Consider the following 57,671-nt stretch of genomic DNA (forward strand, 5'->3'; position numbering starts at 1 on the left):
TTTGCAACTATTCCATCCTAGCGAGCTGTCTCCTCAAGTGAGCACACCTACTTTTGAGACAGCCCCCTTATTTCAGCGAGCCGACTTACGAGCTAGTAATTGGCCGGGGATGAGCCGGTAATTTTTTTGAACGTTTTGTAGAAGTTGGAGTAATCCTGGAATCCCGTCAGTCTGCACACCTCGGATGGAGGCACGGATAGCTTAAGCAGCTCAATCGCCTTGGCAATACGCTTGTGGATAATGTACTGCTTGAAGCTGCAGCCGGTTGTTCTCTTGAACAAATGGGAGAAGTAATACCGATTGATGAAGAAGCGGTCCTCAATATGCTGAAGAGTCAGCGGAGTATACAAGTGTTGGTGAATATAGTTGATGATCTGCTCAATCTTGGCATTGCTGTCACCTTCGAGCTCAAAAGCTTGGATATGGGCTGTAATGATACGATTGATCTCAATGATCAGCCTGATGAACGTCAATTCAATTAGAATGCTGCTCTCTGGAAGTCCGCTCCGCTGATGCTCCTCAATCTCGTTGAAATAACGAATCAGCTGATGCTGCTCAATGAATTGGCTGGGAAGAAGGTTGAAGCTTCCGGGCTTCTTGCGTTCAAAGTATTGCAGGAGAGGATAACCTTCATGGCTATAATGGCTGCAAAATTCGGGTCGGAAAAAGATAATAATCCTCTCGTAGCTGGAATCGGATGTGAAGTAAGGCCGATGCATTTCCTTGTTATTAATAATGAGCAGATCACCCGGACTTAGCGTGTAGCTGTGATTCTGCACCTGATAGACGACGTTCCCGGATATTAAGTAGTAGATCTCGTATTGCTCAAGCGTATAGGTGGAGTGCTGATTGTCATGAGGACTCGTAGTTAGGTTATGAGAGTAGATAAAGAAAGAGTTGCGAATGTTAATCGATGATAATAACTCATTCATAGCTTCATCCTCCTTCATAGTTGTATCGGTACCGAGTGAATAGCAAGTTATGCAATCTTTCCCGCAAGGAATACCATATCGGTTCTTTTTGCTTCTCATTATACTATTCCTGTAGGCAAGTCAACAGCTTATCATCACGGAATAGTTGAAACGGAGGACAATACATGCAAGCAGTATTGCAAGCAAATGAGTCATTCATTCAGGAGACTTGGGATAAGATAGAATCGAAAGTCAAGGTTACCTCCGAGCGCATTAAGGACAGCATGCCCTATACGTCGCGTAACGGGCAATACGATGATTGGCAGGATACGATGGACTGGTGGACGAATACGTTCTGGACCGGCATATTGTGGCAGATGTACGGTGCTACCAAGCAAGAGTCGTTCAAGCGATACGCCCAGAGTATGGAAGCCAAGATGGATGAGGTACTGTACGGATATGATGGGCTGCATCATGATGTAGGCTTCATGTGGCTGTTATCCAGTGTGATGAATTACGAGTTGACCGGAGATGAGAAGGCGAGAAAGAGAGCGATGCTGGCGGCCAATGTGCTGTCTGCACGAGCTAATATTTCAGGAGGATACATTCGTGCATGGAACGGCGAAGATAACGCGGGCTGGGCCATCATTGATTGCATGATGAACATTCCGCTGCTCTTCTGGGCCAGCGAGCAGAGCAAGGATGCGCGATTCACGCATATCGGCACGATGCATGCAGATAAGACGATCAACGATTTTGTTCGAGCAGATGGATCGGTTAATCATATTGTTATATTCAATGAGCAGACGGGCGAGGTTGTAGATATTCCAAGAGGGCAAGGTTATGTAAGCGGTTCCTCTTGGGCTAGAGGCCAGAGCTGGGCGATCTATGGCTTCGCGCAAGCGTATCACTGGACTCAGAAGCCAGAGTATCTGCACACAGCCAAGAGAATCGCGCACTATGTATTATCTTGCCTGGCACTACGTGGATATGTTCCGCCATGCGACTACAGACAGCCTGCGGATTCCAAGCTGCTCGACAGCAGCTCTGGAGCAATTACGGCCTGCGGGCTTATTGAGATAGCCAAGGCGGTTCCGGAAGCAGAGCAGGCTCTGTATCTCCAGTCTGCCATTCAGATTCTGCGGGCGCTCGATGAGACATGCGCCGTCTGGGATGATTCAGACGAATGTATTCTAACCAACGGCACCGCAGCGTTCCATTCCGGCAACTTCGAGAGAGCGGAAGTTGATAATAAGTCCCTGATCTACGGAGATTATTATTATGTTGAAGCGATCAGCAAGCTGAAGCAGCTGCTGCAAGCTTAAGGACAGCCGAGGCGTCTTCTCAAGATCCTTCTACTATAGGCCTGTGTAAGATGCGAAAGTGTCTTGCAAGGCCTTTTTATGTCATACACGACCTCTGTCTATCGAATGAATAGTATAACGCAGTAAAAAACAGTATGATGGGGAGTGAGATGAGCTTATTAGTAAATAATGCTTATGAAATGATAGGGGCATTATTCAAATATTGGGAGGGAGGTCATCTCGATTCGTAACTGGCAGCGTATCGTCCATAGCCGCAAGAGCGTGTTCTATCGTATGTTGATATCCAATCTGCTCTTCCTTATGCTTCCTGTTGTAATCGGCGGAATGATGTATGTACAGCTAGAATCGATCATCTATAACAATGCGGTGCAAGCGAGCAGCGCCATTGTTACTCAGCTTAGGCAATATGTCGACAGCCGTGTAAAAGAGGTTCAGCAATTCTCCGTTCTATTCTCCTTGAATACAGAAATACATACGATATTAAGCAGCTATTCAAGGAATGATCCCGATACAGAGTATGAAGCCTATCAGCTGATGACTGAGATAGGCAAGTATGAGCCGATATCCTCTATCATTGACAGCTATACACTGAGCATTAAGGATACGAACACGATGATTACCGGCAGAGGCAAAAAAGATATGGCGTTCTACTACGAGAATGAGCTGGCTTATCAAGGGATCTCCTACGAGGAATGGTATGAGACCTATATCCGTACTTACTCCTATCAGCAATTCACTCCTATGCTGGAGACGAGGAATGGCAAGAAGCTTATTACCTTCACACAATCACTTCCGGTTACTGACATTAAGAATGCGAAGGGAAATCTGCATATCCTGCTGGATCAGTCCAAGCTGCTGAACAATAGCGAGCTCATGCAGAGCTTGAGCGATACGTCGATCTATATCTTGGACCCTCAGAAGCGCTTGCTGATGAGCACAGGCAGGAATAGCCTGGAGAATTATCCGCTGTCCGATAGATCCTTGCCGCAAGGAGCATCCTCAATTGAGCAGGTCATCAACGGCGAGAACATGATGGTAACTTATGAAGAGTCAGATCAGAGCGGCTGGACCTATGTGACGACCATGCCGAAGGAATCCTTCATGGAGCCGGTTAACAAGGTCAAGCGCGGGGCACTCGCCGCTGCAGGATTCTACTTGTTGCTGGGCATGGTACTCGCTTATTATGTTGCAAGAAGGAACTATAATCCACTCAGCACTTTGCTGCGGATGCTGCGGCCCCAAGCTCCCGAGGGCGTATCCTTCTCCTCGAACGGCAATGAATGGGATACAATCAAGTCTTCCTTCGAGAAGATGATGGACGAAGAGCTGAATCTGAAGCACCGTCTGCAGAAGCAGTTTCCGCTTATTCAATCCAGCTTTGCACAGCGGCTTATTCGCGGGCGGGTCGACAAGGAGGAGTTCAAGGAATCCTCGCTCGACATGCTAGGCGAAGCCTACGAAGGGGCGAGCTATGCCATTTTGTTAATTGATATTAATGACTGCAATGATTTTATTCGTGACGACTCCGAGCAGCAGTGGGCTTTTGTCCGCTTCATTACAACCAATATCTTACACGAGCTTCTGAGGTCGAAGGGAATGTGCACCTTGTCTGCGGAGATGGAGCGCGATCAGATTGGTTGTCTCGTCAATCATAATTACGACGATCAGGAGTGGAAGGCGCATATGCTGGACGCTCTGACCGTCATGAGCGATACACTTGCTAACCGATTCTCGATCTATATTACCGCCGCCCTCAGCGACAGCATGCCAGATTCAAGCTCTATCGGCACCTGCTACTCACAAGCACAGATGACCATGGAGTATAGATGGCTCACCAACGATAAGTTCTTATTCTTCTTCAGTGAGATTGAGAAGGTGGAGAAGAGCTACGTCTACTCCGTCGAGACTGAGGGGCGAATCATTAATCTGGTCAAGCATGCGGAGGAGGAGCAGGTATCCGAATTGCTGGATCATGTATATTCCACTAACTTCCATGTCGGAACGCTCTCTCCAGAGCTTGGCAAGTGGCTAATGTACAATCTGGTCAGCACGCTTCTGAGATGTCTTCAAGGACTGAACTTGCAGTATCGAGACGTCTATGGAGAGGAAGCACCCGATACCAGACTTGCCGAGTACGCCACCTTCCCGGATATGTTCAATGAGATTAAGCGGATGTACAGCGGTCTATGCACCTATCTGAAGCAGGACCGCGATGATCCGAATCACCAGATGATGAATCGTCTGCTTGAATACCTTGAGGAGCATGTGTATGACGGTATGCTGGGTCTGGAGAGTGCAGCCGAGCATCTGGACTTGTCACCCAAGTATGTATCGCGGTTGTTCAAGCAGCATACGGGAGATACATTAACCAATTATATCGCCAAGATCAGAGTGGATGAGGCGAAGATGCTGCTTAAGGAGACGGATCTAACGATTCTTGATATATCCCGTAAGCTTGGTTATTCTACCGATATCGGCCTTATTCGTATATTCAAGAAGCATGAAGGCATTACACCCGGGAAGTTCAGGCAGCAAGCGAGATCAAGCTAATGCGCCTAGAGCTCTACGATACTGCTCGCACCTGTTGAGCAGTGACGTAGAGCTCTTTTTTTGGCCTCAATATGGAATATTGCAGGTAGAAGTCACGAATTGATAGTCGCCTACTTGGCAATCCGATAGCTAAGACGCTTATTGATGATTGGTTATTCGTGAGTACGGGATTACAATCAACCTAATTCGGAAGAAAGGGTGACATGCATGCCATTACCATTCGAGTCAGAAACAGCGCCGGCCCATCTCTCTGTCTCGGTGCAGCGCAAGGCTGGTTTCTTCAATCGATTAAGGAAAGATCTGATGAGAAACAAGTTGATTTACTTAATGTTACTGCCGGTTATCGCGTATTTTGCCATATTTAGTTACTTACCTATGTATGGCGCACAGATTGCATTCAAGAACTATTCGGTTGCCAGAGGAATCTCGGAGAGCCCTTGGGTGGGACTTGAGCATTTCCAGCAGTTTTTTAGCAGCTTTTATTTTTGGAGAGTGTTGAAAAACACGCTAATGCTCAGCTTTTATGAGCTGATTTTTGGCTTCCCTGCACCAATTGTGCTTGCTTTGCTCTTGAACGAGGTAAGAAAAGCACTGTTCAAGCGAGCTGTTCAAACGATTACGTATATTCCGCACTTCATCTCGGTAGTTGTCGTTGTGGGCATGACCAAGGACTTCTTCTCATTGGAAGGACTTGTTAATCAATTACTCGAATTAGTAGGACTGGAACCGAAGTTTTTCCTGAACGGTCCTGAGTGGTTTAGATTTCTATATGTTGGGTCGGGAATCTGGCAAGGAATTGGCTGGGGCTCGATAATTTATTTGGCGGCGATGGCGGGCATTGACCCGGCTCTATATGAAGCATCCAGAGTCGATGGCGCTACCAGATTCAAGCAGATGATCCATATTACGATTCCTGGCATTGCGCCGACTATTATTATTTTATTCATTCTGAATATTGGCCACTTCATGAGCGTTGGAGCGGATAAGATTATTCTATTGTATAGTCCTGTCATGTTCGAGACCGCAGATACCATCTCCACTTATGTCTATCGCAAGGGTCTCTTGGAGACGAACTACAGCTATAGCGCCGCGGTCGGATTGTTCAATTCTGTATTGAACTTCATGCTGCTGATCGGAGCTAATATGCTTAGCCGGAAGTATACAGATACCAAATTGTGGTAGGAGGCAGACGTATGATTGAGAGCAAGTCTATATCTGAACGTGCATTTCATATTGCGAATTATGCGTTACTCGCGTTCTTGTGCATCATTACCATCTACCCGTTTTACTATGTACTGGTTGCGTCGATATCCGAAGCCTCCTTGTTTGCAGAGCATCGAGGACTGCTGCTGGGGGCGAAGGGGTTTTCCTTGGAAGCCTATCGACTATTGTTTAATAATCCGATGATTGCAACCAGCTATATGAATACGCTTTTCTACGTCATCGTAGGAACAGCGCTTAATCTCATCTTTACAAGTCTGGGGGCATTTGCTCTATCGAGGAAAAATGTCATGCTGAGAGACCCGATGATGATGATCATCACATTTACGATGTTTTTCAGCGGAGGACTTATTCCGACCTTCCTCGTTGTGAATGATCTGGGCATGTATGACACGCGTTGGTCGCTTATTGTACCTGTACTCGTAAGTGTGTTCAATCTAATTGTCATGAGAACGGCCTTCCTGGGCATACCTGACAGCCTGGAGGAATCCGCGAAGATGGATGGGGCGAATGATTGGACGGTCTTCATCCGAATTATTATCCCGTTATCGACTCCGGTCATTGCGGTTATGATTCTGTTCTATGGGGTTGCCCATTGGAATTCATACTTCAGCGCTCTGATCTACTTGAGGGATCGGGATCTGTATCCGGTGCAGTTAATATTGCGAGAGATTCTGATTCTCGAGGATGTGAACAATATGACGACCTCGGTAGGAATAAGCGATAAGGAGTTCATCTCCAACACGATTAAGTACGCAGCCATTATCGTGGTATCCACACCAGTGCTGGTCATCTACCCGTTCCTGCAGAAGTATTTTGTTAAGGGCGTCATGGTAGGCGCAATCAAAGGGTAACGCTGGGAAGGAAAGCGATTTAGCACCTTTTGATAGGGCCGAAAACGGCTTTATGATAGCTGAAGCGTCTATTATATGGTTTATTTCTAGAGGCTCATTCTATATATTGTGGATGAGCTTCACAAATTGCATAAGGGGATGAGTTGAATGAGACAAAGCTTCAAATCGAAGAAATGGACATCCTGTGTGCTGACAGCAGCCATGGCGGTTACCGTATTAAGCGCTTGCAGCGGCAACAACTCGAACGGTGGGAACAATACGGCGACCAATAAGCCAGCTCAGTCGCAAGCGCCTGAGCAGAACGAAGCGCCGCCTGCGCTCACCAGTCTTACCTATTACACTAGATTAAGCAATGAAGCTGGCGCAACGATGTCCAACCTATCCGAACATAAAAGCTTGCAGGAGCTTGAGAAGCGTACCGGTGTGAAGGTGAAGTACGAGCATCCGCCGGCCGGAGAAGGCCAGGATCTGCAGTCTCTGAATCTGATGATCGCTTCTGGCAAGTATACGGATATTATCGACTTCAACTGGCTGAACGGTTTCCCTGGAGGACCGGAGAAGGCACTCAATGACGGTGTCTTAATCGAGCTGAATGACTTGATAGAGGAGCATGCTCCGAATCTGTCTAAGATTCTGAAGGAAAACCCTGACATCAAGAAGCAAATCTCCACGGACAGCGGCAAGATCTATGCCTTCCCTAACCTAAGCACGGATCCAAGAGGCCTTACGTTCGTGGGCCCTGTTATCCGTCAGGATTGGCTGGATAAGCTGGGCCTGTCGACGCCGACTACGGTTGACGAATGGTATCAGGTATTGAAAGCGTTTAAAGAAAAAGATCCGAATGGCAACGGCAAGCCGGATGAAATTCCGTTCCATCCCGATAACGGCTGGTGGCTGAAGGAATCCAGCTTCCTGCTTGGAGCATGGGGAGTTGGCTATAACTGGTATCACGAGGACGGAAAAGTGAAGTACGGCGCTCTGGAGCCTGGCTTCAAGGAATATGTCACCACGCTTAACAAGTGGTACAAGGAAGGTCTGATGGACAAAGAGTTCGCTACAACCGATCTGCAATTGTTCGATGCCAAGATGACGGGTGACCGTATGGGTTCGTCTATTCTCCTCGCAGGCGGAGGCGTTGGCAAATACAATCAGCTGATGGCAGAGAAGAACAAGAATTACAAGCTGGTCGGTACACCGCTTCCCGTATTGAACAAGGGTGACAAGCCGTTATTCGGCCAGAAAGACAATAATTATGCAGGCATGGGAACAGGCATAACAACAGCCAACAAAAATCCAATCGAAACCGTGAAGTATCTCGACTATCGCTATTCCGATGAAGGTCGCTTGCTGCTCATCTTCGGAATTGAAGGGGAGTCGTACGACATGATTAACGGATACCCTACTTACAATGAGCAAATTACGAAAAATCCGGATGGACTGCCAATGTCGCATGCTCTGGCTCAATACTCGGTGGGCTTACCGACTCTGACTGATATCCGATTCAACGAGCAATATTCTTGGAAGACGCAAGAGCTGAAGGATTCGATTGCTAACTGGAGCGCTCCGACAAATGAGAGACGTATGCCGCCTGTTACTCCGTCGCCGGAAGAGAGCCAGAAGCTGTCATCCATTATGAATGACGTTACGACTTACCGTGACGAGATGGTCATTAAGTTCGTTATGGGCGCAGAGCCGCTGGATAACTACGACCGCTTCGTCGAACAATTGAAATCGATGGGTATCGAAGAAGCAGTAGGCATCTATCAGAAGGCGCTAGACCGCTACAATGCTCGTTAAGGAATAAGAGGCAGCCTGGGGACCGCGTAAGCGGCCCCCTTGGTTACCCTAGACCTGCAGCTGAAATAATAAGGAGGCACATTAATGTTAACCAGAAGAAACAATAGACTGCTAAGAAAAATGGTCGTTCTGCCATTACTCGCAGCTATGCTGACTTCGTATATCCCTGCTCTGGACAGCACCGTGCATGCAGCGGAGGTTGCAAGCATATTGCCGGAAGCGGATGCCTGGGTATCCAGTCGAGCAGGTGAGACGGACACGAACTATAACGGTGCTGTATCCCCGCATCAGATTATATTAAGAGAAGACAATGCTGAGCTTACTTCATCCAGAAGAGGCTATATGCGCTTCGACTTAGCTTCCGTGCCTGAGGATACCGCGGGCGTAAGCGTTAAGCTGAAGTTATTCAGCGAATCCAATACAGGATCCTCTATCATCTCTGCCTATGCGGTTGAGACCGATACGTGGAATGAGACAACCATTACGTGGAACACCAGACCGGACAATGGGAATTACGGCGCCAAGGTAGCCGAATTCACGATGGGTATGGAGCAGGGCTATTATGAGGCAGATATTACCTCCTATGTCCTTGCTCAGAAAGCGAGTAACAAGAAAGCAAATATCATTCTGATGAATCAACTGGGCGGTATACAGAGAAATCTGAAGACCAGGGAGAGATATGTTGGTCAGCAGCCGTTCCTTGTTGTGTCTAAGGATCAGGCGGCGCCGGCCCTGGTATCCTCGTCAGTCAGCAGTGACTTCAAGCAGGTTACCTTAAGCTTCGATGAGCCAGTATATGATGCCACAGGCGGCAGCCTGAAGAGCAAGGTAATGCTGTCAAATAATGGTATTAACTATCAGGCATTAGCTGAAGGAGATTCCGTCTCTCTAGCAGGGAATCAACTGATCATTAATCTTGTCAATCCTATCTATGGCAACAACAACCGAATTAAAATTCTGACAAATGGAATCAAGGATGAGAAGAACAACAGCAATGGAGCGGATATCGTATCCTCTGCGTTAGTTGGGGAAAATGTGGTTGTTAATACGGTGGATGTGGTTAGCTTCCTTCCAGAAGCCGATGCTTGGGTGTCCAGCAGAGATGGAGAGAGAGACAACAACTACAATGGAGCAGAATCACCGCATCAAATTATACTAAGAGAAGATAATGCACAGCTTACTTCATCCAGAAGAGGGTACATGCGCTTCGATCTATCGTCCGTGCCAGCAGATACAGAAGACTTGCGTGTTAAGCTTAAGTTGTTCAGTGAACCCAATACAGAGACATCAACGGTCTCCGTCTATGCGGTTGAGACCGACACCTGGAGCGAGACGACGCTTACATGGAACACCAGACCGGATAATGGCGCCTATGGCGACAAAGTAGCTGAATTCACGATGGGTGCGGAACAAGGCTATTACGAAGCAGATATTACCGCCTATGTCCTTGCTCAGAAAGCCTTGAACAAGAAGGCCAATATTATATTGGTAAAAGCATTAGGCGGCACACAAAGAAATGTAAAAACCAAGGAGAGATACGTGGGTCAGCAGCCATTCCTTGTTGTTACCAGGGACATCTACGGCGCTCAATTCGCGATGACCAATGTGGAGGTTAGCAATTTCCAGAAAAATGTGGCGATTACGTTCAGCGATACGCCAGCGCTTGTTGAAGGCGCCAATCTGAAAAGCGCGATTCAAATCTCTAGTGATAATGGTGCAAGCTACAAAGACTTGACTCCATGGGATAAGGCGAGCTTAAGCGGGAATCAGCTCAACCTTGAATTCCAGAATCCGCTCAGAGGCGTAAGCAACAAAATTAAATTGGATGGCAATACCCTGAAAGATAGCAAAGGCCTTATTCAAGTTGAGGATATGATGACGAATACGTTTGCGGCCGGGCCAATTCCGAATCCGGCTTATGCACCAACTAAGCCAGCGCGGGATTTTGCAGAAAATGTACCTAATATCAGCCAAGATACGTTGAACCAATATGCAAATGTTCATCCCAAGCTATTCTTAGATCAAGACAGAGTAGCAGAGCTGAAGGCAGCCATACTCCCTGGTGGAACACATAAATCGGTATGGGACAGATATGTGCAGCAGATGGACAGTGAGCTGCTGAAGCAGCCGCCTGCTGCTAATTATTCCACTGGAAGCGCTGATGAATCCTGGCAGAAATTCGTTGCCTATACCACACAAAATCTTGCAGCTGCAGCTGTCCTGAATCAAAAGTCATCCGTAGTCGAAACGAGATGGTACGAAGCAGAGGAAGGTATGCTGCATGGCAATGCAGCCGTATCGGCCGATCCCCAAGCTTCGGGTGGCAAATATGCCGTGACAGGCAAAACAGCTGTCACTGAGCTGCCGTCTCCGGCAGAGCATGCAGACCTGGAGTACAAGGTTACTCTGGCTGCTACACAGGCTTATACGGTATGGGCAAGAGTATATGCCGATTCCTCGAATCCGGTCCTTCACTTGGCGGCCGATATTGAGGATTATGTGCAGGCGCCAGCTATTGCAGCCGGTGGATGGCATTGGGTGAGAGCAGCCGATTATGCCTCTCTCTCTGAGGGAGAGCATGTACTGAAGATCATGACGAATACGAAGCTGGATAAGCTCATGATTACTTCTGATCCTACTGTGAATCCTTCAGGACTAGGCGTTGAACAGCATTGGGCAGAGGTGGAGGATGCGCAGATAACAGCTCCGATGATCGTATATTCGGATGATACAACAGCCTCCAGGACTAAGTATGCAACTGTAAAATCTGGCGCAGATGCAGCGGCCCTTCCAGCAAGCGGATCGCCCGGCGATATCAGCTATTCGTTCCATTCCAATACAGGAAGCTATGACATTTGGGTCAGAGTGAAGACCGATAATATCGCCAGAGGGAGCTTCTATTATAGCTTGGATGGAGGAGCCTATTCGGCTGTAGAACCAACTATTAACAAAGCTCAAGAATGGCAATGGGTGAAGGCGGGGACTGTGAACGGTCTCTCAGCAGGGAATCATAATCTGAATATCAAGTTCAAGTATACGAAGCTGAAGTTTGACACCATCTTGGTTACATCTGACACAGCTGCGCAAGCGCCTCAAGATCCGAATAAGTATCTCATGGCAGCGATTCAATGGGCCAAAGCTTCTGTCAGCTATCCGACTTGGGATAGAAATACGGCCCCCACTAACACACAGTGGAATCTGAATCGGGATGCTATTGCAGCCCATCAATTAGAATCACTTGCATCTGTGTATGATTGGCTGTATGACAGCTTGAATGCAACCGACAAGAAAGCGATTCTCGATAAGCTGATTTATATGGGTGAGTATATGTATGATACCCTGGCCGGTGAGAATGAACAGTATAACTGGCTCATGTACAGCTACTTGAATAATAAGCTGTGGCTGACAATGGGAAGTCTTGAGCTGGTCGGTGCGGCTATCTATGGAGAATACCCTGAAGCCAAGAGATGGTTCAATCTAGTCATTGAGAAGATGGACAATATTCTTGGATATCATGCTCATGATGGCAGCAGCCAAGAAGGGCCAGGATACTGGAGCTATGGAATTAACGGATTGTTCAAGTACATGGAAGTTGCCAAGAAAATTGTTGGCATCGATTATTTTGATTCCGAGGCCATGCAGAAAACGTTCGACTATAGACTATACAACCAGATTCCGATTAACTCGAGCACCAGCTCTAATATTATGGTTGATCTAGAAGATACGTACCGAGATAACTTCGGGCAGACCAATAACTCACTTCTGAGAAATATTGCCAGATTGTATAGAGATGGAACGGCACAATGGCTGGTAGACCAGTATACGGCAAAAGGCATAGATACAAGAAACTCGATGGACTTCGGCGATATGCTCTTCTATGATCCTTCGGTACAGCCGGTAGATCCTGCAGCAGCAGGCAAGCCTTCCACCAAGCTGTTCGAGGATCTGGGACTGGTCTATGCACGCAGCGATTGGTCCGGAGATGAATCTCTGATTACATTCAAATCCGGTCCGTATGTTGGCTGGCAGGCCCTTGAATTAAACCCGGGCAGTACAGCCGGATATGGGAACGCGGGCCATGTCCATCCGGATCAGAATCACTTCAGCCTGTTCGGAAGCGGGGAATGGCTGATTAAGGATGATGGTTATGCATCCAAGTATACCAGCAACCACAATACTCTTCTCATTAATGGGCTCGGTCAGCTGGGAGACCAGAATGCGGATCCGGAGCTGGGCAACGGCCCCACATGGGGCGGCGGAGATACGCAGCAGATGCTGAATCAAGGAAGTGCGCCTACCATTGACAAGTTTGAGACGACACCTGTGTATGACTACTTCGTAGGAGATTCAGCATCCCAATATCATGAGAACAAAGGACTCACAAAGTACAGGAGACATATGGTCTTCGTGAAGCCGAACATTCTGATCGTACTGGATGATCTTGCGCTGAATGATCCGCAGAATCTGGAATTGCGATTCTTCCCGGAACAAAACAGCTTTATCAAAACAGGAAATAGATATCTAACGGTAGGTAAAGAATCGAAGCTGGAATTTACTCCGCTAACTCCTGAGGGTACTCAGGTAAAAGCTGAGAAAGTGAATTATTACGGACGCGATAACGTATTATCGCAGAAGCTTGCTTATCGTATGCAGAAGACAGCCGATTCGTGGCAAAATGTATCCGCGTTTGCATGGTCCGATAAAGCGGCAACGCCTACACAGGTCAGCCTGATCAGTCAAGTAGGCTCGGTCTACACTTTTGAGGCGGGCAACCAAAAAATAACCGTAGATATTGACCAACTGACAACCGAAGTGACAGAAGTGATAGACAGCGAAAGAGAAGAAGGAACGGATGCCAGTCTTGCGGGTGTATACGCCAATGGCATTTTGATGAGCGGCTTCTCTCCAGAGACGTTGAACTATGAATTCACCTTAAAAACCTCTGTTCCTCCGCAACTAACGGTCATTCCATCAGACAGCTACGCGGAGGTTAACATTACGGCACCGAGCAAATTGCCTGGTGAGTTTAAGGTCGATGTCACGTCTGAGGATGGGAACAACCACAGGACCTATATTTTCAAATACAATATGGAACTGAACACAGGCAAAGGAAACGTCCATGTGGATAAGGTTGAAGAATCCGAGTATTCAGGTCCAACCGCTGCAGGCGGATTAATTGATCCGAATACAGGCAACTACACCACCTTGGATAATAACCTGTCTACTTACTGGGCGCTGCTGCCTAACGGCGCATGGATTCAGTATGATTTTGGAACGGTCAAAAAAATTAATGAGGTGCTCATAGCCTTCGGCAGCGGCGCTGCCAGAACAGCGAACTTCGAGATTATGGTATCGACCGACAAGACGAACTGGACCAACGTATACACAGGTGTAAGCAGCGGCACAACGTTGGAAGCGCAGGCCTTCACCTTCGACCCAGTTAACGCCAGATATATGCGTGTCGTTGGGCGCGGGAACTCTGCCAGTGGATGGAACAGCTTCACCGAGATTGGGGTAACCGGTGTTGATGCTGATCCAGATCCAGACCCGGATCCAGATCCAGATCCAGATCCAGACACGAACCCGGTACCCGTTCAAGGAGCTGTTGAGATTCAGCCGACCTTGCAGGACAATCGTGCCACAGGTGTCATTGCCCAGACTGTACTTAATACCCTGCTCAGTCAAGTGACAGCTGATAGCGAGGGGATGAAGACAGGCATCATTAAGATCAAGCCGGCAGCCAATACTGCTTCGTACAGTCTGCAGCTTCCTTATTCCTGGTTTGCTCCTGCAACAGGCACTTCAAGCTTGGAAGTCCGTACCGAGCTTGGTACCCTTACCCTGGCTGACGGTATGTTGTCGAAGCACAAGTTGACTGGAGCTTCAACGGTTGAGATTGTCATAGAGGAAGCAGATAAGAGTCAGCTCAGCGCCTCCGAGCAGAGGAAGGTAGGAAGCAAGCCGTTGTTGAAGCTGCAATTGTTAGTAGATGGGTCGCCAATAGAGTGGATTAACAAAAAATCCGCGGTAACGGTGACGATTCCATATACTCCGACAGAGGCGGAGCTGGAGAAGCCCAATCATATTGACTTCTGGTATGTAACCGGTGACGGCAAAGTAACGAAGATTCCTAAAGCCACCTATGACGAATCGACAGGTACGGTATCGTTCATGGCTACGCACATATAGGCTTGGGTGATAGGAATCAAGCAGCACATTTAAGGCAGTCTAAGCGAATACCGTTCTAAGGGATATGGCACAGCATAACGATTGTTGTGCCATATTCAACAGCTTTTTATGACAGCGCTTACATTAATTGGGGGGGTGATGTCTACACTAACAAATGGCCATACAAGGCAAGTGTAAGGCAAGCGGCAGTTGGTTCATGCATAACTAAATTCATTGGAATGAGGGATGATGGTGACAACTGGATTATTAAGGAAAACCTTATCTGCAGCAATGGCCGTCCTGTTCATCAGCTCGGCAGCACTAAGCAATGGCGTATCTGCCTATACACACTCGGGAGGCATGCACTCCGAGTCGCAGATTCTCTCTGCAGCAAGGAACGTAGACAAGCAGATCCAGCCTTGGGTGGATGCCAAGAATGACGTGATTGCTCGTGCAGACAGCTATGCGAATGAGCCGACAAGCGCGGTGTCCAACTTCAATGTGCCGGGCTATTATCAGGATACTGCAGGTCATCAGGCTGCTTCGAGCGCTCTTCAGGTGGATGTCAATGCGGCCTATACGAACGCGGTTGCCTATCGAATAACAGGCAATACTGCCTATGCGGACAAGGCCAAGGCTTATCTGAATGCCTGGGCCTTCAACAATCAAGATGTCAGCGGCTTCGATGGCACACTTGTCATGACCTATGCGGGTGTTGGCCTGATTCATACGGCGGAGCTGCTGCGGAATTATGCGGGCTGGGGCGGGAAGGCGCAGTTCGAGATCTGGCTGCAGAATGTATACCTTAGCAAGGCCGCTAATCTAATCAAGGATAATTCCAACAACTGGGGAGACTGGGGCAACTACGGTGCGATCAGCGCTTATTATTACTTGGATGATACGGTGAATGTCAACAACGAGATTACGCGGCTCAGGAATAAAATAGACACCTCGATTGCATCCGACGGATCCATGCCGCATGAGACAGCGCGTGGAGATATGGGGATATGGTATACCTACTTCGCACTCGCACCGATAACAGCTGCTGCTCATATAGCGAAGGAGGCGACAGGAACGAATCTATTCACCTGGACATCGCCAAGCGGCAAGACGCTGAAGAGCGCGCTGGATTATTTATTGTATTATGTACAGAATCCAAGCCAATGGCCGCATTACGCGAATCCAATGGTACCTTCGGCAACCAACAAATGGCCCAACAATCTGTTCGAGGCCATGTCCAATTACTACAATGATCCTGCTTATGCAGCCTACGCGGCACAGAAGCGTCCTCTGGTCGTTATAGGTCACCATTATGCTTGGGCGATGCCAACCTTGATGAAGGGCGGCATGACGCTACTTGATGAGAACTTCAACACGATGACAGCCGGCACTGCGCCTCAGGGCTGGACGATTAATAATTCAGCCAATTCCAGCGCCACAGTTGTCAATACGCCAAGCACGACCAATCGAAGCTTGAGAATAACGGATACGAATACGGCAGGAGCATCCTTCGCTCAGTACAATATTCCCGTTCAGCAGGGGGTGGTGGAGGTGGAGTGGAAGCAGATGCACAATTCCCTATTCTCCTATGCCAAGTTCGGTGTGAAGAGCGGAGGAACCTATGCAGCCGAATTGTTCACCACGAGCGCGGGACTTGTGTATAGGAATGCGGCTGGGACGGATGTGCTGGTGCAAGCCTTGTCAGCCAATACCTGGTATACGGTGAAGCTGGTAATGAACCCTCAGACGGATACGGCAGATATCTATGTGAACGGACAGCCTAAGGCAGCGAATGCTCCCTTCCGGACGGCAGTCAGCAGCTTCAACCAGGTCGAATTCGCAGGGGGCTGGGGCAGCACAGGAACTATCTTCATAGATGATGTGAAGGTGTCGAACTAAGGTTGATTCGACTTATGGAAGGGAGCCCGGGGAATCATCCGTGGCTCCCTTCTCATTAAGAATTCACGCCCTGAATCCATAGCATGTCATAGCTGGCAGCAACGCCTTGTGGCACGCTGAACCTCGCCTCGTATTGCTTGTACATCTCTGCGAACAAGCATCTCGAGCTGAGACCGCGCGGAGCAGCTGCTTCTGACGTGCTGGCTCCCATTGCCTTGACTGCATGCAGGAAGTCTCTAGCGGAAGGGTAGACTTCCTGATGAACGGATCGTTCCCACCGGATATTAGAGAATCCGGATTCGTGGAGGAGGCTATACCACTCGGCTGCTGATCTAAGCGATAGACCATGCCGCTGCGGCTTCGCACCAAGGGCTAGATAGGCATCATCGAAGGCGGTATGCAGCTCGCAGGTTACCAATATTGGAACGCCATTTTGACCGCAATCTCGACACCGGAGGAACCTGAATCCGAGTAGAACACTTTGTTCAATCCATTGGGAGTAATGCCAGCCAGCTTCTCTGCCAGCTCAATTGCGGGTACGTTGGCCATGCCGAGCAGGGTGGAATGGGCGACACGTCCTAGCTGCTCCGTCATTGCTTGATTGAGCTCAGGCACGTTGTGTCCATGTACATTAAGCCAGACGGAGGAGAAGCCATCGTAATAAGCGCGTCCGTGGAGGTCATACAGCATAATGCCTTCTCCACGCTCAATGATGAGGGGGTCCGAGTTATAGTAGTCTTTCATTTGTGTAAAAGGGTGCCATAAGTGCCTTTTGTTTATGGCTGCTAGATGTTCGTAATCTTTTATCAAACCGATCACCTATTATTCTATTAAGTTAATTGTTAACCACGTAAACCTATCTATTGGTTAACAATTGATTTTGGTCAGTTTAGCAGACTAGGAAGAGTCTGTAAAGAATAAGGATTGTGTTTTGACTTTAATTATTTACTTGTATTTTGCAAATAATTAGGGTATAACTAAGGCAAGAGGTGAGGCAAGTGGAGAACCTGAGAGAGATGTTTCAACTGATGACTCGTCGGTTCGGATTGTTGGATAAAAACTGCTGTACCGCAGGTGGTATGGATATCTCGCTCATTCAAAGTCATATTATCTATGAGATTGACCGTAAGCATCGCCCATCGATCCAGCAGGTGGCGGATTCGCTGTCGATTGATATTACCACCTTCAGCCGCCAGGTTCAGAGCCTGGTCAAGCTGGGATTAGTCAAAAAAACGCCGCATCCCGATGACCGCAGAATTAACCTATTGACCTTAACGACAGAAGGCAAGTATATCGCAACGGTTATTGATACTCAGATGAATGATTACCTGCAGGAAGTGTTCTCGCATATGTCAGAGTTTGAATCACATATGGTTATGAACTCCATTAAGCTGCTGAATGCAAGCATGGCGAAGTCGAAAGTATGCTGTACGACATTGGGATAATGATTTATCCCATTTCTTATCGACAATACTTGCAATTTGCAAATAAACTAGAGGAGGAACAAAAATGATAAAAGAGATTCCGCTTAACCGTCTGCCAGTTGCTAACCGTCTGCCTGTTGCCATAATCGGTGCTGGACCTGTAGGACTTGCCGCAGCTGCCCATCTTCATGCGTTGGGCGAGCCCTTCCTGCTCATCGAAGCAGGGAGCTCAGTCGGGGCTAATATTAGAAAATGGGAGCACGTCAAGCTGTTCTCACCGTGGGCGTACAACATCGATAAAGCAGCAAAACAATTACTTCTATCTTCGGGATGGGCAGCTCCGCTGGATGCAGCTATTCCTACAGGCCGTGAGCTGGTTGAACAATACTTAGAGCCGCTAGCAGAGCTGCCTGAAATCAGCCCGCATCTGCATCTGAATACCCTAGTGACAGCCATTACCCGTAAAGGGTTAAGCAAAGTCAAAACATACGGCCGTCATCAACTGGCCTTTGCTATCTATGCTGTCCGGAATGGGATTCCGCATGTTTTCGAAGCAAGGGCGGTTATGGATGCTGCGGGGACGTGGTCGAATCCGAATCCGCTGCGCTCAGACGGGATCTACTCATTGGAAGAGCAAGCTCTGGAGAATCAGATCTTATACGGAATACCGGATGTATTAGGCAAGGATAAGGGGCGTTATCGGAGCAAAAAGGTTCTTGTTGCCGGAAGCGGGCATTCCGCCATTCAGACTCTACTGGAGCTGGCTGAGCTTCAGAACGAAGCAAACGATACGAAGATTGTATGGGCTATCCGCAAACAAAACCTAGAAGAGGTATATGGCGGAAGAGACCTGGATGGGCTGCCAGCTAGAGGACAACTCGGCAAACGCATACAACAAGCGGTGGAGTCCGGTGCTGTAGAAGTGATGACCTCGTTCTATATAGAAGGAATAGAGAAGAATAACGGTAAGATTCAAGCTGCTGGTACGATGGGATCGAAGAAGACCGTTATTCCTGACATTGATGAGATCGTCGTGAATACCGGCTCTCGTCCCGATCTGTCCTACGTCCGTGAAGTGCGAGTGTCAATTGATCCAAGCCTAGAGAGTGTATATGAGCTTGCTTCGTTAATTGACCCTAATGTGCATAGCTGCGGTACGGTTAGGCCTCATGGAGAGAAGGAACTTCGACATCCTGAGAAAGATTATTACATCGTGGGAGCGAAAAGCTACGGCAGGGCAACGACCTTCCTGATGGCAACGGGGTATGAGCAAGTCAGGTCAATCGCAGCGGCGCTAGCGGGGGATATGAAGTCTGCGGGCAGAGTAGAGCTGGAATTGCCGGAGACCGGGGTATGCGGCGTCGGTGCCGGCGGCGGCGACAGCTGCTGCGAGGCTGAAGCTCACAAGGATCCTCAGTCGAGCTGCGGGTCAGCAGCTGCTAATTCAGCACCAACAATACCCTCATGCTGCGGTTGATCATGGCCGTGTTCAGATTTTGTAAGACAGTGCCAAGTAACAACAAGGCTGCATGACTCTATGGCCTGTTATCGTCTTTTTCGGGAAATGCCTTCACTAGGTTTGTTCAGTAATCGTGCAATAAGTTCACTACCCTCCATGGCCAACTGCTCTCACAATAGGAGTTAGATCTAGGAAGGGGAGAGGAATGTGATGGATAATATACCTATTCAATATACCGGTCACCTCCAGGCAGACCATAGTCGTCATGATGGCGGGCTTCCGCTTGCTGCAGGTGTTCACAGCTTCCAAGTGCTGCGAGCGAATCGGGAGCGTCCCGAGATGGCGGAGGGAATCGGTTGGACTTATAATCATGCGCCAATGCTGGCCTACTGGAACGAACGATTCTATCTGTCCTACCTGAGCTCACCTGTCTATGAGAATGGAATGCCTACCCATACGCTCATCGTCTCTTCGCAGGACGGCAGGCATTGGGAGAAGCCCGAGGTCAGCTTCCCGGCATACCCGCTTCCTGACAGTGAAGACTATGCGGTTGCCCATCAGCGTATGGGATTCTATGTAACTCGAGATGGGGAGCGACTGCTCGCACTCGCATTCTATGGACTGTCGCATGATGCGAAGGCGTTCGACATGCCGAACGACGGACGAGGCATCGGGCGGGTCGTGAGAGAAGTGTATAGAGATGGGTCCATGGGTCCCATCTTCTTCATCCGCTATAATATTCATGCAGGCTGGGGTGAATCCAATACGAGCTATGCCTTGTACGACAAGAGTGAGGATTCGGGGTTCATCGCGGCCTGTGAAGAGCTGCTCGCTGACAAGCTGATGACTCTGCAGTGGTGGGAAGAGGATCGAAGCACGGATGGATTCTACGAGGTCACTGGGCAGAAGGCATTCTCCTGGTACACGAGGGACGACGGGATGACCGTTGGGCTATGGAAGTGGTCGAAGGCGGCGCTGTCAGCAGACCAAGGGCAATCTTGGACAGAGGTCGCCGACATTCCTACCTTCACAATGGCTGGAGCGAAGGTGTGGGGAGCGCGTACGAGCGACGGCTGCTATGCAATCATCTATAACCCGGTAGCGGACAATGGCCGGCGCTGGCCTCTTGCCGCAGCGATAGGTACAGACGGTATTCACTTCGACCGCTTGCTGCTTGTTAACGGTGAAGTGCCGCCGCGGAGATACAGTGGATTCTGCAAGGATTATGGCCTGCAATATGTGAGGGGAATCGAGGAGGGGAATGGTGTACCGCCAGATCGGAACCTCTGGATCACCTACAGCATGAATAAGGAAGACATATGGGTTAGCCGAATACCGATACCCATCCATGCTTCCGAAGCAGGGCCCGTTCACGATACATTCGAGCAGGATAGGACAGGAATGCCGCCGTCTCAATGGAATGTGTATGAGCCGGCTTGGACGAAGGTGAGGGTGCAGCAGCCAGGCCAGGGTACGAAGCGGGTGCTGGAGCTAAGAGATGCCGATCCGTACGATTATGCCAAGGCGGAGCGGGTGCTGCCTGCGCTCTCCTATGGAAGCGTATCGTTCACTCTCTCGGCCATGCAGAGTAATCGCGGCTGGCTGGAGGTAGATCTAACCGATGCAGCAGGGAATAGACCGTTCAGACTTATGCTGAATCAACATGGAACGCTGAGCGTCTATAGGAATAGGGAATGGAAGAGCGTCGCCGTATACAACGAAGAGGTTGAGTATCGGCTGGAATGGATATTCAATCTGGAGCAGCGAACAGCCAGCCTGCTGGTGAACCATGTTCCTGTTGTGGAACAGCTCGAGCCAGCAGAGCCCGCCGGCTTGATTCAGAGAATCTGCTTCCGAACGGGCCCGTTCCGGGAGCACCCGACCCCCTCATCGTCTACAGCCGAGCACATGCCGGACGTGCCTCATGCCGGTATCCCGACAGCTGAGAATGTCTACCTGGTCTCCACGCTCATTGCGGTCCAGCTGTCCGGCTAGTTACCCATACCGAAGACGCGCAGCTGCGCGTCTTCGGTATGGGCGTTATAGGCTAGCTGCAGAAGACTGATCGATAGGGACTATGCTATACTAACATCATTCCTAATGCCGAGCGGGAGGAACCTGCATGATGGTTAAGCTGCGTTCACGCAAGTATTTACTTCGTATTCTCGCCTCCATCGGCGTGCTGCTTGCCGCCTGTCTCATCTTGTCATCCATCACGCTTCACTTCTACGCCGAAGCCGTACTGAGGCGCAATCAGACGGAGAGTAATCGCAGCGTTCTGGCACAGATGACTTACAACATGGAGCAGATGAACGAATCTGTGAAAACGCTTGCGGTTTCAATCTTTTATGACAAAGACATCGTGCCCCTCCTTCGTGCTCGTGAAGACGCGGAAGAGGATATGTATGAATACACCTACAAGCGGAACCAGCTCGATAAGCTCGTCTCCCGAACAAGGCATCTCCATTCCCTCGTTATCTACAACGATTACAACAAAAAATATTATGCAACGGATTCCTCCATTGCTGGACGGCTCTCTCCGATGTCAGACACGGTGAACGCCTATGTGTCTGCTCACCCAGATATCCCGGCTGCTCAGCTGCTTCCGCTTCGTATGGGGGAGGATGGACATACTGGGATGTTCACCATGTTCCTCTTCGAGAAGTTCGCCAACCTGCCGACCAAGGGCAGCTTCATGGCCATTAACATTCGTTCGGAATGGCTGTTCGATAATGTGAAGGCGCTTAATTCGACTGGAGAAGGTCAGGTCTATATTACCGATCAGAACCATCAGTTCATCCTGCCCAGGAGCCTCGTTGCCTTAGATGCTGACCTGCAGTCTGCCATCAGGAAGGACATGCAAGCACGGTCCAAGGAAGGAACGGGAGACTTCGTCCTGAAGACAGCGGAAGGCAAGTACCTGGTGTCTTATGCAAGTGTCAGAGGCCTCGATTGGAAGGCCGTTCGAATCTTGCCGCTGAAGCTGGTGCTCGGAGGTGTCTATCAGCTCCGATTATTCTCCGTCATTGCCGCTGCCGCATTCCTCGTACTTGGACTTATCCTCACCTTGCTCATCAGCCGCAGATTGTATGATCCTATCGACCAGATGCTGAGGCAGATGGATTATCCGGATTATGCCGCACATCCAACTGCCGCTGCCGGGGCAGCCAGCCGGTCCTGGGACGAGATGGCCTACATGTCGAGGAAGCTGGTGGAGTACAAGAGCGAGCAGAGAAGCCACTCCAACCTCTATAGGCAAGATGTATTAAGGAGATTGGTGACCGAAGGAGCGAAGGTAACGAAGCAGGAGCTTGCTGAGCTTCATGAAGTGTTGGGTCCGAATTCATCCCTAGCGTTCCAAGGTCGGCTGCTCCTATTCGAGGTTGATCATTACCAAGCGTTCTTGAGGGACAGGACGGAGACGGAGAAGCTGCTGCTGAAGTTCGCTCTAGGCAATATTGCGGGAGAGCTCTTCGCCGGAGCTGCCGACCTGCTTGCCGTCGATCTGGATGGCCGCTACTATGCTGGATTGCTCGTATTCCGAGCAGAAGCGCTAGAGGAGGAGCAGGTAGTTAGACGATTGCATGAGGTTCAGAGTATCTATAAGGACTTCTATGGCTGTTCGTTCACAGCGACCATCAGCGAGGAGATCCGGGATTACAGAGAGATCTCCAAGCATTATGGGCTTGCGATGGAGCATGCCCTCTATCGTCTGAAGTCCGGCCATGGGTCGGTCATTACCCCTGTGCTAGTATCGAACAACATGAACAATCATCACCTGCAGGTGGATGCGCAATGGGAGGGAAGGCTGGGCGATGAGCTCCGTCGCGGCAGGCTGGAAGAGCAGCAGGAAGTGTTGAGCCATATTATGTCTGAGCTGCGCGAGCTCCCTTATGAAGGAATGATGCATAATGTACTGAATATATCGGGCTGGCTTGCGACGGCCATCTCGGACATGAATCGCAATCGGCTCGTACCGGTTCTTGTCGACTTCCCCTCCCTTAATCGAGAGCTGATGGAATGCGAGACCTTATCCGAGATTCAGGAGCGGTTCAATGAGTTCCTAGTGAGGATTGCGGACCAAGCCTCCCAAGCTGGGGTAACGAGAGGGAATCTAATTGTTGATAGCATGAAGCAATATATTCAGTCGCATTACTTCGATATGAACTTAAGCTTGCAGCAGTTATCTCTTGCGATGAAGATGAGTCCCCCTTCCATCAGCAAGCTGTTCAAGCAGCATGAGAATAAGTCGGTGCCGGAATACATCAATGAGATTAGGCTGCAGAAGGCGCTGACCTTCCTCGAGGAGACCGATTATACGATCAACGAGATTACGGAGCGAATTGGATATGCGAACGAGACGTACTTCTTCAAGCTGTTTAAGAAGAGGTACGGCACGACGCCTAAGGAATACCGCCTTAAGGTAACCTTGAAGTAGCGCGGCCGGAGGATGTTCCTTCGGCTTTTTTCTATGGGCAGAATGGGGGCAATAACAGATTGTTAAGCTTTATTCGATAAGTTCAGTCTCTCAGGGAAGCCAATGCGAGCTTTGTTGAATAGGCAGCTGTTCATTCATCTGAGATAGTAAGAGCACGGAGGACGTCAGACTGGCTGCCGGCCATCCTATACAGAAAGGAGCGTAGCTGCTCATGCGTTTATTGAAGAAGGAGTGGGGTTATTTTCGCAAAAACAGCGATATATTCCTCTTTTCTCTGCCCGGAGTAATTAAGCTGCTTATCTTCGCGTACTTACCGATGTTCGGAATCATGATCGCCTTCAAGGAATACCGTTATGATCTCGGCATTATAGGAAGCCCATGGGTAGGACTGCAGAACTTCGAATTCTTGTTCCAATCCGATGTGCTGTACCGCATCACACGCAATACGGTCGTCTACAATCTGATCTTCATCATCGTTGGCACAGCAGCCGGCTTGATGCTGGCGATGCTGCTGAATGAGCTGAAGCGCGGCTGGGTGAAGGTTCATCAGACGATCATGTTCATTCCATTCTTCCTCTCATGGGTTGTAATCGGTTACGTAGGACTCGCCTTCCTTGATCCGCAGAAGGGGTATGTGAACGTCATTCTCGTCGAGCTCGGCAGGCAGCCAATCAACTTCTACAACGATGCGACGTATTGGCCCCTGATCCTTGTATTAGCCAACTTGTGGAAGGGAATCGGGTTCACCACACTCGTCTATTATGCCGGAATCATGGGGATCGATCCTACTTATTACGAGGCGGCAAGAATGGATGGAGCGACCAAGCGGCAGATGGCGTTGAGAATAACGCTGCCTGCGCTGGCCCCGCTCATCTCCGTCCTTCTCATTCTAGCAATGGGCGGTATGTTCAGGGGAGACTTCGGTCTATTCTTCTTCCTGCCGAATAATTCACCATTCCTGTTCCGATCGACGGAGATCATTGATACGTATGTGTATCGTTCTCTTCAGAGCATCGGTACGCTCGGCATGACGGCGGCAGTAGGCTTATTCCAATCCGTCATCGGTTTTATTCTAGTCATCGGATCCAACCTTATCGTGCGCAAGCTCGATGACGACAACGCCTTATTCTAGGAGTGAATACCTATGATTTTAGCTCGCAAGCGTCCCAATTACAGCTGGTGGCTGATCAACTTTATCTTCATCCTGCTGTCGGTATCCATCCTGCTGCCATTCCTCATCATTATATCGATCTCACTGTCGGATGAGACGTCCTTGCTCCGGTACGGCTACAAGCTAATTCCAGATCAATTCAGCTTAGACGGGTATAAGCTCGCGTTCACGAATCCGGAAGTGCTGCTGCAATCGTATGGAGTGACGACCCTGGTTACGGTGATTGGCACGCTGATCTCGCTCCTGCTGACCGCTATGCTCGGCTACTCCATCTCTCGTCCGAATTACCGCTACCGCCGCATGACTTCCTTCTATGTATTCTTCACCATGCTGTTCAGCGGTGGACTCGTTCCGTCCTACATTCTCATTACGAATGTCCTGCAGTTGACGAACACGATCTGGGCGCTTATTCTGCCTCTGGCGCTAAGTCCGTTCAACGTGCTGCTCATGAGCGGCTTCCTGAAGAAGGTGCCTTACGAGATTATCGAATCTGCGAAAATAGACGGGGCAAGCGAGTGGCGCATATTCTTCACCATCATCATCCCGTTGTCGACTCCAGCTCTAACGACGCTTGGCGTATTCATCTCATTCGCTTACTGGAACGATTATTTCCAGGCGCTGCTCTATATCCAGGACGGAAGGTTCGTACCGCTGCAGCTGCTGCTGTTCCGAATGATCAATAACATTCTGTTCCTCCAGTCCCAGATTGACTATACGAGCCAGATGATTGATCTGAGCAGATTTCCTACCTTGTCGACACGGATGGCTATGGTCATACTCGCAGTGGGGCCGGCGCTTTGCTTCTTCCCGTTTCTGCAGCGGTTTTTCATTGAAGGTCTTACGATTGGATCGTTGAAGGGCTAACCCTTGATTTAAGAGAAGGAGGAAGTCATAGGCTCCCTCCTGAATTTTAAATAATAGACCATATAAAAACGGAGGTTGAAGGCAATGGCACTGCGTAAACAACTCTTAACGGTGTTAGTGGGGATTATGGGTCTAACGATGGCAGTAGCAGGCTGCAGCGGCAACAACAAGGGAGAGAATGTTACTCCCAGCAGTTCCGCAAACGCTTCCACCACGGCACCCTCAGCCGAGCCTGCACCCGAGCTCGAAGAGGTGAAGCTGAAGTTCGTCTTCATCGGTCCGGGAGAACAGAAGGATATGGATACCGTCGAGACGGAAGTGAACAACATTCTGAAGGAGAAGATTAATGCGACGGTAGACCTGCAAATTATCGACTTCGGCTCCTACAGCGACAGACTGAACACGATGAGTGCTGCCGGTGAGGAAGTCGATGTCGTGTGGACATCCAACTGGGCATTCCCCTATAAGGAGAATGTAAACAAGGGAGCATTCATAGCGCTTGATGAGCTGATTGACAAGGCCGCTCCCGAGCTCCGTACGGCTCTTCCTGCACGCGTGCTGGAAGCAGCCAAGGTGAACGGTAAGATCTATGCCATCCCGAACTATCAATTGAACTTCCAGCGTGAAGGCTTCGGCATTCGTGAGGATCTGGTCACCCGGAACAACATTGACTTGAAGACAGTGAAGACGTTCGAAGACTTAGCTCCTATCCTGGAGACGGTCAAGAAGAGCGATCCGAATGTCATTCCCTATGCGATGGACAATCGGGGAATATTCGGAGAATTACAGCGGTCTATCGGCTTGCAGCAGGTACAGACCGGAGATATTAAGGTGGCAGCCGTTAAGTGGGATGATCCAAGCTTGAAGGTAGTGAATGTGTTCGAGACGGAAGCCTATAAGCAGCATCTGCAGACGGTTCGTGATTACTATAAGAAGGGGTACATTAATCAAGATGCTCCTACAGCGAAGGACCTGCAAGCGATGGACCAAGCAGGCTTGATTGGGGTCATGTGGGGCTCCGGCGTGTCTGAGACGCGTGTCATGCTCGGAACGTTAGGGAAGGATGGTAAGAAGTCGCTGTCCATGAACGTAACGAATGCGATTACGGATACGAACGGATTCACCGCAACGATGCTGGCCGTAAGCAGGAATTCTAAAAACCCAGAGCGCGCACTCATGCTGATCAACCTGCTTAACACCGATAAGAAGCTCTATAACCTCATCTCCTGGGGGATTGAGGGCAAGCACTATACGCTCGACGATCAGGGGCGGATGAAGATCAATCCGAACGGCGGGTATAACCCGGATATTAAGTGGGTGTTCGGCAATACGTTCAACTCGCTGCTCAAGGAGACGGAGAGCGTGGAGGCTGCCGCGGCGGATCAGAAGATGAACGATGAGGCAGAAGTGATGCCGCTGTCCGGCTTCTCCTTCGATTCCGCACCTGTCACCACAGAGCTTGCTAACCTGAAGACGGTCATTGATGAATATGAAGTGCCTCTTCGCACTGGCAGCGTAGATCCAGACAAGTATTATCCAATCATGCTCGAGAAGCTGAATAAGGCTGGCCTCGAGAAGGTGATTGCGGAGATTCAGCAGCAAGTTGATGCTTGGAAAGCAGCCAAATAAAGCTGCAGGTGTTGGGCGGAGCGGCCTATGCTCCGCCCTTTTTGTCGCGCAATTGTGCATGGAGCACAAAAGTTGAAAATAAAATTTCAGTATGGAATAAAATTTTGAATTATATATTGCACAGTGAAATAATATTTATTACACTAAGTGGAGTAACGGAGTAGATACATAGATTCATATAGATAGAGAGGAGTGGGACAGCGCTGTGCCGGTATGACGGCGACAGCAGACGAGCATGCATGAGATGAGCATTTGTCTGAAAGCTAGGCCAACTTGATATAAGGATGTGAAGAGATGTTCGGTTCCTTATCCGTTAGAAGCTTGCGCAAGTCCATATCAATGACCACCGCTCTTATCGTAACGCTCGGTACGTTTACAAGCTCATTTGGAAGCGCTTCCCTAAGCGCTCATGCAGAAGCCGCAGTTCAGTCACCGGCGGTCGTAGAAGGGTTCGAGTCCCTTGCCCAGCTGAGCCCCTCTTCAGTAAGAGCTAACAGTGTGAAGCTGGACCCGTTCTCCAGACCAGAGCCTGTGTTATACGGCTATGGGGCGGGGAAGCTGTCGTATGATTTTACCGGAACGGTCGGTACTTCTGCTGCTTATATTAACTTCAAGGATCCTGACGGCACAGCAGGACGGTCGATTCCCGGCAATCCAGTTAAGCTTGGCATATGGGTCTATGGCGATGCAGGCAATCACTGGCTGCGTGCCGCTGTGCGCGACAGCGCAGGCAGAGTGTCCACACTGGACATTACGGCCAGCAACGGCCTGAACTGGAGCGGCTGGAGGTACGTCACGGCCACTATTCCAAGCACGGTGGCCTACCCGGTTCGATTGACACAGCTGTATGTCGTGGAGACGAAGGATACGAATAAGAACAGCGGCGTCCTGTACTTCGATCAGCTTAGCGCCATGTATGCCGATACCTCGATCGCTGCGCTGGACATCGCGGGTCTTACACCGCTTCAAGCAGGAGCGTCCGGCAAGGCGTCGGTCTTCCAGACGTCAAGCGGCAGCACGGAGCCTGTGCAGCTTACAAGCGGTGTAACCTTCCACAGCTCGGATGAGCAAGTGGCGGCTATCGGGCAGGATGGCATGGTGCAGGCGCTGAGTCCAGGCTCGGCTGTCATTACCGCCGACTATGCAGGTGCACCGCAGGCCTCCTACCTGCTGAACGTCACAGCAGAGAAGCCGCTGCCTGCGAAGCTGGAGTTGACGGTACCAGGGAAGCTGGAAGCGGGGACCGGCAGCAAGGTGAAGGTCTATGCGACTTATGCAGGCTTAACCGAGCCTGTCGCCGTGCTTCAAGGGGCTGTGTTCACGAGCAGCAATTCGGCAGCAGCTTCCATTGATGCAGCTGGTGTAGTGAAGGCCATTGCGGCAGGCACCTCCACCATCACGGTGACTTATGAGGGGACGCAGGTCGCTCATCTGTTAACCGTCACTGATCCGGTGCCGGTGCTGCAGCGAATCGACCTGCTCGGCCTGAACTCCCTGACCATCGGAGATTCGCTGAAGCCGCGGGTAACAGGAACCTATACGTGGCTGAATGAGCCTGTGGAGCTGAACAGCGGCGTGCAGTTCTCGAGCAGCAACCCTGCGGCCGCGTCGGTAGCGGCCGATGGCACAGTCACTGCTAATGCGGTGGGGGCTACGCGCATCACCGCAGCTTACGGCGGCAAGTCGAGCAGCTACTACCTGACCGTGAACAAGCAGCAGGAAGCACCGAAGCGGGAGATGAGGGCTGCCTGGATCGCGACAGTCGACCATGTGGACTGGCCAGCCAGAGGCGTTGTGACTGAGGCGGAGCAGAAGGCTTCCTTCACCGCTATGCTGGACAAGCTGGAGTCAGCAGGAATCAATGCACTAATCGTGCAGGTGAAGCCGACGTCTGATGCCTTCTATCCGTCGCAGTACGGTCCTTGGTCCGAGTGGCTGACAGGCGTCCAGGGCAAGGATCCTGGCTATGATCCGCTAGCCTTCATGCTTGAAGAAGCACATAAGCGCAACATGGAGTTCCACGCGTGGTTCAACCCGTATCGCATTAGTCTGCAGGACGATGTGAACAAGCTGGTGGCCGACCATCCGGCTCGCCTTCATCCGGACTGGGTCGTCAGCTACGGCGGCAAGCTGTACTATAATCCGGGCATTCCGGCGGCCAGAGCGTTCATTCAGGACAGCATTATGGAAGTGGTGAACGGGTATGACATCGATGCGGTACACTTCGATGACTACTTCTACCCTTATCCGGTAACTGGAGTGGACTTCCCGGACGATGCACAATATCAGCAGTATGGCGCAGGTAGCGCGAGCAAGGGGGATTGGCGGAGAGATAATGTCAATCAGTTCGTGCAAGAGATCTCAGTCAAGATCAAGCAGGCGAAGAGCTATGTGAAGTTCGGCATTAGCCCGTTCGGCATCTGGAAGAACAAGAGCACAGACCCTGCAGGTTCGGATACGAATGGGCTGAGCAGCTACGATGCCATCTATGCGGATTCCAAGAAGTGGATCGATGAGCAGTGGATTGACTATGTTACCCCGCAGATCTATTGGTACCTGGGCTACTCCCCGGCGGCTTACGACAAGCTGACGGAATGGTGGAGCGGGCTTGTCGAAGGCAAGAATGTGCAGCTGTACAGCGGTCACGCCTTGTACCGAATTGGTACAGGGGAAGATTGGATGGATTCGGAGGAGATGCCGGATCAGATTAAGTACAACCGCAACTTCGACAATGTGCAAGGAAGCATGTTCTTCAGTGCGAAGGGGTTCGCAGACAACCCTCTCGGCTTCACAGACCGGCTGAGCAATGACTTGTACCGCTATCCGGCGCTAGTTCCGGCTATGCCTTGGCTTGACAGCACAGCGCCTACGGCGCCTGCGGCTGAATCGGCTGTCGGCCGCGGGGCGGACGGTGTCCAGCTGAAGTGGAAGGAAGCATCGGGGTCGGATACGTCCTATTATGTGGTGTACCGCTATGAGGGGACTTCGGCGGGTGACCTGGATGATCCATCTCATATGGTTGGCAAGGTACGGCGTGCTGCAGGATCAGCAGAGCAGACTTATACCGATGTCTCAGCCGTGGACGGCATGACTTATACCTATGTGATTACAGCTGTGGACCGTCTGCACAATGAGAGTGCTGCGAGCAGCGGGCTGACCTTAATGAATACGCTTGATGTGACGGCGCCGAACACAACAGCGGCTGTGACTGGAGATAAGCAAGGGGACTGGTACGCTTCCAAGGTGTCTGTCGTACTGAACGCCTCGGACGACTTGTCAGGCGTGGCAGCAACCGAGACGAGCAAGGACGGAGGTGCATCCTGGCAGCGGGTTCAGATTGGAGAGACGGTGACGATTGCGTCGGAAGGGCGGAGCACGCTGCTGTATCGTTCCGTCGATGAGGCAGGCAACGTGGAGGAGAGTAAGTCACTAAGCGTTGCAATTGATGTAACCGCACCAGTCGTGACCATCACTGGCGCAGGCGTGTACAAGGTGGATCAGACGGTGAGGATGACATGCACCGCTGCAGATAGCGTCTCCGGCTTGGCCAGCCAGACATGCGACCGGCCAATAGTGGAGGCACCGGCTTATGAACTTGGCTTGGGCCGCCGCATGGTCAGCGCCTCAGCAACGGATGCCGCAGGGCATATCAGCACGGCGACTGCGGAGTATGAAGTTGTCGTGACCGCCAGCAGCCTGGCGGTGCTCACGAAGCGCTTCGTAACGGGTGCCGGTGCAGGCAGTATCAGCGACTCACTCGTGAAGAAGCTGGAGCAGCAGAAGTACGACGATTACATCGCGGGAGTACGTGCCCAGTCAGGCAAGCGTCTCACAGTTAAGCAGGCGGAGATGCTAGCCAGCTTCGCAGCGGCATTGAAGGCGAACTGAGCGGGGCTCGCCCTGTTCTGACCGACGAGAGAGAGACCGTCCCCACGTCGGAGCTCCGCTGGTCGGATGCGCATGACGGTGTAGGAATGGCTTCTACCGCCGACAGCTTCAACGATGTGCTCAAGGTGGAGGATGGAGCGGTACAGGTACTGGCCGAATACGGCTCGCACTATTATGCCGGCAGCCCCGTGGCGCTGCAGCTCAAGCAGCCGGCTGTAGATGCGCTGACAGGCACGAAGCTGGCCGGTGAGATTCAGCTGGAACCTTATGGCGTACCATTGCTTAGGCAGGTAAGGTGTAAGAATGAAGGAGTAATCACGACTTAATGATAGGTCAACAGGCTGCTTGTTCCCGCGATGGGAATGAAGCAGCCTGTTGTATGTTTCTAATATGTCAATGAGAGCCGAATACTCGCCGCTAAGCGAATGCTTGTGTCTAGTTCTAGGATGGTTAAGGATATTGCACTGGAGTGCGGATTCGGACAGAGCAGATACTTCATTAGACTCTTCCGGCAATCAGAGGGAATGTCACCCGAGCGGTTCAGAGAATTGTTCAAGTAGTCTGCTTGATGAATGATCTATCGCAGGGTTAGTAATGTTCATATCTGACAGTAGATTTGAACAGGAAGATGAGGCAGTATGGAGAAGCAGCTAAGCTACTTACTAGGTCGAATAAGGAAGAGGTGACAATAACGTAAGCGCTTGCAGTTAAGTTGCTATATTATATGGAGGTGTATGAGCAATGAGGAAAGCATTAAAAAGAGCGGGTACCATCCAATTAATAATCGCTATGCTAGTCTCTATCTTCTTCCTTAACAGCTATCCTTCACAGGTGTCAGCAGCAGGCACAACTTATTATGTATCCACTGTTGGAAGCGATTCCACTGGTACGGGCACGCAATCGAATCCTTGGAGATCGCTTGCTTATGCAGCCAGTCAGGTTCCAGCTGATCAAGGTCATGTTATTCATCTAGCTGCAGGCTCTTACAATGAGACTCAGATGGTTAATCTTCCTGCTGGCGTAAGCGTGGAAGGTGAGGGCAAGTCTACGACCACCGTATCAAGCAGTGTAAGTACTTATATTATTAATGCGGTCTCCCCAAGCAATGCGAATGGGAACCAGGTCATCCGCAACATCAGCTTCAATGGCAACAACCGAACCGTCAAGTACGGGCTCAATATTATAGGCAGGAATCAGTTCGTTGTGCACGATACGGGATTCACTAACTTCGGAGAAGCAGCCATCTATGCCCGAACGGCCTCTCAGAGCACAGATACTGCAGGACCTGAAGAGTACATGACAGGGTTCAAAATTTATAATTCCACCTTCACCAATTGTTCCAAGGATCTCTCTGGCTGGTCATCCGGGGTAATTACAATAGCCGGGCTGCAAGGTGCAGAGCTCTACAATAATGTGATTAACGAGAATCAGGGCTATGGTATCAAGTTTAACCAAGGGGGCTGGTTCAAAGGAATAAAAATATACGGAAATACAATTAATGTACCTCAGGTGGATGCGTTATGGGGCTCGGACTGTACCATAGAACTCTGGAATGTCTATGAGAACTCTGAAGTATACAATAACACATTGAACCAATGGGTATCCTTCGTGAACAAAGGCACTTCCAGAGGTATTACTTCTATTAAGTTCCATCATAACAAGCAGGTCTCCACGAATACAAGTAACACGAAGGAAGCAGTGGAGCTCGCCGTATCGGATGGCATGGTGTACGAGAATTATGCCGAGCAATTCAGATGGGGAGTAGCCATTTGGCAGGAAGCTGCCAACAACAATCAAGTATTCAAAAATATTTTCTATAACCCTGTTCAACCCCCGGAGTGGAACAGCGGTGTGTATCTAGCGTTGTTCGACAATGCGACATTCGGCATTAAGAACAATAAGATCTACAATAATGTATTCGATGGCTTCGAGCATGCGATCTGGATTCAAGGCGGGGCATCCGACAGCTACAAGGTCGAGAATACGGAGTTCAAAAATAACCTGGTCATGAATCTCATTAAGACGATTGTACTGACGAGCAAATCAACCAGAGTTGTAAACAGCTATGTGGATTACAACCGATTCTACAATGTTGCGGGACAGACTACCTTCTACGACGGCAGCCCTGTTAATCTAAGCATGACGAATAATACGACGGGTAATCCCATACTTACGGCCAGCGGGAGCAGGCAGACCCAATATTACATTCCTTCTTCAAGCAGTCCGATGATTAATGCGGGTACCGATATGACCCGGGCCTATTATGGAAGTGCTCCAGATATTGGGAGATACGAGTATTATGGCGGCATTACACCAATATTACTGACCGCAATTACCGTTACCGGTTCAGGCGGACAATCTTCTATCTCCCTCAGAGATGCGACACTGCAGATGCAAGCTAACAGCACACCTTCCAATGCCACTAGCCCAGGAGTGAATTGGTCAGTAAGCAACGTGGACGGCAGTACAACCGATCTGGCTGTCATAAGCTCTTCAGGGCTACTAACGGCTCAGAAGGATGGAACGGTTAGAGTAACGGCATCTGCTAAGGATGATTCTTATGTATCCGGATCTGTACTTATTGCAATAACTGGACAGACGGATAAGCTGGTCAACGGCGGATTCGAGAATAACTTCAGCGGATGGTCCACATGGGCTGGAAGTGAGGTCATCTCAACCGCAGATAAGTATGCAGGCAGTAAGTCTGCTTATATTACCAACCCTCCTGGAGGAGGGGCAAGTCAGTCGATTACATCCGGATTCCTTACAGGGGATGTATTCAAGCTGAGCGGGTACGGGAAGCTGACATCAGCTGCAGGCAATCTGGCACTGGGTATCTCGTTCAAGGATAGCAGCGGCAACCAGCTGTCTAATGACGAGCAATATTGGTCCCCTGGATCAACCTTCACTCAGAAATTCAAGAATTATACCGTACCTGCTGGTACAGCGCGGATTGACATCTACTTCGATACCTTCTCGGCCAATGGGTACTTCGATAACATTCAGTTCATTCAGCAAGCAGTTCCTGTTACTGGAATTACGATTACAGGGGCAGGAGGACAATCGAGCATCGCCACAGACAATGGAACACTTCAGCTAAGTGCTGGAATTCAGCCTGCCAACGCCACCCAAAAGCAGGTTGTATGGTCGGTAACAAGTACGGGAGGCAGTTCAACAAATCTAGCCTCCATTACAAGTACAGGACTGCTAACCGCTAGAAAAAATGGGACCGTAAGAGCAGTAGCCACTTCAACGGACGGTTCAGCCGTATTCGGTTATAAAGATATTGTGCTGACTAACCAAGTGACGCCTCCGGTGGAACTCTTATCCAACGGCGGATTCGAGAGCAGTCTAACTGGCTGGAGCACCTGGGGAGGGACGGAAGCCGTTGTCTCAACTCCGGTTCATTCCGGCACTAAAGCGCTGTATATCTCGAACCCTGCGAACGGAGGAGGCGGGCTGCAGCAAGTGCTTACAACTGGCTTCAGCCCTGGAGACACCTTGAGAGCATCCGCTTGGGGAAGAACGAACAATGGGCCTGGATTCATCACAGTAACCTTCTCCTTCCAGAGAGACACAGGAGCCGTTCTGCTTAATTATCCGATCTATATTAATAATGCAGCTGCTTACACGAAGTTTACCAACGATCTCATTGTTCCGGTCAATACGCAGAAGATTGTAGTGTCGGTAGACTCTTATGCTAGGGACAATACGGATACGTATGTAGATGATGTTAGTCTCATACTTGATCCTGCTTAACAAGGGAAGCGGGTCAGCCTAACAGAGTGACATGGTATGATAGGAACCGAAGCCTGCAGCCAGGCTTCGGTTCTCTTCTTTATGTTGAACCGGGGTACTGCTTCTGAAGCAATATTCATTGTAATGTATAGAATTATTAGTTTTCTAGTTCCAGGGATAGTATAGAATAAGGAGCAAAGGCTGCAGATGGCAGCTGCTTGAATTGATATTTACGAAGGAAAGGAAGAGCATTAGATGAAAGTCTGGAACCTGTTCCTCACTCGCACTTACTTACGCCGGATTTTAATTACCATCTCGCTGCTCCTCATTCTGTCGGTCCTCATTGCTTCTCTGGCGCTGTCCTACAACTTCGAACGGACAGCGTTGACGGTTAGACACAAGGCTAATATGGACGTATTATCTCAGATGAGCTATAACGTTACGTATCTGAATGATTCGCTTAAGATGCTTGCCAACAATCTGTATTACGACATTGATGTTCAGTTCCTTCGTTATGCCAAGGGAAGTGAAGCGGACAACTACCAGCTTATTCGCAGTCTTGGCAAATTGGATTATACCATCTCCAGCTCACCATTCTTGCATTCCATCTTCATCTATAACGGTAATCAGAACAATTATTATGTGGGCAACGGTAAGATACGCGCCAATCCAGACATAATGGAGGCAGAGCTTAACCAGCTGCTGCAAGCGCAGCATCTCTTACCTAAGATGAGCCTTCTGCCAATTAGTCTGGACAATTCATCGGATGAGGGCTACTCGGGGGTCGTCGACTTCTTCGCTATGGTGATGTACGACCTATCTAATAGTAACCGAATGGAAGATGCCATAATTCTGAACATTAAGCCGCAGTGGCTGTTCGATAACATTAGCATGCTTAATCATGCGGCAGGGGCAGAAGGAAGTACGATACATCTGCTGGACGGTTCCATGCAGCCGCTTAATCCCGATCCGCTTATTCCTATTAATATGGAAGAGATCAGCAGTGAGCTTAGTCAGAGCAAGCTGGAATATTCGAATCAGCGCTCAGGGTATTTCATCACACGTAACGGGCAGAACAAGGTAGTTGTAAGCTACGCTCGAGCAGGAGTTAATGATTGGACGCTCATTACTATTCAACCCTACGAAGCAATTCTAAGGGATATTCAATCTATGCGAATGACCACCCTATGGATAACAGGCTGTGTTGTCCTATTATTCCTGATGATTGCGTTCGTGGCATCAAGACGGCTCTATGCTCCAATTAATAGTGTGCTAGGCAAGTTCAGTTCTAGTGAAGTCTATACAGGCGCAGCTAACTTAGGCATTCGTGATGAGATGACCTACCTATCAGATGCCTATTCATCTATATTGGAGCGAATTCGCCATGCCAATCTAGAAGTCACACAGAGGCGAAGTGCTGTCAAGATGTATCATCTTAAGCGGTTGATTCAGAACAGTGCACTCATGACCGAAGAAGAGTTCAAGTCGATTACGAAGGATAACAACTTACAGATTGGTACCCAGGACTGCTATTATCTAGCTGTAGTGAAGCTTGATCGATTCGCTATGGCGGCGGGGCAGGCAGAGGCTGGAGATCTGAAGCTTATTCAATTCGCAGTTACGAATATTGCCGAAGATCTTGTGAGGACTGCCGGGTTCCATTGTGAAGTAATTGAGATGCGCACGGACCATTGGGTTGTGCTCTCCGGACCGAAGGAGCAAGCAGGGGATGAGATGGAACAATGGAACCAGTTCGGGGAGGTGCTGAGGCAAGTACAATCGGCGGTAAAAAACTATTACAAGCTAACGATAACGGTAGCGGTTACCCCTTCATTCGAGTCCTATTCGCTCATTGCTGCTCGCTATAATGATGCTCTGATACTTGCCTCTTACCGTATTCTGTTCGGCTATAACTCCCTGATCGTACCTTCCATGGTTGCGGAGAATATGGACAATAGAGAATTCGATGTTCCGCTGGAGCTGGAGAAGCGTATGGTAGAGCTGATGAGAAGCGCTGACATGCCTAAGCTTGCTGAACAGCTGAATAAGTATATGACTTACATTGCAAGATTCAATTATGAACATGTCATTCATGCCCTGCTGCATCTCGTTATTATTATTAGACAGACGGTTCAGGACATGAACCGGAATCGGCTGCAGCCAATGACCGTAGACTTGAGCGATCTGAATCGGAGTGTACTTACTCTTGAGACACTCGATGAGATTAAGTTGAAGTTCCTTGCTGTGTTCACAGAGCTATTGGAGCCTGCTGGCGAGGAGACGGACAAGGGTCGTGTGCTGATTGATGCTATTCGTGAGATTGTTGATGCGCAATTCGCTGATCTGAACCTGAGCCTGCAGGGAATCGCTGCTATGCTGAAGATGTCGCCAGTGTATGTAGGGAGAATATTCAAGCGAGCAGAAGGCTTGTCTGTAGCGGAGTATATTAACGATAGGAGACTGGCAGAGGCTGAGCGGAAGCTGCTTCTTACAGATAACAGCATTGGGGAGATCATGGAGCAGACCGGATTCAGCAATCAGAGCCAGTTCTTCAAGCTGTTTAAGAAGAAGTATGGGACAACTCCCAAGGAATACAGGCTTGCCAACGTGATTAGAGACATGATGTAAGGCATTCATAATAACCGTCATTAGGAGCTGTATCAGCGCTCTAATGGCGGTTTCTTTCATTACTTTCGTATGCAGAGGGCGTAGAAGTGCGGATACAGCAACAATGTACACATTTCATACTCCTGCGTGAAGTGATATTCATTTCCTGCAGTAGTCATGAAGCCGATCTGCGTGACATACTTCGAGCAGAGAACAACACAAGACCCGTCGAGTGAAGATGAACTGACGGCAACAAGGAGTGAATGATATGAAGAATAGATCTTCACAAGGACAGTCCAGCTTCATCCGGCTGTCAGCGCTGCTTCGGAAGAACGGTGAACTTTCCACCTTGTTTCTTCCAGGTTTCATCTATATTTTCATCATGGCTTATCTGCCCATGATTGGAATCATTATTGCCTTCAAGGATTACAGGGTGGATCTAGGGCTGTTCGGAAGTGAATGGGTCGGGCTAGAGAAGTTCCGCTTCTTCTTCGAGAATGAGGCTTCCTTCACAATTACAAGGAATACGGTTCTATACAGCTTAACCTACCTGACGACGACTACAATTGCTGCTCTTGCTCTAGCGATTATGATGAATGAGCTGACTCGCAAGTGGATCAAGGTTCATCAGACGGTTATGTTCCTTCCGTTCTTCATGTCATGGGTACTGGTGGCCTATGTAGCAGAAGCCTTCCTTGAGCATGAACACGGGTACCTGAACAGGGTGCTGGAATGGGTAGGAGCAGAGCCGGTCATGTGGTACTTCGAACCAGCTTATTGGCCTTATATCCTAGTTATAGCGAACCTGTGGAAGGGTATCGGATTCTCTACTCTGATCTACTATGCTGGCCTTATCAGCATTGATACTTCCTATTACGAAGCTGCTAAGATGGATGGTGCAGGGCGTTGGCAGATGGTGTGGAGAATTACACTTCCTATGCTGACACCTCTTATTACCATCCTTATGATTCTATCCATCGGAAGCATGTTCCGGGGAGACTTCGGGCTTCATTACTTCCTTCCCAAGAATACGGGGACGCTGTATCCGGCAACGGATATTATTGATACCTACGTGTTCCGTGCCTTGCGAGATGTAGGGGATATCTCGATGTCGGCAGCGATTGGACTCTATCAGTCGTTCGTAGGCTTCCTGTTAGTCATCGGAGCTAACTACATCACACGACGCATTAACGAGGAGAATTCACTATGGTAACTATGGCGCGTGAGAAGGTGCAGTCTGTCAGAACGATTGGTCAGGAGCGTCGCAGTAGTACATGGCTGCAACAAGCTGTAATGAACGGACTATTTCTAGTTGTATCGCTGAGCATTTTTATGCCCTTCCTGCTGCTCGTTGTAGCTTCTGTCTCTGATGAAGCTTCTATCGTGAACAATGGATATCAATTCCTACCCGATAAGTTCAGCTTTGAGGCGTACCGAATCATTTTTGAGTCTCCCGTTGTTTTGCTGAGGGCTTATGGTATTACTGCATTGGTTACACTTGGAGGGACCGCAGTGAGCCTCCTGCTTACTGGACTAAGCGCCTATGTCATTTCAAGGCGGGATTTCGAGCTTCGCAGTGCAGCTACCTTTTATATATTTTTCACGATGCTGTTCTCAGGCGGCCTTGTTCCGTTCTACATCCTGATGACGCAATACTTGCATCTGAAGGACTCCCTGCTGGCGATGATCATTCCAGGCTTGCTCAGCCCATTCTATATCATGGTCATGAAGGGGTTCATGCAGAAGATTCCGTTCGAGATGATTGAGTCCGCTAAGGTAGACGGTGCTGGCGAGTGGAGAATCTACTTCCGAATGGTACTTCCCTTGTCATTGCCGGCGCTAGCAACGCTGGGGCTCATGATCTCATTCAATTACTGGAATGAATGGTTCAATGCGCTATTATTCATTGACAATCAGAGGCTTGTTCCACTGCAATTGCTGCTTGTCCGTATGATTAACACAATTGAGTATCTGTCGAGCAACAATGAGTTCGTAGGAAGGCTTAGTATTCAGACAGCGGAGCTGCCGCAATACAGCGTTCGTATGGCAATGGCCATCCTGGCAGCAGGACCAATGCTCTGTATCTTCCCCTTCTTCCAGAAGTACTTCGTAGCCGGACTAACGGTAGGCTCGCTTAAGGGTTGATATCCTGACCGTGAACGGGTGAGGAATGCTCTCCTGCACGGCTTGAGATATAGATTGATATATAAACATCGGGAGGGTTAAGCATGATGAAAAAGAGTAAGATGGTTCTGGCCATCGTAATGGCACTGATGATCGTACTAGCAGGATGTTCAGGGAATAACAGCAGCAGCAGCAAGAACAATGAAGGAGCGGCAACGAATGCACCTGACAATAGCAGTGAGGAGAGTGCAGCAGAGCCAGTTAAGCTGAAGTGGTATTATGTTCAATTCGGATTACCAGCTGATCAAGAGACCGTGGAAGCTGAAATGAACAAGATTACGAAGGAAAAGCTGAATACGGAAGTTGACCTCATCCCGGTTGATGGCAGTGAGTATGAGCAGAAGATGAATACAATCGTGGCAGCAGGCGAGGTATTCGATCTTGTGTGGACATCGAATTGGTCGTTCAAGTATATCGATAACGTGAACAAGGGAGCTCTGCTAGATATTACTGATCTGCTGGAGAAGAATGCGCCTAAGGTGAAGAGTACCTATTCCGACCTGGCATGGGACGATACACGAGTCAATGGGAAAATCTATGGTGTACCAAACTATCAGACGTTCACTAAATCACCGGGCTTCGTCATCCAGAAGCGCTTCGTGGATAAATACAGCCTGGATGTGAGCAAAATTAAAAGCTATGCAGATCTTGAACCGTTCTTGGAGCAAATTAAGAAGAACGAAAAGGATATTATTCCATTCGGAGCTGACAAAGGGTTCTCTGCTCTTCATGAGGTCTACGGCATGGGGATAACAGGCGGTGTTATCTATCGCCAGGATGCGCCGCTTACAGTTGTTGAGTCAGGATTCCCTGAGGAGAAGCAATTCCTCGATCTGATGCGCAAATGGTACCAGGCCGGTTACATTAACAAGGATGCTGCAACTACTGCTAATCTGGATGACAAGCTATCCAAGGGTAATATTGCAGTCGTTCAAGACTTCACCCTGAAGCCCGGCGGTGAGGCAGAAGCGATGAACAAGAATGGCGGCAATGAAGTCGTATTCGTACGCATCGCCGACCCTACATTCACTGGCGTGACAGCAACTATGAACGCTATTAGCAAGACGTCGAAGCATCCGGACCGCGCGCTTCAATTGCTAGAGCTGGTGAATACAGATCCTGCATTGTTCAACCTTCTCAAATTCGGTATCGAGGGCAAGCACTATACGAAGGTGAACGATACGACGGTTAAAATTATCGCAGACAGCGGTTATACGAGTGCTTCAGGCTGGATATTCGGCAATGAGACGATTGGTTATCTAATGGAAGGTCAGGCAGCTGACACTTGGGAAGTGACCAAAAACCTTAATGATACGGCTACTGCCCCGTTACTGGCTGGGTTCAACTTCAATAATGAGAAGGTCAAGACGGAAAATGCGGCAACCAGCGCCATTCTGCAAGAGTATTCAAGCGGATTAAATACGGGGTCCATTGATCCCGCGAAGTATTATCCAATCATGCTTGAACGGCTGGATAAAGCAGGATACGAGGCCGTAAGAAAAGAAAAACAGCGTCAAATTGACGAGTGGGCTGCGGCAAACGGAAAAAAATAAAGGAATATATAGCCCGTCATGCTTAAGTGGATGCATGGCGGGCCTTTCTATAGAAGGGTGAGGAGGCAGTTAGATGGATGAAAAGTATAGGGATACGATGAGAAAGGCTTACCAAGAAGCGATTGACGTTCCCGTGACGCAATTCGAGACACTCTCTGAGCTCTCCTTCTGCACGGATTACGGAGACGAGCCATCCGATTGGCGGGTTGGACCCTTCAAGCTGGATGAATCGATGACCTTCACGAAGACACTTCCATTCGACGATCCTACTGATATAGGCTGGAAATCCACGATATTAGGAAATCCTACGCTCATTGAATCGGATGGCAATCTCCACATGTTCTATCGAGGGTATCCGAGTAAGGAATCGATGTGCACTCGGATCGGGCATGCGTATTATAACGAGGCTGAAGGGTGGGTGGATCTATCAGGAGCGCCTGCGCTCTACTCAACCGAAGAGGACGAGGTCTATTCGGTGGAAGACCCGAAGCTGTATAAGCATGAGGATCTCTACTATATGTTCTATAATTCCGTCTGGATTCCGGAGAGAGAACAATATGAGGAGATTCTAGATGGGGCCAATGACTGGGGAGTCATTGTGGTGACGAAGCTTGCTGTGTCGCGTGACTTGGTTCACTTCGAGAAGAGAGGGCAGGTCATCCCTTATTCGGTATCCAGAGGATGGTCCAAGGGTGCGGTCATCCCAAGGAATGAGAAGGGTGAAGCGGTAAAAATTAACGGTAAGTTCATGATGTTCATCAGCGAAGGCTGCGGCGGCAAGCAGTATATCGGCTATTCGGATAACTTGGTAGATTGGGAGTACAAGCAGGAGACCTATCTGGAGCTGCCGGCCGAGATGGGCAGAGTCGCAGAGGTAGCCTGCTGTGCGGTGAATATTGAGCCAACGGGCGAATTGTTCCTGCTAGATACGTTCTATCGGGATACAGAGGGGGAGTACCAAGCTTGTCAGGCTCTGTACCATAGGGATCAACCGACGGAACCTATTCGTATTGAGCAAGGAGGGTCTCTGGCTTGGGGAGGCCTGCTGAAATACAAGGGAGCCTGGATTGTTGCACAGGGCTGGGACAGTCCTAAGGATAGACAGGATATCTATGTGTATAGAGCGGATTCCGAAGCCGTACAGACCCATGGAGGTTAACATGAATCATGACAAGCAGCCTCTTACAGACTGGTCGTATAAGTCCTGCGACGGACTAGAGTGGGCAGCAGCCAGTGTGCCAGGCTGTATTCATACTGATCTCTTGCGCGATGGACTTATTCCAGACCCCTTCTATGGCACGAATGAACAGCAACTGCAATGGATTGACAAGTTAGACTGGGAATATGAATGCTGGTTCGATGTGTCAGAGGAGCTGTATCAGCAAGCTCGTCTTGAATTGGTGTTAGACGGACTGGACACCTATGCAGACGTATCGCTGAACGGGACTTCCATCTTGACGGCAGACAACATGTTCCGCAGCTGGCGTATAGATGTGAAGCCTGTCTTGAAGCCTACGAATAATCGTCTGCATATTCGGTTCAGGTCACCAATTCAAGAGGGTCTAGCCAAGCTGGAGCAGCTAGGCTATGGCCTTCCAGCATCCAATGATCAGTCAGAGCATGGAGGGCTGCAAGAGAAGAAGGTTAGTGTCTTCACACGCAAGGCTCCTTATCATTATGGCTGGGATTGGGGACCGCGACTCGTCACGAGCGGGATATGGAAGGAAGTCTATCTCGTTGGCTGGTCAGGCATACGAATGAATGATCTCTATATCAGACAAGATTCTGTGTCGGAGCTGGCTGCTGAAGTTACGGCACTGGTAGAGATAGAGTCAGAGGGAGAATGGAGCGGCACTCTTGAGCTCGCTGCAGACGGGCAGCAATGGGCTTGCGATGTGAAGCTTGCAGCCGGGGTTCAGACGGTCATGCTTGAAGCTAAGCTGACAGAGCCTAAGCTGTGGTGGTCGCGAGGATTGGGAGAGCAGCACAGATACAGCTTCAAGGCCGCCTTGTACTCCGACGGGGAATGCAGGGCCGAGCAATCGATCCGAACCGGGCTCCGTTCCATACGACTCGTACAGAATGAGGATACGGGCGGGACGTCGTTCTACTTCGAGCTGAACGGGAAGCCGGTATTCGCCAAGGGAGCTAACCATATTCCGAATGACAGCTTCGCTGCGGAGGTTACTTGGGAGAGGTATCGCCATGAGATTGCAACAGCCGTGCAATCCAATATGAATATGCTTCGAGTATGGGGGGGCGGCATCTACGAGAACGATGCCTTCTATGAGCTGTGTGATGAGTACGGCATTATGGTCTGGCAGGACTTCATGTTCGCCTGCAGCATGTATCCCGGCGATGAGACCTTCCTCAGCAGTGTGAAGGCGGAGGCGGAGGACAATATCCGAAGGCTGCGCAATCATCCATGTATCGTTCTCTGGTGCGGCAACAATGAGATCGATATGGCCTGGCAGCACTTCAAGCCAGAGGGGGGCTGGGGGTGGAAGCAGCGATATTCTCCAGAGCTGCAAGAGAAGCTGTGGAAGGATTACAAGAACATTTTCCACCATATCCTCCCTGACGCTCTTCAGCGTCTGGCTCCAGCTGCCGAGTATTGGCCTTCTTCCCCCATACAAGCGTTGAGCGGGGATAGGAACCAGCATGCGACGGATAATTCCTCAAGCGGGGATATTCATTATTGGGGAGTCTGGCATAGCAATGAACCATTCGAGCAGTATAAGCACAATATTGGCCGATTCATGAGTGAGTATGGCTTCCAGTCCTTTCCTGAGTATCGATCTGTAAGGGCCTATGCTTCCGAGGACGATCTGGCCTTGGAGTCCGATGTGATGTTAAGTCATCAACGTAATAATAGAGGCAATCAATTAATTAAGTCCTATATGGACATGTATCTTCAACAGCCCAAGGACTTCCCAGCCTTCTTATATATGAGTCAGATGCTTCAGGCGGAAGCGATGAAGATGGCGATCGAGGCACACAGGCGGCATAAGCCATATACGATGGGGACGCTGTATTGGCAGATGAACGATTGTTGGCCAGTCGCATCCTGGGCTAGCATGGATTACTATGGGCGCTGGAAGGCATCTCAGTATTATATAAGGAACAGCTTCCAGGATGTACTTCTATCGGTAGACGACAGAGAAGACGGAAGAATAGACATTCATCTCGTATCAGATCTAACAGAAGCTATGCGGGGCCAGCTGCGAATTCGATTATCAGACTTCAGCGGCTCGGTATGGAAGGACCTTACCTTCAATGTAGTAGCAGGTCCTGACTCTGCACAGATTGTGTATACATCAACATCAGCAGATTTACTGGATGGACATCCTTGTACGGAGTTGGTGCTGGTGGCTGAGCTCCTAGGCGAGGACGGCAGAAGTATAGACCGTAAGTTCCATTATTTTGCTACTGCCAAGCAATTACAGCTTCTACCAGCTGAACTAATCATTCATCAAGAACAGAGCAGCGGGCAAGCTCTATTCTACACAGTTGAGACGAACACGCTGGCCAGAGGGGTCTGGCTGGATGCGGATACCGAAGGAGTATTCAGCGATAACTTCTTCGACTTGCTGCCTGGGATTCCTGTCAGCGTACAGTTCTACGCTGCTAACAAGGGTGCTGGTGATGCATTCATTCCTGGACATCCAGGTACCATTCGAGTTCATTCCATGAGCGAATATGCAGCAGATAAGAGTGAAGAGCAGGAGCGAATAGCAGTGACGAAGGGTGGGCTTAACCAGGATGAAGCGTTCTGAACTGAATAGGATTATGAAGGAAGCGACGGCTTTCATTAATACGATGAACTTCAAGCTGCCCGGGTTCGCCTTGTGGAGCCCAGAGGTATGGTCGCACAAGACAAGCGAGTACTCGGAGATTAAGGACCATATGCTGGGCTGGGATATTACGGACTTCGGAGGCGGAGATTACTGGTCGAAGGGGCTCCTCATGTTCACCATTCGCAATGGGAATATCCACTCCATGTCCTCACCCAAGACTTATGCAGAGAAGCTGTTAATTGTAGAGGAAGGGCAAGTGACACCTCTTCACTTCCACTGGAACAAGATGGAGGACATTATTAACCGGGGTGGCGGCAACTTGCTTCTCCAAGTCTATAACTCGACTGAGGATGAGCAGCTGGCTGAGACGCCGGTGGAACTATCACTGGATGGAAGAAGAATCGTAGTTGAAGCAGGCTCGATGATAAGGCTGACTCCGGGGGAGAGCATCACCCTCAATACGAGGGTGTATCACAAGTTCTGGGGAGAGCCTGGAACAGGCAAGATTATGCTGGGCGAAGTCTCCAAGGTGAATGATGACCGGACAGACAACCGCTTCTATGATCAGGTGGGGAGATTCCCTCTTATTGAAGAAGATGCTGAACCCTTGTATCTGCTGTGTAATGAGTATCCGGATCTTAATATAGCTGAATGAGAGAGAGAGGGGTAGAGCATCATGGCTATTGTGACGGGAAGGAACAAGGTGGAGCAGGTGTATCTGCGGGCGAAGGAAGCGAAGTGGGTTATACCTTGCTTCAATTCAGAGAACTTAACAACGACTGAAGCCATTCTGTCAGCCGTTCATACGTATGGACAAGAGATTGGCATTGCAGATCTGCCCATCTGTATTGGTATAACCGCTCAATATGAGGCTCGCCCGCAAGCGGCATTGTATACACACTCACGGCGGTGGGATATCGGGTTAAGGCTGTTCCTAGAGGAGCTGAAGGTATTAGCCGGACCAGACGGACCCTATGAGTCGCTTCAGGTTCTCATCCATCTGGATCATATTATTCATGGCCTTGATACGGAGCTGCTGGATTGGGATCTCTCACAGTTCTCCTCCATCATGTACGATGCCTCTAAGCTTCCATTGGAGGAGAACATAGAAGCTACGGCTGCATTCGTTCGTGACAAGGGGCATCTGCTGCTTGTCGAAGGCGCCTGTGATGAGATTGTAGATGCCGGCGGTGATGAAGCAAGCGAGCTAACTTCGCCCGACAAGGCAGAGCAATATGTGCGGCGTACAGGTGTGGACTTCATAGTTGCTAACCTAGGCACTGAGCATCGTGCTAATCTCAGCGATCTTCAGTATCGAGGAGATTATGCTAGAGCGATTAAGGATAGAGTCGGACAGAAGCTAGTGCTGCATGGAGGATCATCGGTGCAGGGCGATACGATGGCCTCCCTGTTCGCGGACGGCATTAGCAAGGTTAACGTGTGGACTCTGCTAGAGAGAGAGTCCTCTGCTGAATTAGTAGAGCATCTGGTCATGAACGCCTCAAGAGCAGCAGGAATCGATGCCGCTCAGCGTCTTCAAGCAAGTGGTCTGCTAGGCAGCCGTGCAGTAGGGGAAGGGGCATCCATTCATTACTTCACTACGACAGCACGACAAGAGATTGTCTATAAGAACATGAGGAACAGAGTCATGGATTATCTGACCATGTGGTACAGCTAGAGGGGGTGCGCCATGTGTATATTAGGACTTGATATAGGCTCTTCCGGCTGCAAGGCAACGATTGTCGATAGCGATGGAGAGGTAGTTGCTCAAGCCGGCAGATTATATGCGACCTGCTCTCCTCAACCCGGTTATTACGAGATGGATCCGAACGAGGTATGGCAATCGGTTCAGAGAGTCATTGTTGATGTTCTTGCCCAGCATCATAAGTCTCCCATCACAGCTATTGGAATCTCTTCATTCGGTGAGGCTGTTGTCCCCTTGGACTGCAATGGTGAAGTACTGGCTAATAGTCTGACTTATATGGATGCAAGAGGGGGTCAGGAGGCTAATAAGCTGGCAGACTTGCTCGGTGCAGAGCGAATCTATCACCTAACAGGCTGTTCCGTTCATCCGATGCACTCCATATGTAAGATCATGTGGATGAAGGAGCATGACCCTGCTATGTTCTCGAGAGTATGGAAGTTCCTCTCCTTCTCTGACTATATTCTGTTCAAGCTTGGTGCAGAAGCTTGTACGGATTATTCGCTAGCTGCTAGGACGATGGCCTTCGATATAACGAACAAGTGCTGGTCCGAGGAGATTCTTGAAGCTGCGGGGCTTAACGCTGGACTATTCGGACAACCTGTTCAATCCGGAACATTGGTTGGAACCATTGAAGCCGGGATAGCAGCGCAATTAGGTCTCCCATCCCAGGTTCTCCTCGTTGCGGGAGGGCATGATCAGACTTGTGCCGCACTTGGCGCAGGCGTCATCGGAAGCGGGATTGCTGTAGACGGATTAGGGACGACGGAATGTATTACGCCAGTATTCGATCACCCGATACTCACCAAGGAGATGGCTGAGAGCTCATATGCTTGTGTTCCTCATGTCCTTCCCAATAAGTATGTGACTTACGGATTCACGTTCTCAAGCGGAAGCCTGCTCACGTGGTATCTTGACCACTGGGGACAGTCCATTACGGAAGAGGCCGCTCGAACGTCAAGCAATCGGTATGAACGGTTCATACAACTTGCTTCAGCAGACCCTTCTCCGCTGTTCGTCCTGCCTCATTGGGCTGGGGCGGCTACGCCTTATATGGATGTGGAAGCAACGGGGGCGATTATCGGATTGAACCTAGCCTCCACAGCAGCCGACATTATGAAGGCCATATTAGAGGGTATAACCTTCGAGATGATGGTTAATGTTGAGCGGATGGAGCATCTCGGAATTGCTATCCATGAATTAAGAGCAGTCGGGGGATTAGCCAATTCGGATGCGTACCTGCAGCTTAAGGCGGATATGATGGGCAAGGTAGTATCGTCGCTTCATATTGGTGAAGCCGGGACACTCGGAGTAGCCATTCTGGCTGGTAAGGCAGCGGGTCTGTTCCACACGCATGAAGAAGCGGTTAATCGCCTAGTTAAGGTGAAGCAAGCGTTCTACCCCGATGCAGCACGCAGACAGTTCTATCTAGAACGGTTCAATCAGTACAAGAAGCTGTATCCTGCCTTGAAGGGATTAAGAGGCTAATGATGATAGCTGAAGAAGGTGCGTCTGCGTCTTAGGGCTTAGTGGCAAGCAAGTAAGTAAGTAAGTAAGTAAGTAAGTAAGTAAGTAAGTAAGTAGGCGTCATAGATACCAATTAACTCAAGGGGTGACGAGCATGGGAGTTAGTTCCAGCGCTAGATTGAATAGAATGTTCAGCGAACAAGGTAAATGCTTCGACGTGGCGATTGACCACGGATTCTTCAACGAGTACTCCTTCTTGGCTTCCATTGAAAATATGAAAAAGGCGGTAGATACAGTCGTCCACGCAAATCCGGATTGCATCCAGCTAAGTATCGGTCAGGCAAAGCATCTGCAGGAGCTTCCCGGAAAGAATAAGCCAGGCTTGGTTCTGCGTACGGACGCCGCTAATATATACGGCAACAAGCTGCCGGATTACTTGTTCAGTGAGATTATTGATGATGCGGTCGAACATGCTGTTCGACTTGATGCCGTAGCGGTGTGCGTGAATCTGCTCCTCCTCCCTGGCCAGCCCCAGCTTCATTATCAATGCGTCAGGAACATTATGAAGCTGAAGAGCGATGCCGAACGCTATGGCATGGTGCTTATGGTCGAACCGCTTGTCATGCTACCTAACGAGACTAAGGGCGGTTATATGGTAGATGGCGATCTTACGAAAATACTGCCGCTAGTTCGACAAGCTGTCGAGCTTGGTGCGGATGTCATCAAGGCTGATCCTTGTGATGACGTTACGGAATATCACCGGGTCATTGAAGTGGCTTCCGGTATTCCAGTCCTCGTTCGCGGCGGCGGCAGAGCTTCAGATGAAGAGATTGTGCATCGCACGGTTGAACTGATGAAGCAGGGCGCATCGGGTATCGTCTATGGCCGTAACGTTATCCAGCATCCTAACCCAGCCCGCATGACGAAGGCGCTCATGAGCATCGTGCATGAAGGTGCAGCTGCAGACGATGCGATATCGGTACTCCAAGAGGAGGTCAGTATTCATGAGTAGTACGAACAACCCTTCCCCTAAGCCTGTCATCAGATTCGGCGTCATTGGCTGCGGTCTGATGGGCAAGGAGTTCGCCAGCGCTGCAGCCCGATGGCTGCATCTAACTGACTTGAACGTTCAGCCCCGTATTATTGCCGTATGTGATGCTCATGCAGCGGCAACTACCTGGTTCAAGGATGCGCTGCCGAGCGTTGAGTACACGTATACCGATTACAGAGAACTACTCGCTAATCCGGAGGTAGACGCGGTATACTGTGCGGTTCCTCATCATCTTCATCAAGATCTATACACGGCAATCATACGTTCGGGTAAGCATCTTCTAGGAGAGAAGCCCTTCGGTATAGACAAGCAGGCTAACGAAGAGATTGCAGCAGCGATGGCTGAGCATCCGGAAGTCGTTGTACGCTGCTCGTCAGAGTTCCCGTTCTTTCCTGGCGCAATGCAGATTACGAGAATGGTCAACGAAGGGCGCTTCGGACGGATTATTGAGGTAGAAGCCGGATTCTGGCACTCAAGTGATCTCGATCCACGCAAGCCTATTAATTGGAAGAGGCAGGCTGCAACGAATGGAGAATACGGCTGCATGGGCGATCTGGGCATGCATGTGCTGCATCTCCCCATGCGCTTCGGCTGGAAGCCCCAAAATGTAAGAGCGCTCCTCTCCAAAATTGTAGAAAATCGTCCTGATGGCAAAGGAGGTACCGCTGCTTGTGAGACTTGGGATAATGCCATTCTCGCGACCGAGGTTCATACAGATATGCAAAAATTTCCAATGATATTGTCTATGAAGCGAATTGCCCCAGGCCATGCTAATACCTGGTTCATACGTATTAAAGGTACGGAATGCTCAGCAGAATTCACGACCAAAAATCCGAAGCAAATCTCTTCCCTGCCCTATGAACCAGGAGCTGCGCAGGCTTGGCATGTGGTTGATGCACCGTATCAGTCGGCTTATGGCACGATTACAGGAGGAATATTCGAATTCGGCTTCTCGGATTCCATCCTTCAGATGTGGGCAGCATTCTGTGACGAGCTTGCCAACGGCAGAGAAGGCATGTCTCAGCCATTCCATTGCGCCACACCTGAGGAAGCGATGGGAAGTCACCTAGTATTCACAGCGGCACTCGAGTCCGAGCGCACGGAGCGCACCATTCCAATAGTCTGGGAGAGCTAAGGTTATATGATGCTGCATGAACTGCCTTATCCGGCGGCAGTTGCCGGACATATATGTCTTGACATCATTCCTGTCATTCACCGAGAGCAATGGACGATGCTGAATAGGATTACACCTGGCAAGCTCGTTGAGATAGGCCATGCTGTACTCGCGACAGGGGGCGCGGTAGCGAACACGGGCTTAGCTCTTCATCGACTTGGCGTGCCCACCCGCCTAATGGGTAAGATTGGCGATGACCGCTTCGGAGAAGCTATTCTGTCCATTATCCGAGAGCAGGATGCCTCCTTCGCGTTGACCGAGGGAATGATCGTGTCCCCTGGAGAGGCAAGCTCCTATTCCATCGTCCTCAGCGCGCCCCATACCGATCGAATGTTCTTGCATTGCACGGGAGCCAACGATACCTTCGTGGCGGAGGATGTGACCGATGCCGCGCTGAGTGAGGCGGGACTGCTTCACTTGGGCTATCCGCCTCTCATGAGGAAGATGTACGAGCACGGCGGGCGTGAACTAACCATGTTAATGAAGCGGGCTAAGGAGGCTGGTGTGACGACATCCCTGGATCTGGCTAAGCCGGAGCCTGATTCCGATGCCGGGCAGGCTGATTGGGTTGACATCCTGCAGCAAGTACTCCCATACACGGATCTGTTCCTCCCTAGTATCGAAGAGATCATGTATATGCTCCGAAGAGAGCAGTTCGAACAATATCAAGCCAAGAACGACCTTGTCTCCTATATGAACCCGCAATTGCTGAAGGAACTCTCAGAACAATTACTCGCCATGGGAGCTGCTGTCGTCGTACTTAAGCTTGGGCCCTTCGGATTATATATGCGGACCACCTGTGATGAAGAGAGGTTAGCCGAAGCTGGACGATATTCACCTCTAGAGCTATCTGCATGGGCGGGTAAGGAGCTCTATATTCCCTGCTTCCAAGTTGAGGTCGCAGGAACGACTGGAGCAGGGGATTGCACAATTGCCGGCTTCCTAGCAGGCTGGATGCAGCAGCTGTCACCGGAGAAGACGCTCATCTGCGCGGTCGGAACGGGGGCTTGTAATGTTGAACAGCCAGATGCTCTCACTGGTATACAGCCATGGGAGAGCATATGCGCCCGCATCGCAGCAGGCTGGAAGCAATATGATACCGGAATGCATTTAGAAGGATTTGAAGCTCGAATGCATGAGCATGCGATCGTCTGGCATAGAACGAGGTAGAAGGTGATTCGACTAATGAAGGGCAGCGAAGGTGCAGGAGCCTACATTCACACAGATGGCTTGATTGAACGGATGTGGGTCTAGAGAATGCAACTATACGGAAGAGAGTGGACTAGGCGGGAACTTGAAGCACGGCTTGGACGACTGGAGCAGATCGGAGGTATTCGGAAGTACGAGGGAACGGATGGACGCGAACGAGGGATGTCTTATATTCAGGTGAACACGGGTGCAGGATTGTCTTACACCGTCACACCAACAAAGGGGCTTGATCTATCTACGGTCTCGTTCGGCGGTATGCCTATCAGCTGGATGTCTCCAGGCGGCGATACTCATCCGATGTATTATGACCCGGATGGTGTGGGATGGCTGCGAAGTGCTTCCGGAGGAATGCTGATGACATGCGGACTTGCTAACGTCGGCTCACCCTCCATATTCCGTGGCAAGCCGTTCGGTCTGCATGGTCGTATTCATCATACTCCAGCAAGGCAAGTGTGTGCTGAAGGAATGTGGAATGGTGACGAGTATGAGATGGTCGTTCGTGGCACGGTGGAAGAAGGAGCCTTGTTCGACGGGATGCTGCAGCTTCGCCGGGAGATTCGCAGTATGCTTGGGGAGAATAAGATTACGGTTGCGGACATCGTGGACAATATCGGTTACGAAGCGGCACCGCATATGATATTGTATCATTTCAATTTTGGCTTTCCGTTCATGAACAGCAATACGCAGCTGGCCGTTCCCTCTTCGTCCATTGTACCGAGAGCAGCAGATATCCCGCTTGAAGGATATGACCGCTTCGAGAGTCCGACAGCGAATTACTCGGAGCGTGTCTATTACCACTCGCTCGATCCGGCATTAAGACACGCAACCGTGAAGCTGATGCAGCCCGAGTTCCCCCAAGGGGGAGGACGAACCATTCCGCTCGAGGTGGAGCTGACTTGGAGCACAGATACGCTGCCGCGATTCGTCGAGTGGAAGCTTCCTGCAGAAGGGAGCTATGTGCTTGGAATTGAGCCTTCCAACTGTGGAGTGGAAGGGATAGCTGCAGAAGACGAGAAGGGGACTCTGACTTGGCTGCAGCCGGGGCAATCCGTTCGCTACAGCTGGGAGTTGAACATTCGCTAGTCTGCAGCTGCATGTAGTCATTCGCACGGCCTTCGTCCTGAGTCTCTTGGACGAAGGCCGTGTGCGTTACAGTGAGGTGTCTTGAACATCCTCCAAGCACCTCTTAATTGCATCAATGACAACTTTAGGCTCTGACAATTGAGGGAAGTGGCCGCTTTTCTCCGCGATGATGTGTGTACGTTTACCTGACAGGGCTGCTAATTCTAATTGGTTCTCTCTGCGCTTCCTGCGAGCTTCGTCCGGCATCATGCGGATTTCTTTTCCACCCGTGATGACATACAGAGGAACTTCGGCAAGCTTCCAAGCAGCCCTGTCGATCTGCTCAGCCGTTTGTTGTACGAATTGAACCTCATTATACTTCTTGTGTGAAGACAGGGAATCGAATAGTGACAACAACCGATTCATTCCTCTGACAACCTTACCTTGATAGCTGTTCAGCTGCAGATCATTCGGATGACTGGCTTCAAGCAGGACAAGTCCGGCTACCTCATCAGGATATAGCCTGGCATATAGATTTGCATATAATCCCCCTAGGGAATGTCCAACTAGCAAGTATGGGGGAGTCATTCCCGATAGCGTTAAGGCCTCCCGCAGCGTCTCCACAATCGTTATACCATCTTGGTTCTCCCTCGGCTTATCACTGGCGCCAACCCCAAGCCGGTTATAGGCATATACAGAGGACAGCTGAGAGATTTCCTGCCATATTTTCATCCAGCCCTCGATCGGACCAGATCCTCCGTTGATGAGTACAATGGTCGGCCTTCCAGTCCCGGCATTGCTGTACTCCAGCGTCCCCTTGGAGGTTTTCACTTTCGCTTTCTCTATTCGCAACAGCTGTCTCCACCTCACTATGCTCCGTTTTTTTATTAAACCATACGTCCCACATAAGCGACCGGTTCCGGCAAAAAAAGGAAGCTGTTGCAAGGAATCTGCGTGTGGTAAGTTAAGAGCTAGACAAGATGTAAGGAGATGATGTGTCATCAATCTTAAGAGAAGGCTAATTTACTTGATTGCTGCTTGCTTCATCATGGCTGCGGGTCTCGCCAGTAGGAGCCTATCTGAGCAGCTGCCTGAATTCGTATCCCTGCACGCTGGCGATGCGCTGTGGGCGGCGATGATCTACTGCAGCCTCCGCGCCATTGCCTCACATAAGCGCTTGAGGTGGGCACTGGCCTGCAGTCTCTGCTTCTGCTTCTTCATAGAGTTCAGCCAGCTCTATCAAGCTGGCTGGCTGAACGCGATCAGAGACACTGCGCTAGGCGGCCTTGTGCTGGGCCAAGGGTTCCTATTCGTAGACCTCATCCGGTATGTTACGGGAATAATAGTCATTTCTATTTTGGACAGGTTCGGAGCTCTCTTCTCACATAAGGCTTATCAACGACTAGCATACCGCGACAAGTAGCGGTAATCCGGAGCGGTAATCTGATTGTCCAGGTAAGCGGACCTCTCAGAGCCTTCGATTCTATGTCGGTTCAAGGCCTTAATCATAGCGTCAGCATTCCTTATACCCAGGCCGTGCCCATAATACAGATCCTTGCCCAGCTTAATGACATTCTCGCCCTGCCATTCCGTCGTATCGCGATCCACGTCTGGATTACGGAAGTAGAGCACATCGCCAGGCACCGCATAGTTATAAGGAACATAACGTGTGCTCAGGCCCAGGTCACTGTCCGCATCCCAGCTGTACAGCAGCAGGTTCGGGAACAGGGTGTTGAACGACTTCTCCCCAATTGTATCCAATACGGCCTTGTAAAAGATAATGACAATAGCCACGGCGCATTCGAACGCGTATCTCTTCCCTTGGGAGTAAATGTTCCGAATGCCCTTGGCTGGAGCAATCCCCTCTCTCAGCAGGAACCCTCCCTTGTTCGTCAGATGCCAATACCTCGCATTGCATTCTGAGGTTCTGAAGGTAGCGAACCTCGTCCCGCCCTTGCTCATATCCCGGGCAGCTTCCATTATGTTCATTCGTAACGTGGATTCAAAACTCATTGATAACCCCTCCCTAATCGTAGCGATCAGCTACCATTATTGTATGGGGAGAGGGCAGGCTGGGTGATGCCTTGCGGAGTAGTATCTTCATATAATGGTAGTTCCGACCACACCCTTGACGGGGGCGCAGAGAGGCGAATATAATCATCTTCTGTCTGTTCTCATACTTCATTGCGTAGAAGCAAGAAAGCGAGAAAGCATTTATTCGAACCGAGGTGCAGTCATCATGAAAGAAACATCACCGCAAGAGATGAGGTTCAGCCACAGCTTGCTCATCCTCTGTATATTGGCCTCATGGCTGTTCGTCTCCATCTTCATCATGAAGGCAGAGCCGCATATTCCGCTGCTTGCCGGGGCGGCAATGACGGCGCTGCTGCTTCGCTTGACAGGGATGAAGTGGAAGCGAATCGAAGAAGGCATGCTCGAAGGCATTCGGCAAGCGCTGCAGCCAATCCTTATCCTATGTCTCATCGGTATCCTTATCGGACTATGGATGATGAGCGGAACGGTCCCGACCTTACTCTATTACGGCATGGAATGGCTTCGACCGGATTATTATGCCGTTAGCGCACTGTGTATTACCGTGCTCGTCTCCCTCTTCACAGGGAGCTCGTTCACAACGATTAGCACGGTAGGCGTTGCCTTAATGGGAATTGGAACAGCCATTGGCACAGATCCCTACATCTGCGCAGGGGCCATCATCTGCGGAGCTTGCTTCGGAGACAAGATGTCGCCGCTCTCAGACACGACCAACTTCGCCCCCGCCGTAGCGGGAACTGATCTCTACACGCATATCCGCAACATGATGTACACGTCAGGCCCAGCCATACTGATAACCGTTATTTTGTTCCTGTGGACAGGCTCCGATCAGCCCTTGCCGATGGGGCAGCTGGATGCCATCCAGTCTTCCTTATCGGAGTCCTTCCAGCTTCACCCGGCAACGCTGCTTCCCTTGCTTGTTGTCCTATACAGCTCTATTCGACGTTACCCGATCCTGCCGACCTTGTCAGCTGGCATTGCAGCCTCGCTGCTAATAACAGCAGCTGTCCAAGGCGAGACCAACGTATCCTCCTGGTTCCAAGTCATGCAGGGAGGATATCAAGGCAGCTTCACGAACGAGACGGTTGCCTCTATCGTTAATCGAGGAGGCTTGCAGTCCATGATGTGGTCGGTCTCCTTAATTCTTATCGCACTGGCGCTGGGCGGAATGCTGCAGCACGGGGGCGTCATTGCTGCCCTGTTCCTCCGATTAATCCGGCCTATTCAGTCGAACGGCAAGATGGTATGGGCGGCAGGCGGGTCATCCATAGGGGTGAATCTGCTGACCGGCGAGCAGTATCTATCGATTCTGCTGCCCGGACAGCTGTTCCGTGAGGAGTTCAAGCAGAGAGCGATTCCAGCCAAGACGCTCTCACGGACGCTCGAGGATTGCGGTACGCTTGTGAACGCCATGATTCCATGGGGGGTGAGCGGTGCTTTTATGGCTAATGCGCTGAACGTTCCGGTCACTTCCTATCTGCCCTATGCCTTCTTCCTGTGGCTGTCGCCGCTCATGACGTTCCTCTACGCATCGCTCCCAGGCCTTCGGGAACGAACGCTTCGGGAGAAGAAGGAGTAGAACTCTATGCCCAGACAGCGGCTAGACTCGATTCGCCTTGCGATAGACGGAGGGCGGAACCTTCATATTCCGGGCGAAGACCCGGCTCAGATAGAAGGCATTCTCATATCCGCACTGCTCGGCGATCTCCTCCAGACTCAGATTCGTCTCGGTAAGGAGCAGCCTCGCCTTCGTAAGACGAATACGGGTCGCGAACTGAATTGGAGACTCCGCGTAAGCGGCCTGGAATCGGCGGGTAAGCTGTGAAGGAGCTAAGGACAGCATCGCTGCAATTCTTTGCAAGGATAAGCCGCTATCATAGGCGTGCTGACGAATCAGAGAAGCGGCTTGCACCATCACTGGCTCAATCTCACGAAGACGACCTTGCTCCAGCTGGTGAAGGGTACTCTGAACAAGCAGCAGCACATCAGATAGATAATGCTCGGCCTCCGCGTCCTCACGGTCTCGGGGTTCTTCGTCGTGCCAGCTTGCGAGATAGCGGAAGGTTGAGGCGAGCCGGTCAAGGTCGGCGATACGATGCTTGCCGGAGGGAATGGACAAGGCCGGAGCGGAGAACTCAAGGAAGTGGAACGTAATTGGTTCTATAACGGCTCGATGCAGCGTCTGGCCCGGGTAGCAGAGAAGGACTTCCCCATGACGAACGGTGAACTCTCTCTCCTCTGATGCGCCATGCTGCTCCAGCCGGCAGTGGAATGAGCCATTCTCAGGAGCTAGCAGGACGGGATGCTCATAGGTATCATACGGCAGGGAGAATTCTGAGCGCTGCCTGGCTAAGTAATAGCGGATAAGCTGCAGATCGTACATAGCAAGCACACACATCCTTCAAGCAGTATTGTTGCAAAAAAGTATAGGTCAAAAGCTAATTTCAGCCATGGAGATAACTTAAATCCAGTTATAT

At 50.1% G+C, this 57,671-nt stretch carries 37 protein-coding genes and 2 pseudogenes; 33 read left to right on the top strand and 6 right to left on the bottom strand.

Annotation, left to right across the window (positions count from 1 at the left end):
- Positions 1–92: 92 nt before the first annotated feature.
- Positions 93–932 (bottom strand): helix-turn-helix domain-containing protein, encoded by an 840-nt coding sequence (locus ACFO9Q_RS17995; protein ID WP_379184622.1) that lies wholly within the window; start codon positions 930–932, stop codon positions 93–95.
- Positions 933–1,096: 164 nt separating this feature from the next.
- Between ACFO9Q_RS17995 and ACFO9Q_RS18000 the strand changes: the two genes are divergently transcribed.
- From ACFO9Q_RS18000 to ACFO9Q_RS18030, 7 genes are all read left to right on the top strand, one after another.
- Positions 1,097–2,236 carry a glycoside hydrolase family 88 protein gene (locus ACFO9Q_RS18000; RefSeq protein ID WP_379184624.1) on the top strand — a complete coding sequence of 380 codons (1,140 nt, stop codon included), beginning with the start codon at positions 1,097–1,099 and terminating at the stop codon, positions 2,234–2,236.
- Between the two features lie 273 nt (positions 2,237–2,509).
- A complete protein-coding gene (locus ACFO9Q_RS18005) occupies positions 2,510–4,786 on the top strand; it encodes an AraC family transcriptional regulator (RefSeq protein ID WP_379184626.1) in 2,277 nt (758 codons plus the stop codon).
- Between the two features lie 303 nt (positions 4,787–5,089).
- Positions 5,090–5,968, top strand: a complete 879-nt coding sequence (locus tag ACFO9Q_RS18010) for an ABC transporter permease (RefSeq protein ID WP_379184628.1) — start codon at positions 5,090–5,092, stop codon at positions 5,966–5,968.
- An 11-nt stretch (positions 5,969–5,979) separates the two neighbouring features.
- Positions 5,980–6,861, top strand: coding sequence for a carbohydrate ABC transporter permease (locus ACFO9Q_RS18015; protein ID WP_379184630.1), 882 nt, complete (start codon positions 5,980–5,982; stop codon positions 6,859–6,861).
- Between the two features lie 147 nt (positions 6,862–7,008).
- Entirely contained in the window at positions 7,009–8,658 is a 1,650-nt protein-coding gene (locus tag ACFO9Q_RS18020; protein ID WP_379184632.1) for an ABC transporter substrate-binding protein, read from the top strand.
- A gap of 84 nt (positions 8,659–8,742) precedes the next feature.
- Positions 8,743–14,847, top strand: coding sequence for a DUF7594 domain-containing protein (locus tag ACFO9Q_RS18025; protein WP_379184634.1), 6,105 nt, complete (start codon positions 8,743–8,745; stop codon positions 14,845–14,847).
- A gap of 225 nt (positions 14,848–15,072) precedes the next feature.
- On the top strand, positions 15,073–16,725 hold the full coding sequence (locus tag ACFO9Q_RS18030; RefSeq protein ID WP_379184636.1) for an alginate lyase family protein: 1,653 nt from the start codon (positions 15,073–15,075) through the stop codon (positions 16,723–16,725).
- A 55-nt stretch (positions 16,726–16,780) separates the two neighbouring features.
- Here ACFO9Q_RS18030 and ACFO9Q_RS18035 read toward each other — a convergent pair whose 3' ends face one another.
- Positions 16,781–17,143 carry a hypothetical protein gene (locus tag ACFO9Q_RS18035; protein ID WP_379184638.1) on the bottom strand — a complete coding sequence of 121 codons (363 nt, stop codon included), beginning with the start codon at positions 17,141–17,143 and terminating at the stop codon, positions 16,781–16,783.
- A pseudogene (locus ACFO9Q_RS18040) lies at positions 17,140–17,535 on the bottom strand (aminotransferase class III-fold pyridoxal phosphate-dependent enzyme); the annotation flags it as partial. The gene ACFO9Q_RS18035 and the pseudogene ACFO9Q_RS18040, both read right to left, overlap by 4 nt.
- A gap of 188 nt (positions 17,536–17,723) precedes the next feature.
- On the opposite strand from ACFO9Q_RS18040, the gene ACFO9Q_RS18045 reads away from it, so the two are divergent.
- The 24 genes and pseudogenes from ACFO9Q_RS18045 to ACFO9Q_RS18160 all read left to right on the top strand — a co-directional run bounded on the left by ACFO9Q_RS18045 (position 17,724) and on the right by ACFO9Q_RS18160 (position 53,163).
- Positions 17,724–18,170, top strand: a complete 447-nt coding sequence (locus ACFO9Q_RS18045; protein ID WP_379184640.1) for a MarR family winged helix-turn-helix transcriptional regulator — start codon at positions 17,724–17,726, stop codon at positions 18,168–18,170.
- 64 nt (positions 18,171–18,234) lie between these two features.
- Positions 18,235–19,626, top strand: coding sequence for an NAD(P)-binding domain-containing protein (locus tag ACFO9Q_RS18050; RefSeq protein ID WP_379184643.1), 1,392 nt, complete (start codon positions 18,235–18,237; stop codon positions 19,624–19,626).
- A gap of 192 nt (positions 19,627–19,818) precedes the next feature.
- Positions 19,819–21,603 (top strand): hypothetical protein, encoded by a 1,785-nt coding sequence (locus ACFO9Q_RS18055; RefSeq protein ID WP_379184645.1) that lies wholly within the window; start codon positions 19,819–19,821, stop codon positions 21,601–21,603.
- A 127-nt stretch (positions 21,604–21,730) separates the two neighbouring features.
- Positions 21,731–24,046, top strand: a complete 2,316-nt coding sequence (locus tag ACFO9Q_RS18060) for an AraC family transcriptional regulator (RefSeq protein ID WP_379184648.1) — start codon at positions 21,731–21,733, stop codon at positions 24,044–24,046.
- Positions 24,047–24,257: 211 nt separating this feature from the next.
- A complete protein-coding gene (locus ACFO9Q_RS18065; protein WP_379184650.1) occupies positions 24,258–25,178 on the top strand; it encodes an ABC transporter permease in 921 nt (306 codons plus the stop codon).
- A 12-nt stretch (positions 25,179–25,190) separates the two neighbouring features.
- On the top strand, positions 25,191–26,081 hold the full coding sequence (locus tag ACFO9Q_RS18070) for a carbohydrate ABC transporter permease (protein ID WP_379184652.1): 891 nt from the start codon (positions 25,191–25,193) through the stop codon (positions 26,079–26,081).
- Between the two features lie 84 nt (positions 26,082–26,165).
- Complete coding sequence (locus ACFO9Q_RS18075; RefSeq protein WP_379184654.1) at positions 26,166–27,710, top strand: DUF3502 domain-containing protein; 1,545 nt, start codon at positions 26,166–26,168, stop codon at positions 27,708–27,710.
- 294 nt (positions 27,711–28,004) lie between these two features.
- Positions 28,005–31,598, top strand: a complete 3,594-nt coding sequence (locus tag ACFO9Q_RS18080) for a family 10 glycosylhydrolase (RefSeq protein ID WP_379184656.1) — start codon at positions 28,005–28,007, stop codon at positions 31,596–31,598.
- An 86-nt stretch (positions 31,599–31,684) separates the two neighbouring features.
- Complete coding sequence (locus tag ACFO9Q_RS18085) at positions 31,685–31,924, top strand: hypothetical protein (RefSeq protein WP_379184658.1); 240 nt, start codon at positions 31,685–31,687, stop codon at positions 31,922–31,924.
- Between the two features lie 75 nt (positions 31,925–31,999).
- A pseudogene (locus ACFO9Q_RS18090) lies at positions 32,000–32,158 on the top strand (helix-turn-helix domain-containing protein); the annotation flags it as partial.
- Between the two features lie 181 nt (positions 32,159–32,339).
- Positions 32,340–35,357, top strand: a complete 3,018-nt coding sequence (locus ACFO9Q_RS18095) for a carbohydrate binding domain-containing protein (protein WP_379184660.1) — start codon at positions 32,340–32,342, stop codon at positions 35,355–35,357.
- A gap of 234 nt (positions 35,358–35,591) precedes the next feature.
- Positions 35,592–37,964 (top strand): helix-turn-helix domain-containing protein, encoded by a 2,373-nt coding sequence (locus tag ACFO9Q_RS18100; protein WP_379184662.1) that lies wholly within the window; start codon positions 35,592–35,594, stop codon positions 37,962–37,964.
- Between the two features lie 247 nt (positions 37,965–38,211).
- On the top strand, positions 38,212–39,156 hold the full coding sequence (locus ACFO9Q_RS18105; protein WP_379184664.1) for an ABC transporter permease: 945 nt from the start codon (positions 38,212–38,214) through the stop codon (positions 39,154–39,156).
- Positions 39,150–40,088: a carbohydrate ABC transporter permease gene (locus tag ACFO9Q_RS18110; RefSeq protein ID WP_379184666.1), complete on the top strand. Its 939-nt coding sequence runs from the start codon at positions 39,150–39,152 to the stop codon at positions 40,086–40,088. The genes ACFO9Q_RS18105 and ACFO9Q_RS18110 overlap by 7 nt, the downstream gene beginning before the upstream one ends.
- A gap of 83 nt (positions 40,089–40,171) precedes the next feature.
- Positions 40,172–41,680, top strand: coding sequence for an ABC transporter substrate-binding protein (locus ACFO9Q_RS18115; protein WP_379184668.1), 1,509 nt, complete (start codon positions 40,172–40,174; stop codon positions 41,678–41,680).
- A 73-nt stretch (positions 41,681–41,753) separates the two neighbouring features.
- Positions 41,754–42,839, top strand: a complete 1,086-nt coding sequence (locus ACFO9Q_RS18120) for a hypothetical protein (RefSeq protein WP_379184670.1) — start codon at positions 41,754–41,756, stop codon at positions 42,837–42,839.
- 1 nt (position 42,840) lies between these two features.
- On the top strand, positions 42,841–45,456 hold the full coding sequence (locus ACFO9Q_RS18125) for a beta-mannosidase (RefSeq protein ID WP_379184672.1): 2,616 nt from the start codon (positions 42,841–42,843) through the stop codon (positions 45,454–45,456).
- Positions 45,443–46,132: a D-lyxose/D-mannose family sugar isomerase gene (locus ACFO9Q_RS18130; protein ID WP_379184674.1), complete on the top strand. Its 690-nt coding sequence runs from the start codon at positions 45,443–45,445 to the stop codon at positions 46,130–46,132. The genes ACFO9Q_RS18125 and ACFO9Q_RS18130 overlap by 14 nt, the downstream gene beginning before the upstream one ends.
- 21 nt (positions 46,133–46,153) lie before the next feature.
- Positions 46,154–47,155 (top strand): class II fructose-bisphosphate aldolase, encoded by a 1,002-nt coding sequence (locus ACFO9Q_RS18135; protein ID WP_379184676.1) that lies wholly within the window; start codon positions 46,154–46,156, stop codon positions 47,153–47,155.
- Between the two features lie 12 nt (positions 47,156–47,167).
- Entirely contained in the window at positions 47,168–48,667 is a 1,500-nt protein-coding gene (locus ACFO9Q_RS18140; RefSeq protein ID WP_379184678.1) for an FGGY-family carbohydrate kinase, read from the top strand.
- Between the two features lie 133 nt (positions 48,668–48,800).
- Positions 48,801–49,658: a class I fructose-bisphosphate aldolase gene (locus ACFO9Q_RS18145; RefSeq protein ID WP_379184680.1), complete on the top strand. Its 858-nt coding sequence runs from the start codon at positions 48,801–48,803 to the stop codon at positions 49,656–49,658.
- Positions 49,651–50,832 carry a Gfo/Idh/MocA family protein gene (locus ACFO9Q_RS18150; protein WP_379184682.1) on the top strand — a complete coding sequence of 394 codons (1,182 nt, stop codon included), beginning with the start codon at positions 49,651–49,653 and terminating at the stop codon, positions 50,830–50,832. The genes ACFO9Q_RS18145 and ACFO9Q_RS18150 overlap by 8 nt, the downstream gene beginning before the upstream one ends.
- Positions 50,833–50,838: 6 nt before the next feature.
- Complete coding sequence (locus ACFO9Q_RS18155) at positions 50,839–52,041, top strand: carbohydrate kinase family protein (protein ID WP_379184684.1); 1,203 nt, start codon at positions 50,839–50,841, stop codon at positions 52,039–52,041.
- Positions 52,042–52,128: 87 nt separating this feature from the next.
- A complete protein-coding gene (locus tag ACFO9Q_RS18160) occupies positions 52,129–53,163 on the top strand; it encodes an aldose 1-epimerase family protein (protein ID WP_379184687.1) in 1,035 nt (344 codons plus the stop codon).
- A gap of 66 nt (positions 53,164–53,229) precedes the next feature.
- On the opposite strand, the gene ACFO9Q_RS18165 is transcribed toward ACFO9Q_RS18160, so the two are convergent.
- Positions 53,230–53,994 carry an alpha/beta fold hydrolase gene (locus tag ACFO9Q_RS18165; protein WP_379184689.1) on the bottom strand — a complete coding sequence of 255 codons (765 nt, stop codon included), beginning with the start codon at positions 53,992–53,994 and terminating at the stop codon, positions 53,230–53,232.
- Between the two features lie 175 nt (positions 53,995–54,169).
- On the opposite strand from ACFO9Q_RS18165, the gene ACFO9Q_RS18170 reads away from it, so the two are divergent.
- Complete coding sequence (locus ACFO9Q_RS18170) at positions 54,170–54,565, top strand: DUF2809 domain-containing protein (RefSeq protein ID WP_379184691.1); 396 nt, start codon at positions 54,170–54,172, stop codon at positions 54,563–54,565.
- On the opposite strand, the gene ACFO9Q_RS18175 is transcribed toward ACFO9Q_RS18170, so the two are convergent.
- A complete protein-coding gene (locus tag ACFO9Q_RS18175) occupies positions 54,538–55,155 on the bottom strand; it encodes a protein-glutamine gamma-glutamyltransferase (RefSeq protein WP_379184693.1) in 618 nt (205 codons plus the stop codon). The two genes, ACFO9Q_RS18170 and ACFO9Q_RS18175, sit on opposite strands and share 28 nt — an antisense overlap.
- Positions 55,156–55,381: 226 nt before the next feature.
- On the opposite strand from ACFO9Q_RS18175, the gene nhaC reads away from it, so the two are divergent.
- Positions 55,382–56,773, top strand: coding sequence for a Na+/H+ antiporter NhaC (gene nhaC, locus ACFO9Q_RS18180; protein WP_379184695.1), 1,392 nt, complete (start codon positions 55,382–55,384; stop codon positions 56,771–56,773).
- A 21-nt stretch (positions 56,774–56,794) separates the two neighbouring features.
- On the opposite strand, the gene ACFO9Q_RS18185 is transcribed toward nhaC, so the two are convergent.
- A complete protein-coding gene (locus ACFO9Q_RS18185) occupies positions 56,795–57,577 on the bottom strand; it encodes an AraC family transcriptional regulator (RefSeq protein ID WP_379184697.1) in 783 nt (260 codons plus the stop codon).
- Between the last annotated feature and the right edge of the window lie 94 nt (positions 57,578–57,671).

It is taken from the genome of Paenibacillus sp. GCM10023252, from assembly GCF_042653305.1.
GTDB lineage: Bacteria > Bacillota > Bacilli > Paenibacillales > Paenibacillaceae > Pristimantibacillus.

What these genes read in the sequence shown, in the direction of transcription:
- ACFO9Q_RS17995 (WP_379184622.1), bottom strand. Translation starts at nt 932, where the DNA reads ATGAATGAGTTATTATCATCGATTAACATTCGCAACTCTTTCTTTATC.
- ACFO9Q_RS18000 (WP_379184624.1), top strand. Translation starts at nt 1,097, where the DNA reads ATGCAAGCAGTATTGCAAGCAAATGAGTCATTCATTCAGGAGACTTGG.
- ACFO9Q_RS18005 (WP_379184626.1), top strand. Translation starts at nt 2,510, where the DNA reads ATGTTGATATCCAATCTGCTCTTCCTTATGCTTCCTGTTGTAATCGGC.
- ACFO9Q_RS18010 (WP_379184628.1), top strand. Translation starts at nt 5,090, where the DNA reads ATGAGAAACAAGTTGATTTACTTAATGTTACTGCCGGTTATCGCGTAT.
- ACFO9Q_RS18015 (WP_379184630.1), top strand. Translation starts at nt 5,980, where the DNA reads ATGATTGAGAGCAAGTCTATATCTGAACGTGCATTTCATATTGCGAAT.
- ACFO9Q_RS18020 (WP_379184632.1), top strand. Translation starts at nt 7,009, where the DNA reads ATGAGACAAAGCTTCAAATCGAAGAAATGGACATCCTGTGTGCTGACA.
- ACFO9Q_RS18025 (WP_379184634.1), top strand. Translation starts at nt 8,743, where the DNA reads ATGTTAACCAGAAGAAACAATAGACTGCTAAGAAAAATGGTCGTTCTG.
- ACFO9Q_RS18030 (WP_379184636.1), top strand. Translation starts at nt 15,073, where the DNA reads ATGATGGTGACAACTGGATTATTAAGGAAAACCTTATCTGCAGCAATG.
- ACFO9Q_RS18050 (WP_379184643.1), top strand. Translation starts at nt 18,235, where the DNA reads ATGATAAAAGAGATTCCGCTTAACCGTCTGCCAGTTGCTAACCGTCTG.
- ACFO9Q_RS18055 (WP_379184645.1), top strand. Translation starts at nt 19,819, where the DNA reads ATGGATAATATACCTATTCAATATACCGGTCACCTCCAGGCAGACCAT.
- ACFO9Q_RS18060 (WP_379184648.1), top strand. Translation starts at nt 21,731, where the DNA reads ATGATGGTTAAGCTGCGTTCACGCAAGTATTTACTTCGTATTCTCGCC.
- ACFO9Q_RS18065 (WP_379184650.1), top strand. Translation starts at nt 24,258, where the DNA reads ATGCGTTTATTGAAGAAGGAGTGGGGTTATTTTCGCAAAAACAGCGAT.
- ACFO9Q_RS18070 (WP_379184652.1), top strand. Translation starts at nt 25,191, where the DNA reads ATGATTTTAGCTCGCAAGCGTCCCAATTACAGCTGGTGGCTGATCAAC.
- ACFO9Q_RS18075 (WP_379184654.1), top strand. Translation starts at nt 26,166, where the DNA reads ATGGCACTGCGTAAACAACTCTTAACGGTGTTAGTGGGGATTATGGGT.
- ACFO9Q_RS18080 (WP_379184656.1), top strand. Translation starts at nt 28,005, where the DNA reads ATGTTCGGTTCCTTATCCGTTAGAAGCTTGCGCAAGTCCATATCAATG.
- ACFO9Q_RS18085 (WP_379184658.1), top strand. Translation starts at nt 31,685, where the DNA reads ATGGCTTCTACCGCCGACAGCTTCAACGATGTGCTCAAGGTGGAGGAT.
- ACFO9Q_RS18095 (WP_379184660.1), top strand. Translation starts at nt 32,340, where the DNA reads ATGAGGAAAGCATTAAAAAGAGCGGGTACCATCCAATTAATAATCGCT.
- ACFO9Q_RS18100 (WP_379184662.1), top strand. Translation starts at nt 35,592, where the DNA reads ATGAAAGTCTGGAACCTGTTCCTCACTCGCACTTACTTACGCCGGATT.
- ACFO9Q_RS18105 (WP_379184664.1), top strand. Translation starts at nt 38,212, where the DNA reads ATGAAGAATAGATCTTCACAAGGACAGTCCAGCTTCATCCGGCTGTCA.
- ACFO9Q_RS18110 (WP_379184666.1), top strand. Translation starts at nt 39,150, where the DNA reads ATGGTAACTATGGCGCGTGAGAAGGTGCAGTCTGTCAGAACGATTGGT.
- ACFO9Q_RS18115 (WP_379184668.1), top strand. Translation starts at nt 40,172, where the DNA reads ATGATGAAAAAGAGTAAGATGGTTCTGGCCATCGTAATGGCACTGATG.
- ACFO9Q_RS18120 (WP_379184670.1), top strand. Translation starts at nt 41,754, where the DNA reads ATGGATGAAAAGTATAGGGATACGATGAGAAAGGCTTACCAAGAAGCG.
- ACFO9Q_RS18125 (WP_379184672.1), top strand. Translation starts at nt 42,841, where the DNA reads ATGAATCATGACAAGCAGCCTCTTACAGACTGGTCGTATAAGTCCTGC.
- ACFO9Q_RS18130 (WP_379184674.1), top strand. Translation starts at nt 45,443, where the DNA reads ATGAAGCGTTCTGAACTGAATAGGATTATGAAGGAAGCGACGGCTTTC.
- ACFO9Q_RS18135 (WP_379184676.1), top strand. Translation starts at nt 46,154, where the DNA reads ATGGCTATTGTGACGGGAAGGAACAAGGTGGAGCAGGTGTATCTGCGG.
- ACFO9Q_RS18140 (WP_379184678.1), top strand. Translation starts at nt 47,168, where the DNA reads ATGTGTATATTAGGACTTGATATAGGCTCTTCCGGCTGCAAGGCAACG.
- ACFO9Q_RS18145 (WP_379184680.1), top strand. Translation starts at nt 48,801, where the DNA reads ATGGGAGTTAGTTCCAGCGCTAGATTGAATAGAATGTTCAGCGAACAA.
- ACFO9Q_RS18150 (WP_379184682.1), top strand. Translation starts at nt 49,651, where the DNA reads ATGAGTAGTACGAACAACCCTTCCCCTAAGCCTGTCATCAGATTCGGC.
- ACFO9Q_RS18155 (WP_379184684.1), top strand. Translation starts at nt 50,839, where the DNA reads ATGATGCTGCATGAACTGCCTTATCCGGCGGCAGTTGCCGGACATATA.
- ACFO9Q_RS18160 (WP_379184687.1), top strand. Translation starts at nt 52,129, where the DNA reads ATGCAACTATACGGAAGAGAGTGGACTAGGCGGGAACTTGAAGCACGG.
- ACFO9Q_RS18175 (WP_379184693.1), bottom strand. Translation starts at nt 55,155, where the DNA reads ATGAGTTTTGAATCCACGTTACGAATGAACATAATGGAAGCTGCCCGG.
- nhaC (WP_379184695.1), top strand. Translation starts at nt 55,382, where the DNA reads ATGAAAGAAACATCACCGCAAGAGATGAGGTTCAGCCACAGCTTGCTC.
- ACFO9Q_RS18185 (WP_379184697.1), bottom strand. Translation starts at nt 57,577, where the DNA reads ATGTACGATCTGCAGCTTATCCGCTATTACTTAGCCAGGCAGCGCTCA.